Source organism: Microcoleus sp. T3_D1 (assembly GCF_036700405.1).
GTDB lineage: Bacteria > Cyanobacteriota > Cyanobacteriia > Cyanobacteriales > Microcoleaceae > Microcoleus.
In genome coordinates this window covers 1-57671 of sequence record NZ_JAUBOV010000035.1, presented here as the reverse complement: position 1 = coordinate 57671, position 57671 = coordinate 1, and the positions used below count along the sequence as shown (strand labels likewise).

Annotated in this window: 56 protein-coding genes; 36 read left to right on the top strand and 20 right to left on the bottom strand. The window is 44.8% G+C overall.

Annotated elements, in window-relative coordinates; all coding sequences use genetic code 11:
• Window positions 1–102 precede the first annotated feature (102 nt).
• The 5 genes from QT992_RS17235 (at window position 103) to QT992_RS17215 (ending at window position 4343) form a co-directional block, all read left to right on the top strand.
• Window positions 103–231 (top strand): hypothetical protein, encoded by a 129-nt coding sequence (locus QT992_RS17235; RefSeq protein ID WP_333313393.1) that lies wholly within the window; start codon window positions 103–105, stop codon window positions 229–231.
• Window positions 232–461: 230 nt separating this feature from the next.
• Entirely contained in the window at window positions 462–767 is a 306-nt protein-coding gene (locus QT992_RS17230) for a hypothetical protein (protein WP_333377366.1), read from the top strand.
• A complete protein-coding gene (locus tag QT992_RS17225; RefSeq protein ID WP_333377364.1) occupies window positions 739–1062 on the top strand; it encodes an ATP-binding protein in 324 nt (107 codons plus the stop codon). The genes QT992_RS17230 and QT992_RS17225 overlap by 29 nt, the downstream gene beginning before the upstream one ends.
• 297 nt (window positions 1063–1359) lie before the next feature.
• Complete coding sequence (locus QT992_RS17220) at window positions 1360–1698, top strand: DUF3593 domain-containing protein (RefSeq protein ID WP_333313389.1); 339 nt, start codon at window positions 1360–1362, stop codon at window positions 1696–1698.
• A 554-nt stretch (window positions 1699–2252) separates the two neighbouring features.
• Entirely contained in the window at window positions 2253–4343 is a 2091-nt protein-coding gene (locus QT992_RS17215; RefSeq protein WP_333339581.1) for a protein kinase domain-containing protein, read from the top strand.
• Here the strand turns inward: QT992_RS17215 and QT992_RS17210 are convergent.
• From QT992_RS17210 to QT992_RS17190, 5 genes are all read right to left on the bottom strand, one after another.
• A complete protein-coding gene (locus QT992_RS17210) occupies window positions 4320–5918 on the bottom strand; it encodes a helix-hairpin-helix domain-containing protein (protein WP_333339579.1) in 1599 nt (532 codons plus the stop codon). The genes QT992_RS17215 and QT992_RS17210 overlap by 24 nt on opposite strands.
• Window positions 5902–6690, bottom strand: coding sequence for an LAGLIDADG family homing endonuclease (locus tag QT992_RS17205; protein ID WP_333339576.1), 789 nt, complete (start codon window positions 6688–6690; stop codon window positions 5902–5904). Before QT992_RS17205 ends, QT992_RS17210 begins: the two co-directional genes overlap by 17 nt.
• A 1-nt stretch (window position 6691) precedes the next feature.
• Window positions 6692–9352 (bottom strand): DNA polymerase III subunit alpha, encoded by a 2661-nt coding sequence (locus QT992_RS17200; protein WP_333339573.1) that lies wholly within the window; start codon window positions 9350–9352, stop codon window positions 6692–6694.
• Between the two features lie 189 nt (window positions 9353–9541).
• Window positions 9542–9961, bottom strand: coding sequence for a lysozyme inhibitor LprI family protein (locus QT992_RS17195; protein WP_333339570.1), 420 nt, complete (start codon window positions 9959–9961; stop codon window positions 9542–9544).
• Between the two features lie 16 nt (window positions 9962–9977).
• Complete coding sequence (locus tag QT992_RS17190; RefSeq protein ID WP_333057176.1) at window positions 9978–10292, bottom strand: DUF2499 domain-containing protein; 315 nt, start codon at window positions 10290–10292, stop codon at window positions 9978–9980.
• A 410-nt stretch (window positions 10293–10702) separates the two neighbouring features.
• Here QT992_RS17190 and csaB point away from each other — a divergent pair, with 410 nt between their 5' ends.
• From csaB to trmB, 4 genes are all read left to right on the top strand, one after another.
• A complete protein-coding gene (gene csaB, locus QT992_RS17185) occupies window positions 10703–11740 on the top strand; it encodes a polysaccharide pyruvyl transferase CsaB (RefSeq protein ID WP_333339567.1) in 1038 nt (345 codons plus the stop codon).
• A 22-nt stretch (window positions 11741–11762) separates the two neighbouring features.
• Window positions 11763–12557, top strand: a complete 795-nt coding sequence (locus QT992_RS17180) for a Uma2 family endonuclease (RefSeq protein WP_333339565.1) — start codon at window positions 11763–11765, stop codon at window positions 12555–12557.
• A gap of 74 nt (window positions 12558–12631) precedes the next feature.
• The gene (locus QT992_RS17175; RefSeq protein WP_333313374.1) at window positions 12632–13351 is read left to right on the top strand and encodes a Uma2 family endonuclease; all 720 of its coding nucleotides are present in this window, start codon (window positions 12632–12634) and stop codon (window positions 13349–13351) included.
• Between the two features lie 159 nt (window positions 13352–13510).
• On the top strand, window positions 13511–14143 hold the full coding sequence (gene trmB / locus QT992_RS17170; protein ID WP_333313372.1) for a tRNA (guanosine(46)-N7)-methyltransferase TrmB: 633 nt from the start codon (window positions 13511–13513) through the stop codon (window positions 14141–14143).
• Window positions 14144–14366: 223 nt separating this feature from the next.
• On the opposite strand, the gene QT992_RS17165 is transcribed toward trmB, so the two are convergent.
• Entirely contained in the window at window positions 14367–14534 is a 168-nt protein-coding gene (locus QT992_RS17165; protein WP_333313371.1) for a hypothetical protein, read from the bottom strand.
• 61 nt (window positions 14535–14595) lie between these two features.
• Window positions 14596–16110 (bottom strand): phospholipid carrier-dependent glycosyltransferase, encoded by a 1515-nt coding sequence (locus tag QT992_RS17160; protein ID WP_333313370.1) that lies wholly within the window; start codon window positions 16108–16110, stop codon window positions 14596–14598.
• Between the two features lie 308 nt (window positions 16111–16418).
• On the opposite strand from QT992_RS17160, the gene QT992_RS17155 reads away from it, so the two are divergent.
• Window positions 16419–20045: a CHAT domain-containing protein gene (locus QT992_RS17155; RefSeq protein ID WP_333313369.1), complete on the top strand. Its 3627-nt coding sequence runs from the start codon at window positions 16419–16421 to the stop codon at window positions 20043–20045.
• Window positions 20046–20185: 140 nt separating this feature from the next.
• On the opposite strand, the gene acsF is transcribed toward QT992_RS17155, so the two are convergent.
• Window positions 20186–21262: a magnesium-protoporphyrin IX monomethyl ester (oxidative) cyclase gene (gene acsF, locus QT992_RS17150; RefSeq protein ID WP_190738830.1), complete on the bottom strand. Its 1077-nt coding sequence runs from the start codon at window positions 21260–21262 to the stop codon at window positions 20186–20188.
• Between the two features lie 417 nt (window positions 21263–21679).
• Between acsF and QT992_RS17145 the strand changes: the two genes are divergently transcribed.
• Together QT992_RS17145 and rpmF are read left to right on the top strand one after the other, a co-directional pair.
• Window positions 21680–22156, top strand: coding sequence for a TM2 domain-containing protein (locus tag QT992_RS17145; protein ID WP_333339561.1), 477 nt, complete (start codon window positions 21680–21682; stop codon window positions 22154–22156).
• Window positions 22157–22336: 180 nt separating this feature from the next.
• On the top strand, window positions 22337–22510 hold the full coding sequence (gene rpmF / locus QT992_RS17140; RefSeq protein WP_006632406.1) for a 50S ribosomal protein L32: 174 nt from the start codon (window positions 22337–22339) through the stop codon (window positions 22508–22510).
• 42 nt (window positions 22511–22552) lie between these two features.
• On the opposite strand, the gene queA is transcribed toward rpmF, so the two are convergent.
• A complete protein-coding gene (gene queA, locus QT992_RS17135; protein WP_333339558.1) occupies window positions 22553–23692 on the bottom strand; it encodes a tRNA preQ1(34) S-adenosylmethionine ribosyltransferase-isomerase QueA in 1140 nt (379 codons plus the stop codon).
• 157 nt (window positions 23693–23849) lie between these two features.
• Between queA and QT992_RS17130 the strand changes: the two genes are divergently transcribed.
• Window positions 23850–24239: a hypothetical protein gene (locus QT992_RS17130; protein ID WP_006632408.1), complete on the top strand. Its 390-nt coding sequence runs from the start codon at window positions 23850–23852 to the stop codon at window positions 24237–24239.
• Window positions 24240–24380: 141 nt separating this feature from the next.
• Here the strand turns inward: QT992_RS17130 and QT992_RS17125 are convergent, their stop codons facing one another.
• Window positions 24381–24971: a YraN family protein gene (locus QT992_RS17125; RefSeq protein WP_333313365.1), complete on the bottom strand. Its 591-nt coding sequence runs from the start codon at window positions 24969–24971 to the stop codon at window positions 24381–24383.
• Window positions 24972–24985: 14 nt separating this feature from the next.
• Between QT992_RS17125 and QT992_RS17120 the strand changes: the two genes are divergently transcribed.
• The gene (locus QT992_RS17120) at window positions 24986–25501 is read left to right on the top strand and encodes a pentapeptide repeat-containing protein (protein WP_333313364.1); all 516 of its coding nucleotides are present in this window, start codon (window positions 24986–24988) and stop codon (window positions 25499–25501) included.
• 297 nt (window positions 25502–25798) lie between these two features.
• On the opposite strand, the gene dnaG is transcribed toward QT992_RS17120, so the two are convergent.
• Entirely contained in the window at window positions 25799–27817 is a 2019-nt protein-coding gene (gene dnaG / locus QT992_RS17115; RefSeq protein ID WP_333313363.1) for a DNA primase, read from the bottom strand.
• A 260-nt stretch (window positions 27818–28077) separates the two neighbouring features.
• Between dnaG and QT992_RS17110 the strand changes: the two genes are divergently transcribed.
• Complete coding sequence (locus QT992_RS17110; protein WP_333313361.1) at window positions 28078–29019, top strand: NAD-dependent epimerase/dehydratase family protein; 942 nt, start codon at window positions 28078–28080, stop codon at window positions 29017–29019.
• A 457-nt stretch (window positions 29020–29476) separates the two neighbouring features.
• Entirely contained in the window at window positions 29477–31681 is a 2205-nt protein-coding gene (locus QT992_RS17105) for a tetratricopeptide repeat protein (RefSeq protein WP_333377361.1), read from the top strand.
• Window positions 31682–31998: 317 nt separating this feature from the next.
• Here the strand turns inward: QT992_RS17105 and QT992_RS17100 are convergent, their stop codons facing one another.
• Together QT992_RS17100 and QT992_RS17095 are read right to left on the bottom strand one after the other, a co-directional pair.
• Window positions 31999–32736, bottom strand: coding sequence for a hypothetical protein (locus tag QT992_RS17100; RefSeq protein ID WP_333341199.1), 738 nt, complete (start codon window positions 32734–32736; stop codon window positions 31999–32001).
• The gene (locus tag QT992_RS17095; protein ID WP_333121453.1) at window positions 32733–33059 is read right to left on the bottom strand and encodes an MgPME-cyclase complex family protein; all 327 of its coding nucleotides are present in this window, start codon (window positions 33057–33059) and stop codon (window positions 32733–32735) included. The genes QT992_RS17100 and QT992_RS17095 overlap by 4 nt, the downstream gene beginning before the upstream one ends.
• Before the next feature lie 77 nt (window positions 33060–33136).
• Between QT992_RS17095 and QT992_RS17090 the strand changes: the two genes are divergently transcribed.
• The 19 genes from QT992_RS17090 (at window position 33137) to QT992_RS17000 (ending at window position 49282) form a co-directional block, all read left to right on the top strand.
• Window positions 33137–33379 (top strand): hypothetical protein, encoded by a 243-nt coding sequence (locus tag QT992_RS17090; RefSeq protein ID WP_333341202.1) that lies wholly within the window; start codon window positions 33137–33139, stop codon window positions 33377–33379.
• 61 nt (window positions 33380–33440) lie between these two features.
• Window positions 33441–35822, top strand: coding sequence for a type III-B CRISPR-associated protein Cas10/Cmr2 (gene cas10, locus QT992_RS17085; protein ID WP_333341205.1), 2382 nt, complete (start codon window positions 33441–33443; stop codon window positions 35820–35822).
• Complete coding sequence (locus QT992_RS17080; protein WP_333341208.1) at window positions 35819–36544, top strand: RAMP superfamily CRISPR-associated protein; 726 nt, start codon at window positions 35819–35821, stop codon at window positions 36542–36544. Before cas10 ends, QT992_RS17080 begins: the two co-directional genes overlap by 4 nt.
• Complete coding sequence (csx10, locus tag QT992_RS17075) at window positions 36531–37799, top strand: type III-D CRISPR-associated RAMP protein Csx10 (protein ID WP_333341211.1); 1269 nt, start codon at window positions 36531–36533, stop codon at window positions 37797–37799. The genes QT992_RS17080 and csx10 overlap by 14 nt, the downstream gene beginning before the upstream one ends.
• 2 nt (window positions 37800–37801) lie before the next feature.
• On the top strand, window positions 37802–38317 hold the full coding sequence (locus tag QT992_RS17070; RefSeq protein WP_333309485.1) for a hypothetical protein: 516 nt from the start codon (window positions 37802–37804) through the stop codon (window positions 38315–38317).
• Window positions 38318–38360: 43 nt separating this feature from the next.
• On the top strand, window positions 38361–39527 hold the full coding sequence (locus tag QT992_RS17065; protein ID WP_333341213.1) for a putative CRISPR-associated protein: 1167 nt from the start codon (window positions 38361–38363) through the stop codon (window positions 39525–39527).
• A gap of 16 nt (window positions 39528–39543) precedes the next feature.
• The gene (gene csx7 / locus QT992_RS17060; RefSeq protein ID WP_333341216.1) at window positions 39544–40398 is read left to right on the top strand and encodes a type III CRISPR-associated RAMP protein Csx7; all 855 of its coding nucleotides are present in this window, start codon (window positions 39544–39546) and stop codon (window positions 40396–40398) included.
• Between the two features lie 28 nt (window positions 40399–40426).
• On the top strand, window positions 40427–41047 hold the full coding sequence (locus QT992_RS17055) for a hypothetical protein (RefSeq protein ID WP_333106174.1): 621 nt from the start codon (window positions 40427–40429) through the stop codon (window positions 41045–41047).
• 29 nt (window positions 41048–41076) lie between these two features.
• The gene (locus QT992_RS17050; RefSeq protein ID WP_333341219.1) at window positions 41077–42036 is read left to right on the top strand and encodes an RAMP superfamily CRISPR-associated protein; all 960 of its coding nucleotides are present in this window, start codon (window positions 41077–41079) and stop codon (window positions 42034–42036) included.
• Window positions 42033–42500: a hypothetical protein gene (locus tag QT992_RS17045; protein ID WP_333341222.1), complete on the top strand. Its 468-nt coding sequence runs from the start codon at window positions 42033–42035 to the stop codon at window positions 42498–42500. The genes QT992_RS17050 and QT992_RS17045 overlap by 4 nt, the downstream gene beginning before the upstream one ends.
• Window position 42501: 1 nt before the next feature.
• Window positions 42502–43581 carry an RAMP superfamily CRISPR-associated protein gene (locus QT992_RS17040; RefSeq protein WP_333341225.1) on the top strand — a complete coding sequence of 360 codons (1080 nt, stop codon included), beginning with the start codon at window positions 42502–42504 and terminating at the stop codon, window positions 43579–43581.
• 2 nt (window positions 43582–43583) lie between these two features.
• Window positions 43584–44225 (top strand): hypothetical protein, encoded by a 642-nt coding sequence (locus QT992_RS17035; protein WP_333341226.1) that lies wholly within the window; start codon window positions 43584–43586, stop codon window positions 44223–44225.
• A gap of 369 nt (window positions 44226–44594) precedes the next feature.
• Window positions 44595–44945 carry a type II toxin-antitoxin system RelE/ParE family toxin gene (locus tag QT992_RS17030; protein WP_333106180.1) on the top strand — a complete coding sequence of 117 codons (351 nt, stop codon included), beginning with the start codon at window positions 44595–44597 and terminating at the stop codon, window positions 44943–44945.
• Window positions 44946–45027: 82 nt separating this feature from the next.
• Window positions 45028–45333 (top strand): transcriptional regulator, encoded by a 306-nt coding sequence (locus QT992_RS17025; protein WP_333341229.1) that lies wholly within the window; start codon window positions 45028–45030, stop codon window positions 45331–45333.
• Window positions 45334–45964: 631 nt separating this feature from the next.
• On the top strand, window positions 45965–46282 hold the full coding sequence (locus tag QT992_RS17020; protein WP_333341232.1) for a hypothetical protein: 318 nt from the start codon (window positions 45965–45967) through the stop codon (window positions 46280–46282).
• Window positions 46283–46357: 75 nt separating this feature from the next.
• Window positions 46358–46756: a helix-turn-helix transcriptional regulator gene (locus tag QT992_RS17015; RefSeq protein WP_333106184.1), complete on the top strand. Its 399-nt coding sequence runs from the start codon at window positions 46358–46360 to the stop codon at window positions 46754–46756.
• An 82-nt stretch (window positions 46757–46838) separates the two neighbouring features.
• Window positions 46839–47336: a helix-turn-helix transcriptional regulator gene (locus tag QT992_RS17010; RefSeq protein WP_333106185.1), complete on the top strand. Its 498-nt coding sequence runs from the start codon at window positions 46839–46841 to the stop codon at window positions 47334–47336.
• Window positions 47337–47492: 156 nt separating this feature from the next.
• Window positions 47493–47804, top strand: coding sequence for a helix-turn-helix domain-containing protein (locus tag QT992_RS17005; protein WP_333341236.1), 312 nt, complete (start codon window positions 47493–47495; stop codon window positions 47802–47804).
• Window positions 47805–48082: 278 nt separating this feature from the next.
• Window positions 48083–49282: a glycosyltransferase gene (locus tag QT992_RS17000; protein ID WP_333341239.1), complete on the top strand. Its 1200-nt coding sequence runs from the start codon at window positions 48083–48085 to the stop codon at window positions 49280–49282.
• 364 nt (window positions 49283–49646) lie between these two features.
• On the opposite strand, the gene QT992_RS16995 is transcribed toward QT992_RS17000, so the two are convergent.
• The 5 genes from QT992_RS16995 to QT992_RS16975 all read right to left on the bottom strand — a co-directional run bounded on the left by QT992_RS16995 (window position 49647) and on the right by QT992_RS16975 (window position 55371).
• On the bottom strand, window positions 49647–50555 hold the full coding sequence (locus QT992_RS16995; protein WP_333313349.1) for a MoxR family ATPase: 909 nt from the start codon (window positions 50553–50555) through the stop codon (window positions 49647–49649).
• Window positions 50556–50849: 294 nt separating this feature from the next.
• On the bottom strand, window positions 50850–52070 hold the full coding sequence (locus QT992_RS16990; protein WP_333341242.1) for a bifunctional riboflavin kinase/FAD synthetase: 1221 nt from the start codon (window positions 52068–52070) through the stop codon (window positions 50850–50852).
• Window positions 52063–53325, bottom strand: coding sequence for an RNA-guided endonuclease TnpB family protein (locus QT992_RS16985; RefSeq protein WP_333341245.1), 1263 nt, complete (start codon window positions 53323–53325; stop codon window positions 52063–52065). Before QT992_RS16985 ends, QT992_RS16990 begins: the two co-directional genes overlap by 8 nt.
• 328 nt (window positions 53326–53653) lie before the next feature.
• A complete protein-coding gene (locus tag QT992_RS16980; protein ID WP_333143739.1) occupies window positions 53654–54556 on the bottom strand; it encodes an MBL fold metallo-hydrolase in 903 nt (300 codons plus the stop codon).
• A gap of 599 nt (window positions 54557–55155) precedes the next feature.
• Window positions 55156–55371, bottom strand: coding sequence for a hypothetical protein (locus QT992_RS16975; RefSeq protein WP_333313345.1), 216 nt, complete (start codon window positions 55369–55371; stop codon window positions 55156–55158).
• Between the two features lie 301 nt (window positions 55372–55672).
• Between QT992_RS16975 and QT992_RS16970 the strand changes: the two genes are divergently transcribed.
• Complete coding sequence (locus tag QT992_RS16970) at window positions 55673–56623, top strand: hypothetical protein (protein ID WP_333313344.1); 951 nt, start codon at window positions 55673–55675, stop codon at window positions 56621–56623.
• An 88-nt stretch (window positions 56624–56711) separates the two neighbouring features.
• On the opposite strand, the gene QT992_RS16965 is transcribed toward QT992_RS16970, so the two are convergent.
• On the bottom strand, window positions 56712–56867 hold the full coding sequence (locus QT992_RS16965) for a zinc ribbon domain-containing protein (RefSeq protein ID WP_333313422.1): 156 nt from the start codon (window positions 56865–56867) through the stop codon (window positions 56712–56714).
• Window positions 56868–56961: 94 nt separating this feature from the next.
• Window positions 56962–57671 (bottom strand): transposase (locus QT992_RS16960; protein WP_333377359.1); only part of this gene is annotated, 710 nt, incomplete at its 5' end.

Below are 57671 nucleotides of genomic sequence, written 5' to 3'. Positions count from 1 at the left end.
GGGCGTAGCCATCGCCCTCACCGATATTACTTACGCCTTGGGGATGAAACCCCGCACATCAAGGCTCCCCTGCAGCGAGCGGCGAACGGCCGGAGGCGCTAAATGCCAGGGATTCTGAAGCTGGCGACGGCTGCGGCAAGTGACCGACTCCGACAACGGATAAGTATTTGTAATGGATGCAGTTGGATTTTGCTGCCGAGGGCGATCGTTCTCCGTACAGGCGATCGGTAAATAAGCCAATTGGCTTAGACTCTTAAGACATATTGCTGATGCGCTGCCTTCTCTAAAAAAGATAGCATTTTTGTGTGATCCCCGAAATAACACCGAGCAAGCCAGTATAAAAAAAATACCAAATGTCTCGGCGGGTGGGAAAATTGGGTACAGCTAATACTTTCAGACGAGGAAAATAGATGTCGAACAGCATAGATCAACTTGCAGAAGGTGGCAGGGGGATCAAACTCATGTGGCAGATTGCAGACGAGCTCAGTTACACCCGGACTCTCGACAATCGAAATTGTTTCTGGCTGAGCAAAAGTTACGAAGTAGAAGGTCGCAATCAATCGCAAAATATAAAAAATGCTAGCGTTTTAGATGGGTTAATGAATTTATTAAACACCTGGGATTGGCAGACTGAAACAGAGCAGGAAGAAGAGCTGCATGAAACTTGTGTTCAACATATTAGCCTGCAAGTCAACACAGATGTGAATGCTTTAACTCAAGTTTTGTTGTGGTTTGAGCATGTTGAAAGATTTATCGATTCCTCATGAGGTTTGGGGGAATCTTCAGTTAGCTTTGGCTGAAGGTTTCAGTAATGCAGTTCGCCACGCTCACAAAAAGTTGCCAGTAGAAACTCCTGTTCAACTGGAAATTATGGTGTTTAACGGACGGTTGGAACTCAAAGTTTGGGATTGCGGCCCGTGTTTTGATTTTGATGCTAAGCTCAACGAAATTATGGAAGCCGATAGAAATAACGGCTTGGATTTAGAGGTTTTGAACGATGCTTGCTTGATGCCTAGCAGACAAAAAACTTTGGAACCGTCTCTCTTTCTAATTGCTGGGTAGCTTTGGCGTGATGGACAATTAACACACTGGCCCGGTAAAAAATGTGTTAGGCTAAAAACGGTGTTAGGGGAAAAGTTACGGGTTTTGTCTCCGCGTGGGTGAGGGGTTTGGAATACTGCCCACCTGCTGCGGCTTGGGTTAAGAGCTATGGTATTGGGTGACTCTATAGCAGTTCGATAGAAACGGGTGCATCTGTCTAATTAAATATTAAAAACTAAACCTTAAAAGTTAAAAATTATTCACACTAATTTTTGAGCTTTTAATTTATCATAGTATCTGGTCGCTCACCAATTACTAATGATTTCCAAAGAAACTTTATTTGTTCTGTCTCTATTTCCCTACTTGGGATTTCTCTGGTTTTTGACTAAATCGGGAAAAACACCCCGTTTAGCTCTGATGGGATTTTACGGCACTCTCGTTTTTGTAGCAGTGACGATTCCCGCGGCAATTTACGCAAAAGTTGCCTACAATGAGTCACTAGCAAATGTCGATTGGCTGCACGGTTCTGCGGAACTATTCTTAACACTTGCCAATATTTTATTAGTTTTAGGCTTTAGAGAAGCGGTGATTAAAGCCAAAGCATCCTCACAGAAGGGCGACGAGGAGCAAGAGTGTCTTTTAGATGGGGGAGAATAGCCGAGCTCATCTCAGTTTGGTATTTACTCTCTGCAGAAATGCTCCAGAATAGCCGTAGTTAACAGTTAATACCAATTTAATGTGAAGTTGCATATATCTCGATCCCCCTAAATCCCCCTGATTGTTGGGGAGTAGGGGTTGACTTTGAGAAGAATCTTGTCCCCCCTTTATTCAGGGGAGCTTAAACTACAATATAAATTCAAACAATCGCATACTCTGAGAAGAATCTTGTCCCCCCCTTAAGAAGGGGGGTTAGGGGGGATCAGATTCTACGGGGCCTCATAAAAAATTGGTATAACTGTTGACATATCAGTTTGTGAACCGCCAACCTGCAAAATTTTAGGAAAGCATTACAATATATGGAAACTCACATCAAGCAATTTTAGTGTCCTCACCTTGGTTTCTTGCCACGGGCTCAACCTGAGAGCCGAGATTTTGGGTTAAGAAAGCGAGTTTCTCAGGTATTATCGAGAATGGTGCTCTGGGCGTGAGTGGAAACAGACTACCATGTTGCTAAGTTTAGCTGTGGTGGGAATCTCCAGGCCGGAAAAAAGATGAGCTATTGCCTCAATCCCCATTGCCAAAAGCCGCAGAATGCTGACTCAACCAATTTTTGTCTGGCCTGCGGCTCTAAATTGCTACTGAAAGAGCGTTACCGCGCCCTTCAACCTATCGGTGAAGGAACATTTGGCCGAACTTTTTTAGCTGTCGATGAAGATAGGTTGAAAACTCCCTGCGCCATCAAACAATTTTTCCCCCAAGTACAAGAAAAAGCTGAATTAGAAAAGGCAACTGCACTGTTCAAACAAGAAGCTCACCGACTACACGAACTCGGAGAACACCCGCAGATTCCAAGTTTGCTGGCTTCTTTTGAACAAGCCAAACGTCTGTATCTTGTGGAAGAGTTAATCGATGGAAATAATTTGTTTCAGGAGTTGCAGCAGCGGGGAGCTTTTAGCGAGGAACAGATTTGGGAATTGTTGATCAATTTGTTGCCTGTTTTGCAATTTGTTCACGAGCAGCAGGTGATTCATCGGGATATTAAGCCGGAAAATATTCTGCGGAGAACTCCCCAAAGCTTGTGGGCTGCGGCGGGATATGGCAACTCGACTCCTGGTAAAGGAAAAGGAGGGGCCTCTTTACCTCAATCTTCTGGTGGTATACAAGGGATAATTGTGCCTGAATCTCCTGCTGTACAGGGGAAGGCCAGGGGGGGTCAGTTTGTGCTAGTAGATTTTGGAGTTGCTAAGCACATTACCGGCCTTTCTGAGGCGCAAACTGGGACGATAACTGGAACTGCTGGCTATGCGCCGATCGAACAAATCCGCAGCGGCAAGGCGTATCCGGCGAGCGACCTTTACAGTTTGGGCGTTACCTGCATTCACCTGCTAACTGGGGCGGTATTGAAGGATTTGTTCGATGCTTTGGAATGCAAATGGATTTGGCGATCGCACTTGGCGCAAAAAGGCATAAAAGTCAGCCAAAAATTAGCAACTATTTTGAATAAATTGCTCAAAGATTCGGTAAGAGAGCGATATCAATCCGCTGCTGAAGTGTTGCAAGACTTGGTAAATGTTGGCCAATATCCCCGCTCTCAAATCAGTTATAATTCCCCAACAAAAATAGCTATTAATTCGCCAGTAACTAACTCGCAGCCCAATAAAGCAACCGCCGTATCGGCCGCGCCGCCCCACAAGATTCATGTTGCGCCATCCGCTAACAATCCGACATTTTTGTCGTCTAATAACTGGCGGTGCGATCGCATTCTCCACGGTCATTCAGCCCCGGTTAATGCTGTTGTTATTAATCCTCAAGGCAATATTCTCGCTAGCGCCAGCGACGATAAAACAATTAAGCTGTGGAACCTGCAAACAGGTGAATTCATCCATACTTTTTTCGGCCATTCCGCAACGGTTGATGCTGTGGCAATCAGCCCAGACGGGAGAATGATGGTTAGCGGCAGTTTTGACAGAAAAGTCATTGAGTGGAAGCTGGATAAAAAGGCGATGATTCGCGAATTTTACAGCGATTTTGGTTCGCCGTACAGTCACCGGTACGGCCCCGTGTACTCGGTGGCTTTTAGTTGCGACTCTGGAGCGATCGCGAGTGCCAGCGGCGACAAGAGTATTAAATTGTGGAACCAGCGCAACGGAGAATTGGTTCAAAAACTTTCGGGACATTCTGACAAGGTTTTATCTGTGAGTTTTCGCCCTCAAAGTATGATGCTTGCCAGTGGTAGTGCTGACGCAACTATCAAGATGTGGCTGGTAGGTATTGGGGAGAGTGTACGGACTTTTGTCGGTCATTCAGATTGGGTTTATGCGATCGCATTTAGTCAAGATGGAAAGATGATTGTCAGTGGAAGTGCAGACGCTACTGTTAAATTGTGGAATGCCGATACAGGGGAATTGATTAATACTTTGAGTGGGCATTCTGATGCGGTGATTTCGGTGGCGATGAGTCCAGATCGCGAAATTATGGCTAGTGGCAGTCGAGATGGTACGGTTAAACTCTGGAACCTGGAAACAGGAGAATGTTTGTGCTCTCTTGCTGGGTGCAATCCGGTGGCTTTTAGTCCTGACGGTCAAACTTTAGTCACCGGTGGGGATGGTGGCAAAGTGTTAGTTTGGCGGCCGTCTGTTTAGTTGGGCGAGATATGTGACATACTTGTGAAGGCGATCGGTGTCAGTGTCAAGTAAACGACTGGCCCAAGAATGTACATTAAGTTGCGATCGCATTTCTCGAAATACCGCAGCATCCCCGCGATTGTCTAGAGGAAAAACCCAAGCATCAAATCCAGCCGACTTGAGACGGCTAACAGTTCCCTCGCCATCTTGCACCCACAATTGAGGGTTAATGCGAAGGGGTTGACAGGAATATTCACCGACAACAATTCCCCCCACAGAAACGTTAGCACCTTCTCCACGATTGGAAAGTTCTTGCAAAATAGCTTTGAGGGAATTGAGTTTTTTCCCGTCTTGTACTTGCTGCGGTGTCAGCTTGACAATGACCATTTCTAAAACTTCCACAGGTTTTGTCGATCGTACAACGTTGACTGGTTCCGCCGGCCAATGGTTATTTACTTCCGGTTGGGCATTCTCGATTTCCTCTTCAACCTGTACTGTTTCCACCGGCTTTGCAGTGTCTACAATTATCTGAATTTCCTCGCCATCTTTCTCAATTTTTCCACTAATCAGTAAGATAGCATTCTCTACCATGTAAGGTTTCACTTGTTCGTAAGCCTTGGGGAACACCACAGCTTTTATTTGAGCGGTCAAATCTTCTAATTGCAAAATTGCCATCGCATCGCCTTTTTTAGTCACTACCATTTTAATAGCGCTGAGCATGACAATAACTGATACTTTCCCCTTTTTATCTGCTAACTGTTCGAGAGTCACCACATCGGGGTCTTCGTTTACTTGCATGAGAAACTTTAGGGGATGTTCTGACACATAAAAGCCAAGCAGTTCTTTTTCTAAACGCAATTTCTCCTGTTTTTCAAAATCTGGTACCACTTTAGATTTGGGCGCGGACTCATAGGTATTGACTGACTTCCCGAAGCTATTCGCACCTAACAAGTCAAAAAGATTGCCTTGGCCGCTTTCTCGGTCTCTTTTGCGCTCTTGCGCCCATTTTATCACTCCTTCGAGGTCGTGTACTAATTGATTGCGATTGTTTTCAATTTTATCAAAAGCACCGCATTGAATTAAAGCTTCTAGAGCCCGGCGGTTGACCGAATGGAGATTTACGCGATCGCACAAATCAGCCAGCGATTTAAACTTACCCCCTTCCTGCCTCGCCGCCAAAATATTTTCAATTGCCGATTCTCCCACATTTTTAACAGCCGAAATTCCAAACAAAATTTTATCTTTTGCAGAGCCAGTCATCTGTTTGGGCAGCGGTGTAAAAGTAAGTTCCGAGCTATTAACATCGGGCGGATCAACCTCAATACCCAGCTTGAGACAATTGGCAATATATTTCTGTACTTTCTCCTGATCGCCCCTGTTAGCAGTCAGCAGTGCAGCCATATATTCTAGAGGATAATTCGCCTTTAAATAGGCAGTTTGATACGTGATATACGCATAGGCCATTGAATGGGATTTATTAAAACAGTTAGATGCCACCAAACTATTTTCTAGGATAAAGTTATGTTCTCGTTCAACGCCTATGTCATAGACTTCTTGAGTTCCTAGTGATTTTCGACTAATAATTTTTACCATGTTTGTAACTCCTGAGAATAGCCTCTATTTTAGTTTTCTTTCGTTGCAATCCCAAGCGGGGATATTGATACACAAAATCATAGAATGCTTGTATATTGTTTCGACTAAAGATTCTCCAATAATAAACTTTTTTTAATTGATGCTCTTGTACAGAACCCATCCCTAGGTGCATGGCTAGTTCGCGGGCAAATTCAAAGGAACCGACGATGCACACTAAACCGCCACTTCTACCTTTGTTTGCATAAGCACAACCGTCACCGTCAAAATAGCCTAACACATAAGACCCTAAATATTTTAAGTTAGGGAAATAGGTAACTTCCGAAAAAGTTCTTCCTGTTATGATGCCGTAGCCCTGTAAAGAGCTTGCCAGTTGTTCAGAAGAAAAATTTATTCGGTAGTGAGGAGCATAATTTTGAGGCTGAATAACTCTAATTTCACCAGAGTATTGTAGCTCTATGCTGAGCATTTCTGTAAGTTCTTTGTCAATAGATTCAAAAGCTACATAATTAGTTTGAGTAACGCAGCCATCAGCAGCTATCAATCCTAATAAATAAGCTTTAGCTTGAGAGTCAATTACATCAAAATAGCTCTCATTTAAAGTATAGCGGTTTCGCCGCTTAGTATTAATGTCGGCTTCTTTTAAAACCCTTGAAACTGCTCTTTCACTCACACCAAGGTAGTTAGGAATGTCTCGACACTCCATGCCCTGATTAAAAGCAGAAATGATTTGTTCCTTGTGTTCCGATTTTAGCTGCCTATAGTCGAGATACATTTTATATATCTGAGCTAGAGTTGATTTGTTTTAAGTCTAATCCTTTTTCAAAGATTTCGTCAATGGGCAGCATTTGACCGCCAACAGTCATAAACTTGTGATCTTTTGTGGCGCGAATTATCGAGCCATCTTCCAGGCAATACTCAAAGACCTCCTGCTGCCCCCGGCGATGCCACTGTGCAATTGACTGTGTATAAATATAACCGTTGCTATCAACACTATAAACAGTACATTCAATTTTTTCCTCAACAATTTTGCCAATAGCCATCGGCCCATATTCCACTGTCAATATCTTCGTGTCATAGCTCAAGCAATATTCCGCGAATTGTAGCATCTGCGCGAACAGTTTATCAGCTATTCTTTGACTGACTCCATTCTTAGTTGCCCCATCGATAAACGTTTCTTTTTGCTTCTGCATTTCATCAGCTTTCTTCTTGCCCATTGCGCGCCGCAGCAAGTCAGCTTGACCCAAAGAATATCCCGCCAAATCTTGAGCCATCCGCATAATTTGCTCTTGAAAGCAAAGCGTTCCGTAAGTCTCTTTTAAAATCGGTTCTAATAGCGGATGATCGTACTCAACGGTTTTACCGTGCTTGCAGTCAATAAACTGAGGAATCAAACCTGCATCCAGCGGCCCGGGTCGGTAAAGTGCCAAAATAGAAGAAATATCATCCAGACAGGAAGGTTTGAGTTTTTTCACTACATCCAGCATTCCAGAGGATTCTAACTGAAAAATACCTTCTAAATCTCCTCTTTCTAAAAGTCTATAAGTTTTATCTACATCATCCGGTAACTTTTTGATTCTGCCAAAAGTCTCTTGAGCTCTGCGCTCAATATCAGAAGGTAGCATTTCTGGATCGACAATTAGATTTTGGGTTTGCTTAATATAATCAACAGTTTTCTGGAGCGTTGTTAAATTTTTCAATCCCAAAAAGTCCATTTTCAGCAGCCCCAAAAATTCCAAATCTTCCATGAAATATTGGGTAATCACAGCACCCTCATTATTCTTTTGCAGCGGTACAAGTTCATCCAACGGCTCGGAAGAAATTACCACACCGGCCGCGTGAACACCATAGGTTTTGTTGGTTCCTTCAATGCGAATTGCCATGTCAATCCACTGACGAACTGGGACTTCTGTACCAGTTTCGGCATTTATGCAAATTGTATTTTCATAGTTGTCTTTAAATTCCTGTGCAGGTGTTTCATTGGAAATCATCACTTTAAGTTTTTCCGGTTTTCCCCTGGACACGGGAATTAATTTAGCCATTTCGTCGGCTTTTTTGTAGGGAATACCTAACACCCTGGCCACATCTTTCAAGACAGCTTTTGATGTCATTCTGTTGAAAGTAATAATTTGCGCTACGCGCTCGCTACCATATTTTTCCGTAACGTATTTAATCATGTCGTCCCGCCTTTCTATGCAGAAATCGCTATCAATATCTGGCATAGATTTCCGTTCGGGATTGAGAAATCGCTCGAATAGTAGTCCGTGGTGTACGGGGTCTATATTGGTGATTTTGAGGACGTAGGCAACTAGAGAACCTGCGGCAGAACCGCGTCCTGGCCCTACTGGAATATCGTTGTCTCTAGCATATTTTATGTAGTCCCAAACTACTAAAAAGTATTCCGAAAATCCCATCTGCTGAAGCATTTTCAGTTCGTATTCTAGTCTTTGTTTGTAGACTGGGGGGATTTCATTTCTGGTGCGGGCTTTGAGGCGTTCTAACAGTCCCAGCCAGGATATTTCTTCTACATAAGTATCGGCTGTATGTTCTGGGGGAATTGGAATGGTGGGAATCCGAGCTTCTCCTGTGAGCTCGTATCTCGATACTTTATTTGCGACTTCTAGGGTATTTGCGATCGCCTCTTTGATTGTTTCATCATCCAAATGGTCTCGAAACAGTTGCGCCATCTCCTCTGCGGACTTCAAATACTCTGTGCCGCTGTAGCGCATCCGCTTGTCTTCTTCAATCAGTTTGTTGGTGTTAATGCACAGCAAAGCATCGTGTGCTTCTACGTCGTTGCAGGAAATATAGTGAGAATCATTGGTGGCAATTATTTTAATCTTGAGTTCGCGGGCAATTTTGACGATTTCAACATTAACAATCCGGTCTTCCGGGGAACCGTGGTCTTGAATTTCTATATAGTAATCTTCCCCAAATACTTCTTTATACCATGTGGCTACTTCACGGGCAGTATCTAGCTTGTTTTGGAGAATCATTTGGGGAACTTCGCCGCCCAAACAAGCACTGGTGACAATTAAACCTTCGGAGTATTGTTTTAGCAGTTCCTTGTTGATGCAAGGTCGGGCAAAAATACCTCTTTCTGGCATTCCCTTTAAGTGGGAAATTGTGGTTAGTTTGACGAGGTTTTTATAACCTTGGGTATTTTTAGCTAAAACAACTTGATGGTATTTTCTTCTACCTCGAACTTTTACTTCAATGTCGCCGTTGACGACATACATTTCATTGCCAATAATCGGCTTGATATTTTTATTTCGGCAAACTTTGATTAGCTCGATCGCCCCGTACATCACCCCGTGGTCTGTAAGGGCGATCGCGGGCATCCCCAATTCGACCGCCCGTTCTGCGAGCTGTTGTAGCTGAGAAGCCCCATCTAGTAAGCTATAATCGCTGTGAATGTGCAAACCAACGAAGGACATAGGGATTTAAAATATAAGATTTGAGAATTTAGATTTTACACCATCGGCGTGTCAAAGCGTAAAATAAAAAACAAAGCTTTATATCACTCTTGAGCTGGTTTGTGCTGGGGCTTCTAGAAGTGCAAAAGATGAGCTTGTCGCGGAATTGATGATTGAAGGGGTAAATTATTCTCGCTGGCGATCGAACTTTTACAAATTTGCTTGTTTCAAATAACCTTCCAAATCTTTAATCCGTTCTTGCGTCACTCTGGCCCTGCAATAACCGTAGGTAGAAGCAGCCAAACTACCGCCTTCAAACTGCCCTTTTGCATAATCACAATTTTCATCTCGAAATTTAATCCAAGTACGCTGTGCTGCAGTCAATCTCTGCTTTTGTCTACTGCTGATTTTTGCTTGCAGTTGCTGATAGACTTGATTGAGCTTTCTGTCGGCCGCCTCAAACTCTTGACTAGAACACATATTCATGTCTAGCGTGGTTTGAGGACTTTTGCAGTTAGGCTGTTGGGCGACTTGTAGGGGAATGTTGCTGGCTTTGCTGGGAAGCAAAAATCCGGCTGTCAACAAAAGCAAACTTGCCGCAAATTTTACGCAAATAGTGCTATTTTTCACTTAGTTTCTCCTTTTTTTAATCTTTAATTTTCTCTGCTGGCTGAGCCGATCGCCAAATCCACCAAGCAGCAGCCCACAAAGTAAAATTGCCGAATAGAGTCATCGCCGCTTGCAGGGTAACGATCCATTCTAGGGCTGGGGAGTTGTCAAAATAGTGCCATGTACAGGCACACATAGCGCTGACGAGAGCGGGCAGCATTGCGGCGGAAAGGGCCCACCAAGCTCGGTTTTGAGTGACTTCGCCGTAAGTCCAAATTAACCAGATGGCGGCAATCCACTCGACGACGCTAGAGACGTGAATAATCCAGGTGGGAATTGACAAAGCGTGCATTTTTTGTATTGTGAACGAAGATGAAAGATTTATCGATCGGGACTTACGCAACTGTCATATAAAGTATGATGAGTCAGTCGATTTTAGATTTTAGATTTTAGATTTTAGATTGACTCCACAGATGAATCTTGGAGCTTGAGCTTTGGTCTAAAATTTTAGGAGCATCCACGACTTAAGTCGGGGCTTGTACCTGTTTTTGGGCTGGTCATACAATTTTAGATTAGCGATTCGAGATTTTATTAGATTTGCGATTTGAGCTGACTGATGACGTAAAGCCTTGAAGCTTGCTGACAGTAGCATTTTTTTGGGTAGTAGTATTATCTCATTTCAAATCTCAAAAAAATCTAAAATCCAAAATCTAAAATCTAAAATAGTTACATTCCCCATCACAAACAAAGAAAAGAGTAGAAATGCGAGCAATTTTGTGCGGCTATTACGGTAAAGGCAACGGCGGCGACGAGGCGCTGTTGGCATCGCTACTGCAAATGTTACCAGATGGCGTAACGCCGATCGTCCTGTCTGGCAATCCTGTCGAGACAAATCAGCGGTACGGGGTAGCTGCGCGCGATCGCATGAATGCCTTTCAAGTTATCGAAGCACTCCGCACCTCCGACGCGCTAATCTGGGGCGGCGGCAGTTTAATCCAAGACACTACTAGCATTGCGAGCCCTTTCTATTATGGGGGTTTGATGGGATTAGCGCAGCGGATGGGCTTAAAAACTGTTGCCTGGGCCCAGGGAATTGGGCCTTTGAAGCGCGAAATCACTCGCAAGTTATCTCAGCGCTGTTTTGCTGGATGCACCGCCGTCAGCGTGCGGGATAAAGGTTCAGCTACTTTACTTGCAGATTGGAAAATTCCCTTTACTTTAGCGCCCGATCCCGTGTGGGCTTTGGAGAATTCTCCCGTGTCGGGTTTGTGGGATTTACCTGCGCCCAGAGTGGCTGTTTGTTTGCGTTCTCACTCTACACTAACTCCCGCCCGTTTGTCAATCTTAACTCAAGCTTTAGTTGACTTTCAAAAAGCAACTCGCACCTTAATTTTGCTGCTGCCTTTTCAAGCGTCTCACGACTTAGAAATAGCCAAACATTTGCACGAAGCCCTGCCCAAAACGAGCCGCATCCTCAGTTTAGACGATCCGAGAAAATTGAAAGGAGTGTTCCGGGGAGTCGAAATGGCGATCGGGATGCGCTACCACAGTTTAATTATGGCAGCATCCGAAGAATGCCGCTGTTTTGCCCTCAGCTACGATCCGAAAGTCAGCCAGTTAATGGAAGAGCTAGAAATGCCGGGATATTTATTATCAGAATTGCCAGACGATCCTTATTTAATCAGCAAAACCTGGATGGAACACTATGCTAACGGCCACGCCTTATCGCCAGACAGGATAAAATTTATAGTAGAGCGATCGCTCTTTCATCGCGAAGTATTGCGAGCCGCGCTCCAGTAATCTCATTCAGAGGTGAAATACAATGACAGTCAGTACAGCGAACTTAAAAATTACCTGGGAAAAATTGCCAGACGACTTCATTTTAGACGAGGAACCTGTGGAAAACATCGACCAACCCTTGCTAGCCGCCGCCTTGCGAGAAATCTTAGAAATCGCGGGGCTAATAGTAGCAGGAATATTAGTTGCCCCAAATATGGGCATTTGTGCAACAGTAGACAGCAAGCTAGTTATTAAATCTCCAGATTGGTTTTATGCCCGCAACGTACAGCCGCTGGAAAATCAAGAAATCCGCCGCAGTTATACTCCCAACTTAGAAGGGGAAATTCCGGCGATCGTGATGGAATTTTTGTCAGCTAGTTCCAACGATGAATATTCTCGCAAAAAAACTTATCCCCCCGGCAAATGGTTTTTTTACGAGCAAATATTGCGAGTGCCAAATTATGCAATATTTCAACCTGCCACAGGAATGCTAGAAATTAACCTGTTGAATTCATCAGGAAAGTACCAATCACAGCAGCCCGATCCAAACGGCCGTTATTGGATTCCTGGAGTTGGATTATTTCTAGGTGTTTGGTATGGCACAAAAGCCGAAAGAACCGGATATTGGTTGCGGTGGTGGGATGAAAGCGGCCAGATGTTATTGTGGGGTGCAGAAATGGTAGAAAGAGAAAGGCAAGAAAGAGTAATCGCTCAACAGCAAGCCCAACAAGAACGGCAGCAAAAGACGATCGCTCAACAGCAAGCCGAACAAGAACGAGAACGATCGTCCATATTGGCCGCACAATTAAGAGCATTAGGCATTGAACCCGAAGCTTAAAAAATAGGCGATGCTATTCGATCGGAAATTATTGCCAGCAGTTCCACCGCATTCTTACTAAGAGGTAAAATACCATGACATTCAATCCAATTCAATTCAAAATATCCTGGGAAAAATTGCCCAAAAATTTCATTTTAGACGAGCACCCCCTGCAAGATATCGACCAGCCTTTGCTCGCCGCCGCCTTACGGGAAAGCTTAGAAATTGCGGGGCTAATTTTGGAGGGAACATTAGTTGCGTCTCATCTGGCGATTTGTGTAAATTTCAACGATAAGCTAGTTATAAAAACTCCCGATCTGTTTTATGCCACCAACGTACAGCCCCTTCCCGATCGAGAAATTCGTCGCAGTTATACCCCCAACCTAGAAGGAGACATTCCGGCAATTGTCATGGAGTTTTTGCCAGATAATCCTCCTAGTTATCAGGATGAATATTCTGCAAAACAAACTTATATTCCCGGAAAATGGCATTTTTACGAACAAATATTACAAGCCCCAATCTATGTAATTTTTGAACCTGCGAGCGGAGCTTTAATAGTATATCATTTGACTTCACCAGCAGACTATAAAAAACAGCAACCCGATGCAAACAATCGTTATTGGATTGCCGGAGTCGGGTTATTTCTGGGTGTTTGGCAGGGAACAAAAGCCGAAAGAACGGGATATTGGTTGCGGTGGTGGGATGAGAGCGGAGAGATGTTATTGTGGGGTGCAGAGATGGTGGAAAGGGAAAGGCAGCGGGGCGATCGACTAGCCGCCCAATTAAGAGCAGCAGGCCTCGAACCAGAGGCCTAATGCAATAATGAGGAATTTAAAATTGTCCATCTGCAATTTAAGATTGCTCATTAATTAAAAAGTAGGGAACAACATCGCAAAAATCAATATTTATCGGCGTTAATCCACGTTCATCTGCCTTCATCAGCGGTTAAAAAATACATTCAGGAGACAGCAAAATTGGCAAGAGTAAGAGTGCGGGAACACGTCAATCCCCTATCAATTAGATATCAAGCATCTGCAAGTCCCCCGGATTGGACTAAAATCTATGCCGACTTACATTTACCGCTGCATTTAGATATCGGCTGCGGCAGAGGACGGTTTTTGTGGCACATGGCGCAAATCCAAACAGACTGGAATTTTCTCGGATTAGAAATTCGGGAACCTCTGGTAGAAGAAGCGAATCTTTGGCGGGACGAAAAAGGCTTGACAAATTTGCACTATTTGTTTTGCAATGCGAATAGTTCCCTGAAACCAATTTTAGAAACTTTACCCGCAGGTATTTTGCAGCGGGTTAGCATTCAGTTTCCCGATCCGTGGTTCAAGAAAAAGCACCACAAACGGCGGGTGGTGCAGCAGGAATTAGTCAACGAATTGGCAAATTATCTGGCAATTGGTGGCGAAGTGTTTATTCAGTCAGATATTGAAGAAGTAGAAAGCGAAATGTGCGATCGCTTTTCATCTCACCCCAGTTTTAAACGTCAAAATGGTGGCGAATGGCTAGCAGAAAATCCCCTGCCTGTGGCTACAGAAAGAGAAATTGCTACTCTGAAACGGGGCGAACCAGTTTATCGAGCACTGTATCAAAAATAATGCTCGCTTTTGCAAACTCACCTTTGTCATAAATGTTATAAATTACATCTTGCACCTTGGTTAGGAACAGGCAAGATGCCTGTTCCACAAAACTTAATTTTCTTGTGGAACGGGCATCTTGTCCGTTAGGAACAGGCAAGATGCCTGTTCCACAAAACTTAATTTTCTTGTGGAACGGGCATCTTGCCCGTTAGGAACAGGCAAGATGCCTGTTCCACAAAACTTAATTTTCTTGTGGAACGGGCATCTTCCCCGTTAGGAACAGGCAAGATGCCTGTTCCACAAAACTTAATTTTCTTGTGGAACGGGTATCTTCCCCGTTAGGAACAGGCAAGATGCCTGTTCCACAAAACTTAATTTTCTTGTGAAACGGCTTTCCGGCCTTTTCCACAAAACTTAATTTTCTTGTGGAACGGGCCGGAAAGCCCGTTAATAAAAAAATTATTTCTAACTTAAACCCAAGAGGGCAGCCACATCCTAATTTTCCATTCCATTTGCGACAAAGGCAGTCCCAAATAGATAGGCATCCAGAAAATAAAAGCACCCAAAACCAGAAAAATAATTGTTACCCCCATCCCTCGGAGTCGAGTTTGAGGGCTGTGCAGCCACCTGTCAACCCACCAAGCAAGTGCTAAGGCTGCAAACACAGAACAGCCCATATAATGGTACAAAAATATGCAGCGAGTCACCTTCACCCAAGGCAGCAAATTAGCGGCCCAATTAACTATTAAATATAACGCCAGCCACATTTCAGCAGTCGGCGGAAACAAAATCGGCCGCTGCTGTTCTATCGTGTCAACAGAAGCCTCGCTGCGCGTTTGCAGCCACACCCAAATCCGGTGAACTAAAACTCCTATTACTAGCAGTAAAGCTAAGGTTGAAAGCCACCAAAGCAATGGATTTCCCATGGCGTGAACGTCAAAAATTGCCTGAGTTGCACCTTCCGGTAAAGGCGGCAAAACCGGATCTGGTTGGGCATTGCTGCTAGCAGTTTTGTAGAAGTAAACTATGGGGCGCAGCATCAAAGGCCAACTGTACCACGCGGAACAGTAAGGATGTACATCTGGCCCGCTTTTAATCCGCTGGTGATAAGTCAAAATTTCCGTTTGCATCTGCCAGAAATTGGGAGTTGGATTAAAGTACAGGTGAGGAATCCAAGAGATGCTGTAAACTAGAATAGGAATAATAGCTAGACTCAAGCCGAGTTCTATAAAATTGAGTTTAGTCAGTTTTTGTACTGGACTTTCGGCAGGAATTAGAGGTGAATCTACCTCGCGGCTTTGTTCTTCATTTCCTCTGTTACCCTGGATAAAACGAACTGCCCAAGCACAGATTAAAATTAGATAAGTACCGAAAATAAACCATAATCCGTTCCATTTGATAGCCGCAGATGCGCCGAAACCTATCCCGGCTAGTACCAGCCAAAGCCAGCGCTTTTTGCCTTCGGCTTCGACGGCTTTTAAAATAAATAACTGACCTAAAATTCCAAACAAAACTAGATAAATGTTGTTCAGCGCGTAGCGAGACTCCACTAAAAATAAACCGTCGCAGGCGGCCAACAAAGTAGCAAGAAAAGCGTAACTGCGGCGCCGAACTAGCTGATAAGCTAGTGCTCCCACAACTAGGGGAATAAAGGAACCTGTGAGAGCATTCAGCCAGCGGTAATCCCAAGGGGAAAGCAGGGAGCCAGCCATACTGTTGACGGCTGTTTGTCCGAAGGGAAGGTGAGTGCCGATCGCAATTCCGATCGCAATTATGTACTGGCTCAGAGGCGGGTGAGCGTTGAAAAAAGGAGTTTTTGTGAGATAATTGTTGGCAAATTTAGCGTAATAAACTTCGTCAAATACTAAAGTGTTAAATCGCTCTAGTGCCCAAAAGCGTAAAGTTAAGGAAAAGAGGAAGACACCGAGCATTGCTAGGGAAAAAATAACATTCGATTGGTTTAATTGTTTTTTCTTGATTTTCATAAAACAGCAGCCAATAATAGATACTAAATTTGAGGGCGATCGCTAATTTTAAATTCCTGAGTTGAGAGTAACGTAAAATAGGACTTGTGCAGCAACCGAATTTTTGATGAGAAACCGGGTTTTTGGGAAAAACTCAGTTTCTTAAACCCGGTTTCTAATAATGCTTGGAGAGTGCAGCGAAAACCAGGAGGGACTATTGTTTCACCAAATGCTCCCGATCTAATTAGCAAGCCGGAAGGAAAAGCGCGAATCACAAGGTGCGATAGATTATGATAGCAGCTAATCATGTCTTTTTTGAGCGAGTGCTTATGAATCCCATACTTTCGACTTGGGGGCGTTGGGGGTTAACTGTAGGTGCGACTATCCTGATGGGATCTGCCGCCGCGCCAAATCCCCAGACATTTGAAACTTTTGCTGATTTTTGTACCAACAAAGAGAATTTGCCCCCTGAAACCAGACATACGGTGGAGGTGTTACTATCAAAAGCAAAAACACAAGAGTGCGATCGCGCTCAAAAAACCCTGACTAATCTCACAGAACTTTCCCTAATTCGCAATCAAATAGTCGATATCAAACCCTTATCAAAATTCACCAATCTGAGAGAGCTCAACCTCATTTCAAATCAAATAACAGATGTGCAACCCTTATCGGGACTGACTAATCTGAGATTTCTCACCCTCACTTCCAATCAAATCTCTGACGTGAAACCATTATCTGGACTGACTAATCTCACACTACTTGACCTAGCTGGCAATCAAATAGTCGATATCAAACCATTATCAAAATTAACCAATCTGAGAAGGCTCAACCTCAGTGTAAATCAAATAACAGATGTGCAACCCTTATCGGGACTGACTAATCTGAGATCCCTCGTCCTCCAATTCAATCAAATCTCAGACGTGAAACCATTATCGGGACTGACTAATCTGACAGAGCTTTTCCTCGAAGCTAATCAAATCGTAGATGTAAAACCTTTAGCGGGATTGACTAATCTAACAGGGCTGTCCCTCGCATCTAATCAAATTGTAGATGTGACACCTTTATCGACAATGACGGAGTTGAATTTTCTTTATTTGAGTGGCAATAAAATTGCAGATGTGAAACCATTATCGGGATTGACCAATCTGATAGTGCTTTTCCTAGCATCAAATCAAATCGCAGATGTGAAACCATTATCGGGATTGACAAATCTGCCCACCCTAGATCTCAGTAGAAATCAAATCGCAGATATCAAACCTTTAGCGGGATTGACAAATCTAACTAACCTAGACATCAGTAGAAATCAAATCGCAGATGCCACACCTTTAGCGGGATTGGTATATCTGACAACCCTCGATCTCAGTAGAAATCAAATCCCGGATGGAGAAGCCGATCGATTAATTGAGAAAAACAAACAACGATTAAATCAAAAAACAGATGAAGCCGAGCGATTGCTTCAGGAAGCTAAGCGACTATTGGCTCAGGAAACAGCAGCATCTTACCAGGAGGCCTTGCAAAAGTTTGATGCAGCGCGTTCGCTTTATCAAATGCTTAGAAATCGGGACAAGGAAGCTGAGACGCTGAATATAATGGGCTTGATTAGTAATAGATTAGGAGAAAGACAGCAAGCCCTGAACTTCTACAAGCAAGCCCTTTCTGGGTCTCAGACTGTAGGCGATCGCCAGATGCAAGCCCTCATCCTCAACAATATCGGCGCCTTCTACTATGCTTTGGGAGAGAAACAGCAAGCCATCGACTACTATAACCAAGTCCTTTCCTTAATTCGGGAAATGGGCGATCGCCCTGAAGCAAGTATCAACCTCAGCAACATCTCGAACCTACCCGCAAACAGCGATAGATCTTTGGTCAATCGCACTGCGGAAGCCACCACACTCAACAACATCGGCTTAGCCTACAACGATTTGGGAGAAAAACAGAAAGCAAAAGAGTATCTTAACCAAGCCCTTCCCTTATTCCGGGCTATGGGCGATCGGACTAAGGAAGCCACTATCCTCAACAATATTGGCTTAGTCTACTATGATTTGGGAGAAAAACAAACAGCCCTCGACTACTACAAACAAGCCCTCGATTTGAGACAAAAAGCGGGCGATAGGCGTGGAGAAGCCAACAGCCTCAACAATGTAGGTAATACTTACTCAGAATTGGGAAAACTGGAGAAAGCAGAAGAATATTTCAACCAAGCCCTGCCGCTGTTTCGCACTGTGGGCGATCGTCCTGGGGAAGCCCTCACCCTCTACAATAGGGCTATTCTCAAAGGCGATCGAGGCAATTTAATCGCAGCCCTCACTGACATTGAAACCTCCATCAAAATCATCGAAAACCTCCGCACCAAAATTACCAACCACGAGCTCCGCATCTCATACTTTGCCACCGTACAACACTATTACCAGTTCTACATTGAGCTGTTAATGGAACTGCACAAAACTAATCCCAACTCTGGTTACGATCGCAAAGCCTTAGAAGCCAGCGAAAGTTCCCGCGCCCGCAGCCTTCTCGAACTTCTTCAAGAAGCAAACGCCGATATTCGCCAAGGTGTAGCCCCGGAATTATTGCAGCAAGAACGCAATTTACAACAGCAACTCGATGCCTTAGAAACACGCCGAATCGAAACTCTAAGCCGCCCCAATCATACCCCCGCAGAAAAAGTAGAATTAGACCAAAAACGGCAAACTTTACTAGGACAATATCAGGACATTCAAGCCCAAATCCGCTCCACCAGTCCCCGGTACGCCACCCTCACCCAACCGCAACCTCTAACGCTGGCACAGATTCAACAACAAATCCTCGATGACAATACCATTTTACTCCAGTATTCTTTAGGGAAACATCGTAGCTATCTCTGGGCTGTGACTAAAACCAGTATCACCAGTTATGAATTGCCCAAACAGGTTGACATCGAAAAAGCCGCCCGCAATTTCCGCAATGCTGTGACTAACCCGCGCTACCGAAACATTCCCGATCGAGTTGCTGAAGCTAACAACACGCTTAGTCAAATTATTTTACAGCCCGTAGCAGCACAACTCGCTCAAAAACGCCTGCTGATTGTTGGCGATGGCATTCTCAATTACCTCCCCTTTGCCGCCCTCTCGCTCCCTGAAACACCTGGTAAAAACCGGAATCAGCCTTTAATTGTAGACCATGAAATCGTGCTGCTGCCTTCCGCTTCCACCTTGGGAATCTTAAGACAAAACTACAATGACAGACAACCCCCAACTCGGACTTTAGCAATGCTCGCCGATCCAGTTTTTAGTCCTAACGATGAACGAGTTAAAAATTCTTCTTCAGCCACCACTCAGCAAGCGGTAGAATCAGCAAATCTCGGTTTAAGTCGCTCCAGAGGGGACAATAACGTACAGTTTGACCGTTTAAAATTCACTCGCCAAGAAGCTCAAATCATTCAAGCGTTAGTTCCGGCCAATTCTCGCACCGCATCTTTGGATTTTGCAGCCAGCCGCGCCGCAGCAACCAGTCAGAACTTAAGCCAATATAAAATCATTCATTTTGCCACTCACGGTTTAGCGAATAGCACTAACCCGGAACTATCAGGAATCATCTTGTCGCTGATAGATGAAAAGGGCAACCCTTTAAACGGATTCCTGCGACTTACTGATATTTTCAATCTCAAATTAGCAGCCGATTTAGTAGTGTTAAGTGCCTGTCAAACCGGATTAGGGCAGAACATTCAAGGCGAGGGCATGGTAGGATTAACGCGGGGATTTATGTATGCTGGGGCGAAGCGAGTTGTGGTGAGTTTATGGAATGTGGATGATGAAGGAACGGCTGCGTTAATGTCGAGTTTCTATCAGGGAATGCTGCAAAAAGGCTTAACCCCAGCGGCGGCTTTAAGGGCGGCGCAACTGGAAATGTTGAAGCAGGAAGAGTGGCGTTCTCCTTATTATTGGGCGGCTTTTAACCTTCAGGGGGAATGGCGATAAATTTTAGGAAAAACCAGCATTAATTCCAATTCCGGGCGAGTGTAAGTCTGGCGAGAACTTTTTGCGGTGAATCTGGATACCAAAAAAAAGCGGTTCTGCTTGTCGCAGAACCGCCGTCACAGAGGATGAAAAATCAAAACTTAACGCACAGCACCCTGTACTGAAGGTGATTCAATTGTTTTCATGAAGTACAGCTTCACTAATTGCCAGCCGTTCGACAGATACAAAGGCAATTTTTGGAAGAATTGCAAGAATTTCGGAGTATTAGAAGCAACAATTGCAGTCAACTGCTGATTGTTCTTGAGGCAAATATCCAGCCGTTCATAAAATTCTGGATTGTTCACGTCGAGCATGACGGGGAATACGCGGCCTGCTGTTTCGTTGGTCTTTTTAATCACTTCGATGTCGTATTCGCGAGCATCGAGTCCGAGCGATCGATAAAAACCCGCGCGCTGGATATCATTGAGATACATTGTCGCGAACACTGACAGCAAGAAGAAACGGCACCAAAGCTTAGCGCGCCAATCGTTCAACATCTGAGGCTGAGCTCTCATCACCGCATCGAAGAAATCTCCGTGGCGGTTTTCATCCTGGCACCAATTTTCAAAGAATCGGAAAATCGGATAAATCTGGTCTTCAGGATGGGCTTTTAAGTGCTGGTAAATCGTGATGTAGCGCCAATAACCGATCTTTTCAGACAAGTAAGTCGCGTAGAAAATAAACTTCGGCTTAAAGAATGTGTAACTGCGGCTCTTTGTCAAGAAACCCAAATCCAGGGACAAATTAAAGTCCGAGAGGGCTTTGTTGAGGAATCCGGCGTGCCGCGCTTCGTCGCGCGACATCAGGTTGAAACCCTCGGCGAGCACTGGATTTTTGTCTTTGAGCCTGCGTCCCAATTCTTTGTAAAGCAAGAACCCAGAAAACTCAGCGGTGCATGAACGTTCTAGAAACTCAATGAACAACTGGCGTTTTTCGCCGTCAATGTGATCCCAAGATTGAGCGAACTCCTCATCCCGCACGAAGTGGTTTTTGTTGTAGTCAACGCGGAACTCTTGGATAATTGCTTCTAGTTCGGCTTCATTTACCGAGATGTCCATTTTGGCCATCTCGTCAAAGTCGGTTGTGTAAAATCTCGGCGTGAGAATAGTTTCTTTGGCTGGGGCTTTCACTCCCGGCCGCAGTTCTTCAAAAGTGGGTTTTTTGAGGGAATCTACCATATGTTTATTGGATTTCTGCTTATAACTACTCGCTTGTTTCCATTGTCGGGTACTGCGGGCGATCGCGCTCGTGTATTTCCGGCCAGCGCTGGCGGCGCGCTTGGTTTGGCGCTCCGTGTGGAATCCAGGTCTAAGCTGCTGTAATTTCCACGCCCTCCAGTTTACCAAGCTCTCGCCCGCGCAAATATGTTGCTGGCGTTAAGAATTGCTACGCAAAATTACTCAGTGGGCATGGGGCATGGGGCATGGGCATGGGGCATGGGGCATGGGGAATTGGGGAATTGGTAGTAAATAACCAATAACTTCGGACTACGCACAAATATCTGCTGGTGTCAAACTGTTCAAACACCAGATAGAAAGTACAAAATGGATAAAGGGACTCCAATTCTTAGAATAACCAGGCAGGACGGTCAGAAAATGAGCAATTTAGGTGTTAGTTACCTTTTATGGGCAGCTTGTTTTTTCGGCCCATTCGGACTCCACCGCCTCTACAACGGCAAGATTGGTACGGGTTTGCTGTGGCTGTTTACCTTTGGTTTGTGTGGGTTTGGGCAATTGTTTGACTTGCTGCTGCTGCCGAACATGGTGGACGAACACAATGCCAGTCTCAGGGGCAAACTCGGCGTATCTCCCGAAGGTATACCGCTATATCCCGTCAGCGGGGCGATCGCCGCGACATACCCCAAGCCAACTCCAGACCAGTTAGGGGTTAAACTCCTGAAGGCAGCTTATACCAAGAACGGAAGATTATCTGTCACCCAAGGGGTGATGGCAACCGGCGCTACTTTTGCCGAAGTGGAAGAGGCTTTCACGGCACTGCTCAAAACGGATTATGTGAGTATCGAGAACGATGCGGTAACTGGCGTCGTGATCTACCACTTTCACGAACTTTAGCTGCTGCGGGTGCGTCAGTTCGGGGATTTTATGTGTTGTTCCAGAAGCTAATCGCTGACGCACCCTACTACTTGATATTGTTGGCCCAGCAGTTGTTGCGGTTTTTCGAGTAAGCATTGCCGGCAAAATCGGCTAGAATGTTTGTTTGTCTATATAAGCAAGCAGAAAGTATTTAGCGTCATGGCAGTCCCTAAGAAGAAAACCTCCAAATCCAAGAAGAATATGCGTAAGGCCACATGGAAGCGCAAAGCTGTCGTGGCAGCTCAGAAAGCTCTGTCTCTGGGCAAATCTGTTCTGACTGGGCGTTCCAACAGCTTCGTGTATCCCGGCAATGAAGAAGAGGAGGAAGAATAGAAACGGAATACCGGGCATGGGGCGAACCCGATGCCCGATCGATCAATCCTTTTTTGCTGCTGGTAAAATCAGCATCGCATCGCCAAAGGAATAAAAGCGGTACTGATGCTCGATCGCCTCTCGGTACAAATCCAACAGCCGAGGCCTTCCAATCATGGCACTTACCATCATCATCAAAGTAGAGCGGGGCAAGTGAAAATTGGTAATCATCCCCTCTACAACCCGCCACTTGTAACCAGGGTAGATAAACAAATTGGTCGGGCCGCAAAAAGCTTGCAAGGAAAAATCGCCACTCGCGGCGGCGGCTCCCTCTAAAGCTCGCACTGCTGTTGTACCCACGGCAATAATCCGCCCGCCTCGGGCTTGAGTTTCCCGAATTTTCTCAACGGTGGCGGCGGGTACTTCCACCCATTCGCCGTGCATTTTGTGAGCCGTCACGTCTGCCACCTCCACCGGGCGAAACGTCCCTACTCCGACGTGTAAGGTGACAAAAGTTTTTTCAATTCCCCGCTGTTCCAAGCGGCTGAACAATTCTTCGGTGAAGTGCAGGCCTGCTGTGGGGGCCGCCACCGCCCCAAGCCGATCGGCATAAACAGTCTGGTACTGTTCCGCTGAAGCTTGGGAATTTTCGATGTAGGGCGGCAGGGGTACGTGGCCGTATTCGTCCAAAAACGTCACCAGATTCTCATCTGTGGGGATGTCAAACTCCAACAGCCGTCCCCCTGTTGCGTCGTCCCTGTCTATAACTGTTGCAGTCAATCGACGGCGAGCGGGCATCGCGGCATCGGTTCGGCAACAGCAAGGATCTGTGGTCGAGTTCTCACCGGCAGGGGCGATGGGATCAAACTCAATTTTTGCTCCCAACTTTAAGCGTTTCCCCGGTTTAACCAAAGCCAGCCAACAGTTGTGCTGCCGTTCTTCCATCAACAATATCTCCACAGCCGGGCCGTTGGGTTTGTGCCCGTAGAGCCTCGCTGGCAGCACGCGGGTGTTGTTCAGTACCAGCAAGTCGCCCGGTTGCAGCAAATCGGGTAAATCCGTAAAAATCCGGTGTTGCTGGCTGCTGGGAGAATCTACAGCCAGCAAGCGAGAACTGTCCCTCGGCACTACGGGATTTTGGGCAATGCGCGAGGGCGGAAGTTCGTAGTCATAGCCGTCCAAAGACCAGTCCATCTCTGTCATCGAGTGAATTCCTGTGCGATCGATCTGTCAACTGGGTAACAAATTGGGTAAAAACCCCCATCCAAAGTCGGGTGCTTTTCCCCTTGTGGTGGCGGGTATAGCCCGGGATGATAGAGGTATAGCATCAGCTTTGCTCATAAGGCTCATAAGGATCGTTATGGAATACCTCTACTACATCGCCAATACTAGCCTTACTCTGAGAGTCGTGGATTACCTACGCACGGCTCATCATCTTCCCTTGCAATTTATCACTGTTATTCACCAAATTGACGGCTGGGTGGTAAAGGTGAAAATGAGCCAATATTTAACTCCTGAAATGCACGGGGATTTTCGGGCTTTTATGAACGAACTCGGGATTCCTTACGATCCTGAAATTCGGTTGCAAATGGCGCTTTGGAGTTTGGAAACCGGACAGTCGCCACTGAGCGTGATGCGCCGCTACCAGGTTGCCGTGGTTTGTCACGGCAGCCCTGACCGTAAGGAAATTGAAGCCTTTCGCCAGCAGTTTGTCAAGGGTCTGGGATATTGCCCGGAAACTCTAGCCTAGATTGCTACGCATATAAATTAACTGTTATGACAGAGACCCAAAGGGGGAAAGTGTCCGAGTATCCGAGGGGGAAATTTTTTATTCTGCTTTATAATTGCTACCTTCGGATGGCTTTGCCCGATAATTTTTAATTATATATTTTTAAATGCTAAAAGCCGAGCGAATGTATTCTTGCAGGGTGAGTCGGTAGTTTCCTGCAACGGCGGATTGAGCGTGCGCTGCTGTTAATGGTGGTAATAGTCGCTTAGTGTTTTGTTGTGAAGGTTCGCACCTGACTAAGGCGACATCAAAGCGACAAGAATTATTTGCTAAATCTGGATGAGTGCTTAAAAATATTTCGGCTGTTTGCCAAAGTTTGGCTTGTTTTGTGGTAGTAATAGCCAACATTCCACCAGCATCCCAATTTCCCCGGCGGCGAGTTTTCACCTCTACAAATGCTAATGTTTGGGAATGGTGATTGGGAAGAACTTGGTTTTTGGCGGTTTCTTCATCTCTTCCGAGTGCGATGATGTCAATCTCTCCCCAGCGACAGTGCCACTGCCGGTGCAGGATTTCCCAGCCTTGCTGCTGCAACCAGTCGGCGACTAAGTTTTCTCCCAATGTGCCGATATCCCTAGAGTTTGGGGATTGGGGGCAATTGGAGTCAGCGGTGGCGATCCTCTTCGAGGGCTTCGCTAACGGGCGATCGCGCTTTCTGGTAAAATTCAATTCATAACTGTCACGACTGCCCATTAGCTTGAACTTGTATGATGATTTCTCGAATTCGCCAACATATTTATACTTTCTTGCTGAGTTTTGTTATTTTAGCAGTAATTGCCACTGGGGCGATCGGCATTAATCCCGCACCTGCTTTCGCTTTGGATCACGACAAAGAAATCCTAGTCGGCGCTGATTTTAGTGGACAAGTTCTGACTGACGACAGTTTTAATAAAGCTAATCTTCGCAACAGCAATTTTACTAAGGCAGATTTGCGGGGTGTCAGCTTTTTTGCGGCCAATATGGAAGAGGCAAATTTTGAAGGCGCTAATTTCACAGGTGCTACTTTAGATTTAGCTCGCATGATGAAAGCGAATTTAACTAATGCTATCATTGAGGGTGCTTTCGCTTACAATACCAGGCTGGAAGGAGCTATTATTGACGGTGCTGATTTTACAGAGACACTGCTGCGAGACGATATGATAGAAAAACTTTGTAAAGTGGCAAAAGGTACTAATCCGGTGACGGGTAGAGATACTCGCGAAACTCTTTTTTGCGATTATTGATATCAATTCCGGTAACACCAGCAACCGAGGACACGGCAATGCCGTTTCCCTGCCCCGATTCATTGTAGGGAAACGGCACTGCCGTGTCCTGATTTCAGGTAAGGGGTAAGCTGCAACTATCAGCACCCTACAGATAGAGTGTGCGTCTGGGACTGATATCATGTCCGATCGATTAACAATAATATCCCGGCCGGGGCGGGTTTTTGAGCTTGTCAATTATTAGCCGGTATGGTTGGTGAACCCGCCCCTACGAAAATCGCGATCGATCCACCGGACATGATACGATCTAAAATGATATTAACTCCAAGGCACGGAGGTTAAATCGTAAAAATTAACTTGACGCAGCCGCTCTAATTCCTTGAGCCATTCTTGTTCGGCACAGAATAGTTGGTGATATTCTATAGCCTCTTCGCCACTGCTAGCGGCCTTGGCTTTTTCCCACATATTGAGTGCAATTCGGCGGCGCTTCATGCTGATAATTTGCTCGATACAGGCGAGGGCAGATCTAATTACTAGAGGTGCGCGATAAACATTTCTTTCTGAGAACTCATTTAAGTGAAATAAATGCGAGATTTGATTTAGTTGATTGGGATATTCAATGAAGCTATCTTGCAATTTCAATATTAACTCTGAAGGCGCTACTTGTAAAGACATTTTGTGCAAGATTTCTGCATTCACAATCTGGTGCCACAAAAATCTGTGGTGAGAAAGGCTAAACTGCACGTCTCTAGCTTCTATTGCTTCTCTGACATCTTGGCGGTATTCGGGACAGTGCAAATAAATCTGCAATAATTGCGCTTCTGCTTCTTCTAAAAGACTGCGGGCTACGGCAGATAAGCTAGATTTTGAGCTTTTGTTTTCGCCGCTTGCACGCTGCTTTTTATATTGTTTGGTCGGCTTCAGCTTGTTTCTAATTAACAGGGGCATTGTCAAAGATTCGTCTTGACTCTGCCGCCTTGCCCAATCGCTGACTACTTGATTGAGCAAGTTTTCCGCGAGCATTTTTGTGAGTCTAAAATCTCCTTTGCTGAGAATTTCGGCGCTTTTTTGCAAATAATGTGCTAGCTGATTGTCGTCAGTGATATTAGTTAATAATTTTATTATTTTTTTTGTAACTTGCTGGGAAGTATCGGCTTGCTTCAAATCTTGATTGACGAGCATTTGTTGCAGTTGCCAGTCGAGCCACAATGGAGCATTTTCGAGCAATTCTCGATATTGTTCTGGGGAGTAGGTTTTGAGATATTCGTCGGCATCTTTGCCGTCGGGAATGTTGAGCACCCGCAGTTGCACTTCTCCTTGATAAGCGAGTTTTTCTATTTCTCCAATCGCGCGTTCTGCTGCTTGAGTTCCTGCTTTGTCGGCGTCGAAGTTGAGGATAATTTGTTTGGAGTCCGTGTACCGCAATAACTGCCGCACTTGGTTTAAGCTTAAGGCTGTGCCGAGGGAAGCGACGGCGTTGGAGATGCCGGCGGCCTGAAGTGCGATCGCATCAAAGTACCCCTCTACAACCACTGCGCGATCGGCTTTGCTAATGGCTGTTTTCGCCGTATCTAAGGCGAATAAAGTTTTGCCTTTGTCGAAGAGTTCTGTTTCGGGAGAATTGAGGTATTTCGGCTGTTCGTCGCCGAGAGCTCTGCCGCCGAAACCGATGACTCTGCCTTGGGTGTCGCGAATGGGAATCATAATGCGATTGCGGAAGCGATCGTAATAACCGCTGCCGCCATTTTTTCGGGGTACAATTAATCCAGCTTGTTCTACTAATTGCGCCGGATAATTTTTCTGTTCTACTAAATAACTGTAAAGTGCTTCCCAACCTTGGGGCGCATAACCTAATTGAAATTGTTGGATAGTTTCTTCGCTTAGCTGGCGCTCTGATTTGAGATATGCTAGGGGTTCTTCTCCTTGGGTTTGTCGCAAAGCGTGTTCGTAAAAGTTGGCTGTTAGTGCTGAGATTTCATAGAGTTGTTCCCGCAGAGAAATTTGTCGCTGCAATTCTTGTCGGTGTTCTGGTTCGACTGTTTTGACGGGGACTTGATAATTTTTAGCTAATTCTAATACTACTTCGCTGAAAGGGCGTTTCTCCAATTCCATGAGAAACTTAAAAGCATTGCCGCCTGCACCGCAGCCGAAACAATAATACATTTGTTTGCCGGGACTGACAGTAAAGCTGGGAGATTTTTCGTCGTGAAAGGGACACAAACCTACGAATTCTTTCCCGCGTTTCCGCAAGACGACGCGACCGGAAATAACGTCTACTATGTCGGCTCTTTGTTTGACTTCTTCGATTGTTTCTGGATGCAGCCGGGGAACTTGCATAGGGCTATTTTAGGCAAATTGAAATTATTGGAGAAGGAAAGCACTACACGGATGAGGACACGGATACACGGATGAATTATCTAGTCTGAGTGATTTCTCATGAGATTCAAAATCCCAGCCCCCTTAAAAAGGTGAAATAATCAGTGTCAAAGTCACCCTTTGTAAGGGGGATTTAGGGGATATCCGGGGATAGAAAACACGCCCTAGGGCATAATTTTATTGTAAGATATTTACACTAACTGTAAGGAGCATCGAAAATAATGCGAATTTTAATGATGGGCGGTACTCGGTTTATCGGGGTTTATCTTACTAAGATTTTAGCAGCACAAGGGCATGAAGTGGTGTTGTTTAACCGGGGCAACAAGCCTGTACCGGTTGCGGGCGTGAAGCAGATTCAGGGCGATCGCACAAATGTTGAACAATTGCACGACAAGTTATCGGCGGTCGAGTTTGACGCGGTTTTTGACAACAACGGCCGTGAACTCAGCGATACAAAGCCTTTAGCTGAAATATTTAAAGGGCGGGTGCAGCACTTTGTTTACATGAGCTCTGCGGGGGTTTATTTGAAGTCGGATCAAATGCCTCATATTGAAGGGGACGCTACCGATCCTAAAAGCCGGCATTTGGGTAAATGCGAAACCGAAAATTACTTGGCCGAGTCCGGTTTGCCTTGGACTTCGATTCGCCCGACTTACATTTACGGCCCCCAAAATTATAACGATTTGGAGGCTTGGTTTTTCGATCGCATTGTGCGCGATCGACCGATTCCGATTCCCGGTAACGGAATGCACTTCACGCAGTTGGGGCACTGTCAGGATTTGGCTAAAGCAATGGCGGCGGTTTTGGGCAACGAAAGGGCGATCGGGCAAATTTACAACGTTTCGGGCGATCGATTTGTCACCTTTGACGGTTTAGCCCGCGCCTGCATTCAAGCGGCAGGCAAATCCCCTGATGCTATTAAGATTGTACACTACGATCCGAAACAATTTGACTTCGGCAAGAAGAAAGCTTTCCCGATGCGATTGCAGCACTTTTTCGCTTCAGTGAATAAAGCTGTCACCGATCTTAACTGGCAGCCTGAATTTGACTTACTTTCTGGCTTAAAAGATTCTTTTCAGAATGATTATGTAGTTTCGGGGCGGGACAAAGCTGAGGTAGATTTTTCAGTCGATGACGAGATTTTGAAATCAGTTCAAAGTTAAGTTAGAGTGGGAGCATCCCAATGCCGGCCACAATCTAGAACCCCACCCTAACCCTCCCCTTACTAAGGGGAGGGAACAAGAAAAAAAGCCCACAGACTGTCACAGTAAAGTTCGCACAGCGCGCCTTACATCAAAACCAAAGATAGTTAGTTAGAGGTTATAGCAAAATTCCACAATGGCAGGTCTGTAATTATTGAAATCCAAATTCTATACCTGCCGACATGAGACAAGCTAGCTTGGTAAAATACAGCAAAAAATGAGGGAACTCAATTAATGATTGAAGAACTGCACAAGGATTTCACGCGGAAATTTATTTTATGGAAATTCAAACTCCTCCGTTGTCGTTCGACCAATTAAAAATTTTCGAGGGGTCATGTTAGAATTTTCAAATGCCGAAGATTTAACAGCTTGGTTGGAAGCTAATTCTCCAAAAGACTAGGAATATTAGGTAAATCTCATGCTTGGAATAACACTCGGCAATCGCTACAGCATTATCCGTCACTTGGGAGGCGGCGGATTTGCTCAAACTTATTTAGCTGAAGATAAGCAGCTACCAGGCAATCACCTCTGCGTCGTCAAGCAGCTTAAACCTCACGCAACCGATCCCGAAACTCTAAAGGTAGCAAGACGTTTATTCGATACGGAAGCACAAGTTTTGTACAAGTTGGGAAATCACGATCGCATTCCCCGACTTTTTGCTTTTTTTGAAGAGAATCAAGAGTTTTATCTAGTTCAAGAATTTATAGAAGGCCACGATTTAAGTCAGGAAATTATACCCCCCCAAACCCCCCCTTACCAAGGGGGGGCTGGACTTGGCTCCCCCCCTTACCAAGGGGGGGCTGGGGGGGGTTCCTCTTACCAAAGGGCGACTGGGGCGGGTTCCCCTTACCAAGGAGGAACAGCAGGAGTCATGCAGGAAGATGCAGTCATTTGTATATTGCAGGAACTTCTCGAAATTTTAGACTTTGTACACCAACAAAATGTGATTCACCGCGATGTCAATCCCCGCAATATCCTCCGCAGAGATAAAGACGGAAAATTAGTTTTAATTGACTTCGGCGCAGTCAAAGAAATTACTACTCAAATCACCAATCCTCAGCCCAAGAATAGCTTGAGTGTCAGCATCGGTACTCCCGGTTATATGCCCAGCGAACAAGCTCACGGCAACCCGAAACTCAGCAGCGATATCTATGCCGCAGGTGCGATCGCAATTCAGTTCCTCACTGGCATAAATCCTCACCAAATGCCAAGGAACCCCGATACAGAGGAAATTATTTGGCAGGACAAAACATCCGTCAGTCCTGAATTTGCGAAGATTTTAGATAAGATGGTAAAGTACGATTTTAGGCAACGTTATTCTAGTGCCAGCGAAACGCTGCAAGCTATTAAAGAATTGAAAAATTCTTTCAGCGGTACAGTTCCTGTATTGCCTCCGGTTGCTGCTGCGAATAAGCAGGTAAAATCCCGAAAAAAACTGTATTTAAAAATATTGTCGCTCGCCAGTTTAATTGGCATCAGTATTATAGCATCTATTTATGGTGTAAATACTTTTAATGCGGCCAATGCAACTGACCTGTACAACCGAGGTAATACTCTTTACAATTTAAGCCGATTTGAAGAAGCTCTGGCCGCTTATGAGCGAGCAATAAATCTCAGGCCTGACTACGCGGAAGTGTGGCAGGAAAAAGCCAAAACTTTGTACGAATTGAAAAAATATCGAGAATCGCAGTCAGCTTATGATAAAGCCATAGAATTAAAGCCGGAATACTTGGAAGCTTGGACGGGACGCGGTTATGCTTTGGATAAGTTGCAACAGTCTCAAGAGGCGATCACATCTTTTGATAACGCTTTGAAAATCCAGCCCGACTATGCCGCAGCGTGGGAAGGTAGAGGCGATGTTCTGTTAGACTCGCAGCGGTACGAAGAGGCGATCACTTCCTACGAAAAAGCTGTAAAATTTCAGCCCAATTTGTACCGTGCCTGGTACAATCGGGGACAAGCTCACCAAAAATTAAAACAGTACGATCGAGCCGTTGAATCATATCAAAAAGCAGTTGAAATCAAATTCGATAATTATGAAGCTTGGTACAATTTAGGCAATGTCTTCCTAGAAGTTAACAAAAACCAAGAAGCTTTTGAAGCCTACGAAAAAGCCGTGCGATTTCAGCCCAAGTTTTATCAAGGCTGGTACAGTAAAGGCATCGCTTTGCTGAAAATGCGGAGGCATGAAGAAGCGGTAGAAGCTTACGAAAAAGCTGTCAAATTAAAACCGGATTATTATCAAGCGTGGTATAATTTAGGTTGGTCATATCACGAATTACGCAAGTACGAACAAGCAATTGAGTGTTATAACAGAGCCTTAGATTTAAACCCGAAAGAATATCAAGCGTGGTACAATAGAGGCAATGCTCAGTCCAATTTAAAGCGGTACGAAGATGCGCTAGTCTCTTACAATGAAGCCGTCTATGTCAAGCCTGACTACTCGGAAGCCTGGTACAGCCGCGGCAATGCACTGGTGGCGGTAAAAAGATACGAAGATGCGATCGCCTCCTATGACAAAGCTATTCGCTACAAACCGGATTACGGAGCGGCAATGGAAGCAAAAAAGCGGGCAGAAAGTCAGCTAGGAAGCAGCCCGCTAGAATCCCAACAACAACAATAATTGTTATTAGTCCGCTTAGGCGGACTTTGTTTGTGTAAGTTATTCCGCATCTAAGGAATGAGAATTAAATAACTTCCACAAGTTTGTGGGATGGGCGTCCCGCCCGTCCAAAAAGGACGGGCGGGACGCCCATCCCACAATAACAATTAAAATTGTAAGTTATTTAATTCGCGATCCTAAGTTGTATTTTTCGGGCGGGCGAGACGCCCAACCCCTACTCCCCACAATAATTTCATCAAAGTTGACTGTAAAATTTAGATGCGCCTCAGCTTAGTAGCGATTTCACGATCCGAATGATGGTGGGGGTAGGTTATCTTTTACCGAACAGCGGGAGAAATTACGGTAACTCGGCGGCCGTCTACTAACATCGGCCAAAAACCTCGATCGCTCAATGCTTTTACGGCATCAGTAGCGGCGTTTTGATCCGTTGTATAAGCGACGAATAAAAAGGGACGCTGACCGTAGGAAGCTAAGCCTACTTGCGTGCCGAATGCTTGCCTGACTTGGGCGGCTAATTCCGGTTGGTTGAAGTAATCTACTAACACTGCATAACCAGGGCCTAGGGGTTGGGGATTGAAGGCAAGATTGCCACTGGGAGAATTGGTGATTGGTTCAGAACCTGGTGCTGGCTGAGGGTTGTAGACTGGCAAATTTTGGGGTAGTGCCGCTGCGGGCGATCGTACTACGTAAGCTTGCAATCCGACAACATCTTCGATGTATTTAACCCAATCGCTGGCGATTTGCGAGTCGCGAAAGCCGCCAACTCGCGTCACCGTGTCGTTGATGTACTGACAAACCGTGTTGTTAGTATTTCCAGGGAATGAGCGTTTTGCTCTTTCTTGCTGTTCGGGTGTTGGGGTGACAATTAACAGTAGATATTCATCGGACTGGGGCGGTTGGCAGCTCGACTCAGCTTTAACAGAACTCGATAAAATTGTCAAGACCAAAAGGGCGATCCAAGTAGCAGAAAATAGGGGGAGAGACAAAATAATTTTGTACAGTTTACCCCTAATTGTTGTTAGTTTTTGGGTCTGATATTTGGCTATTTTATTCATGCTGTCTGTAGGGATGCAAGGGCATCGGGAATAGTTGGTGATGGTGCTTGAAATTCACCTGTCAGTACATATTCTAATCGCAGTTTCAACCAAGTGATGAAGACTGGATCGGTAGAAATAATAGCGGCTGATGGCTGAGGGCATTTTGCTTTAACTTCTGCCATTGTCGGTGCTTCTAGGAAAGCGGGCTGTTTGACCAACCAGAAGTCTATTTGTTTTTCTTGTTCGTTGTAGTTGCGAGTTCTTTCTTTGAATACTTCATCGAGGGCTTCTTCTTCTAGCAAAAAGCGTTGGCTGGCTAAAACGTAGTAGTAGGTTTGCATTTTTCTCGGTTGTTAGGGGTTGACGGTTTGCGGTTAATGCCGCCTGTACCGACCAGTTTTGCTGGTCAGGGGCGGGTTTGCTCAGTTGCGGTCGTTGGAGAGTTCTAGACTCTTGTGCCGTTTACTTTACCTTATTGCTGTCATCTTGGGTAGATGCAGAGCAAGTCGCCTCAGAAAAATCTTTGGTGGTGAGAGTTGGGGGAGTTGTGAGAGTTGCGAGAGTTGCTGGTTTTTTGGGGATTTGGGCGGTTATTTTTCGGGCTGGTGATTTTCGGGAAAATTTAGGTGACAATAGGAAATTAGATGGAATTGCAGGTTGAATAATTACGAATTATTGAGGCAATCTGGGGGCGGTTAAACCTGATTGGGAGTGGTTTGCATATGAAAAGTTGTTGGAGTGCGATCGCGACTGGTATTGCTTGGTGTCTGGCTTGGGGCGATAAACGCGAACCTCAATTTGAGATCGGCGTGTTGCAGGAAATGCGAGGGGCTTTGAATTCTGGGGAGGAAGTGCCGGAGGATGTGAGGGAAATTGTCGATCGGGTTCGGGAACTTCTGAATATTCCCGAGAAATTTTCCCAAGGAGAGTTTCCCGAAACAATTACTGATTTGCAAAATAAATACCCGAACTTGTGGAATCAGCCGGGAAAAATTGGCTTAGTTTACGGTGGTGTAACTAAGGTTAAGCAGTATGTATTTGAAGACGCAAAACTGCCAGATATTCGCGGTGCATCCGCACTGCTAGACCGCATCAACTTAGTTGATTTACCTGCTTTTTTTGACAAACGTCCTGAATCTCAACGTTACAATATTTACTTGCCAAGAGTAGGAGTCTGGCTAAACGATCACTTTCCGGGTGAACCCAAGCGTGGCGAACCCAAGCTTTCAGCAGCTTTGATTCCCGAAATGATTGTTTATTCTACTGGCGGCAATATCTTAGCTTTCTGTCCAGCAGCTTTTGTGAATGAGTTAGCTGATGCCATTGAAAAACGCTATTCCTATGTAAGCCTAACTGCTAATTCATGCGCGGTTGGAGATACGTTTAAGCTTTTAGAAATTCGATTTGGTTTGCTGCGAGACCCGATAGAACAAACCTTTTGGCTCGATCGATACCGCCAAGAATATAAAAATCCCGTGGTTGAGGCTTACTTTGGCAAGCTGGATAAAGACTCAAACGAACCTGTCGATCCATCTTGTGTGGAAGAGGCGTTTGCAAATCGCAAGAGTTTTAATGAATTAACTACTAAATTGGCCGTGATGTTTAATCAGCGGCGCAGCGGCAATGACTTTAAAGAGCGCCCCAGCCGTCGCTACCCGCCGATGTTGGAAACGCACCCTTATTTGCAAAGGGATGAGGCCGATCGCCGATCGGCTATTACCCGCGCTACAGACAATCCCGACAATCCCAATCAAAAAGGTCTTCCGGGCAATCCTTGGTTTTCGGAGGTTTCTGCGCGCAAACGCAAAGCGGGCGATCGGGCTAAGCACGGGAAAATCAAAGAAACTCATTGGTACACAAACAAAGAATGGGCTGCTGATGTCATTGAAGGTTGGGTTGACAAGTTTGAGGATTTCTTAGAAAACCATCGCGAAAAACTTCAGAAATACTGGGGCGACAACCACCTTGAAGACGTTGAAATAGCTCAATCTTTAACTCAGCTTGGCAGTGTGAGTAATGGCTTTGTAGCCTACATCTATGCCGACGGCAATAACATGGGAGGCTACATTCAAAAAATTACCACTCCCCAAGAATATCAAGATTTTAGCGAAGATGTTGACAATGCTACTAGATATGCTGTTTTTCAAGCCTTAGCTGAGCATCTTCAGCCTCGCCAACTTAAAGGAAATAACAAGTCAGAATCGACTCTTCAAGATGGCGCTTGGATTCATCCCTTTGAGATTATTACTATTGGTGGCGATGATATTATCTTGATTGTACCAGCAGATCGGGCATTGGCGATCGCCAAAACCATCGGAGAACAGTTTGAACAAATTTTGCTCAGACAAGTTCAGATACCCGGTGTGGAAATCAAAGGTGACTATCAAACTCAGCCATCAGAAAAACCTATCGATCTCAGTAAGTGTCACCGCTACTTAAGTCAAAATGCAGGAACTACTAATTGTCAATTAAGTACATCTATCGGCCTGTTGATTGCCGACTATAAAACTCCGATTTACTACGCAAAAAAACTTTACGAACAATTGCTAAAGTCAGCCAAAAAACGTGCTAAAGATTTAAAACAGCACGGATACTGTGGAGGTACAGTGGATTTTTTTGTGATGAAATCTGTAACTGCGCTTTCATCTAGCATCGAGGACTTCCGCAAGAAAGCATTAACCAAAGACAGTCCTCAAGAACTTAAGTTGTACGCCGCACCGTACACTTTGCATGAAATTGGTGGATTGATTGAGTCTGTCAAAGCCTTGAATAAAGCTGAATTTCCCAAATCGCAGCTCTACCAAATTCGCAGTTTCCTAGAACAAGGGAAAAACACAACAATTCTCAACTACCGCTATTTCCGAACCAGACTCAAAGATGGTAATTCAGAAATACTTAAAAAAGAGTTTGAAGAAGCTTGGTGCAAACCAAAAGATCCCGAAAATAATGGTAATCTAGCTCCCTGGATGTCTGTGATCGAGGAAAACAAACGAACCGTATATGAAACCATCTGGCGAGAAATTGTAGATATTTACGATTTCATTGAATTAGAAGATTCCCAATTTAGTTCAGAAATATCGGTAGAGGCGGAGGTTGAATCATGATTGTTCTCACGAATTTATCAAGGTCAATTGAGCCTTACACACTTACAGCAGTAATTGATACAGCTTTGTGTGTAGGCGCGGGCGGTTCCTCCGGTTCCCTTGCAGATAAGCCCATTGTCCGCAATGCAGAAGGAAACCTGTTAATTCCCGGTTCTCAAATCAAAGGTCGCCTCCGCCACGAATGCGAGAAAATTGCTAGAGGCTTGGGTTGGGAGATTTCCGAGTCTCCTAGTCCTGGAAACATGGTAATTCGCCGAGAAAATGCACCGGATAAATTTAAGCGCAGCGAATACGAAGTTTTAGGATATAATGAGACTTATCACTGTTTGATTAGTCAAATTTTCGGCGATCCTGTTTTGCCATCGCGGGTAATTTTTGAAGATTTAATTTGTACGGAAAATCCGGAAAATTTAGCTGATTTTATACGTCCGGGAGTCACAATGAATCGCCGCCGTCGCACCGCGGAAGAAAACAAACTTTACTTTTTAGAGACTTCTCCACCTCATGCTTCACTGAGGTTTGAGGGTCAAATTCATCTGTTACCAAATTGTCCCGATTATGCCAAACCTTTGATATTGGCTGGTTTCAAGCACATTCACGCATTAGGTGGAAGTAAATCGGCTGGTTTGGGATGGCTGAGTTGGGAAACTTTACCGAATTTTGAAGTTACTGATGCAGATTGGGATTGTCTAGCGAAGGGAGGGGAAAATGCAGCGAATTGAACTGGAAATTAAGGTTTTGTCTCCTTTGGCGATCGCCCGTCAGAAACCGGGTGGTTCGATCGGCGAAGCTGTAGACTATATCCCCGGTACGGTGATTCGGGGTGCTGTGGCTGCTCAAATTTTGGATCTATCGAATGGGCGATCGACTGATTTGACCAAAAATGGCGGCGATTTTCAAGCTTTATTCTTGAGTGAAAATCCCGCAATTTTTCAAAATGCTTATCCAGCACTGATATTTGATGGCGATCTAGTCTCTAAAGATACATTTGAAGAATATGGAGTTTTACCTGCAACAGCACTTAGTTCTAAAAATAAGCCGGGTTTCAAAGAGGAAGAGGACGATCCAGAAAGAAATGGCGTTTTTGACACTTTAATCGATCGCTTTTGTGCTGAATCTTATGGATATCCCTACGATCCAAATTGCCCAAAAGATGGAGGGAGAGTTGATTCTGCTGGCATTACTTTTTATGGTAAATTCGACGATATGTATCACAGTCTTAAGGTCAACAAACGCCTACTAACGCGAGTGGGGATTAATCGTCGCAGGGCTACATCTGAGGAAGAAATACTTTACAGTCTGGAGGTTTTGAATGAATCTCAGGAAACCAAACAAGATCCTGTTTACTATCTAGGTGCGATTTTAGTGGAACAGGATTTAGCAGAATCTCTGCGGAATTTTATCGATCGACGCCATCAAAGCTTTCGGTTAGGCGGTTCGACTTCCCGAGGATTGGGGAAAGTTGAAATTGAGACAAAAGAGCCTATTGATGCTAAGATAGATGTGAGCGATCGCATCACTAAATTCAATCAAAAGCTAAAAGATCGTTGGTACAAATGGGAAGTTTTTGGCAATCCTATTCAAGAGTCACCAGCAAACCGCACTTACTTCACCCTGGACTTGCAATCCGATGCTATACTGACTGAAAATTGGCTGCGTACCACTGTAATATCCAAAAAGATGTTGCACCAGTTTGCAGGGGTTGAAGCTCAAGATAAATCTTTGCATTTGGAGGCGGCTTATAGCAGTTATGATTTTATGTCTGGTTGGAATGCGGGCTGGGGGTTGATGAAAGATGTAGAGTTGATTACCACGAAAGGAGCGGTTTATTTGTTCAGTACAACTCAACCAGAGCTTTGGATTAAGAGATTGGGAGAGTTGGAAATGAGGGGATTGGGCGATCGCACTTGCGAAGGTTTCGGACAAATTAAAATTTGCAACCAGTTTCATAATATATTTAGAGAGGAGGCAGTGTAGATATGTTAGAAATTTTAGATATATCCTTACAAGAACAATTAGAACTCAGAATTGAGCGAGAAATCAGTAACCAGATGGACGCAATAATTGAAAAAGTAAACAGGATAGCTAAAAAATTCTCCATTGCCACAAAAGATAAAAAATCTCCCTTCAAAAATGTTCTGGCTGTTGCTACTGATTCCAGTTCTTCCCTTGAAGTTATCAAAAACTACATTCGCTATCAGATAGGTCGCAAAGATTCTAGTCCTATCTGGAAAATCCTCAACGAGGAAGATATGTTTGCGATAGCATTAGTTAAAGAACTTGACAAATTAAATGAGGACGTTACAAAGATATTACAAAAAATGAGAAAGAATCTACCTAAAAGTAATCCTCTGGAATCTTACCTGACCGATACTCAGAATCGGGAGAGAATAGAAAGAAATATTCATCTCAAAATTGCACAGCTCTATCTAGGCTATCTAGCACGAGAGCATACAGCAATGGTAGGAGAGAAAAATTTAGGTCAAGAAAGTTAAACAGACATCAAGATCGAGCGCTCAAAAATTAGGAGAAAAATTTATGTCTACTAAAGATAAAGAGATACGTCGCTTAGTCATTTCAACTGTTGGTACAAGTTTACTTACTAATCAAATTAATAGTAATAAAAAGTCTCAATCAGATTGGTATTTTTGCTTGCAGGATAATGCTAATCTAACTGAAAAAAACCTTGAAAAGGGTTCGGATATTGATAAGATAATTAAAAGCTTAAAGCAGAGTGCTGAAACCAAACTCAATGAAGTTAATACAATCGGAATTAAAGAAGCGAGTGCTGAACTGAATGGTATTTATGGATTGTATAATGATCGACTAGAAAACGGTAAGCTAGACCATCATGTTCTAATTACTACAGATACAGCACAGGGACAAGTTACAGCAAATATTGTTGAAAAATTTTTACGGGATCGAAAAATTAGTGTTGAAGTGTATACACCTGAAAAACTTTCAACAGCAGATAATAAAGTTTTCAATCAGGGAATTGACAATTTACTAGATTGGCTTGATAGACGAGTAAAGGAAGACAAGGAAAAAAACTATGAAATCTATTTCAATTTGGTAGGTGGATTTAAAGCATTGCAAGGATGTATGAATACAATGGGGATGTTTTATGCCGATAAAATTATCTATGTTTTTGAAGGAGCGAGCTCAAATTTAATTACTATACCTCGCTTACCCATAACCGTAGATTATTCCCGGCTGACAGATCATGTACCTACTCTAGCATTACTCGATGCTGGTGCTGGGCTACTTCCATCAAAAACAAAAAACATTCCAGAAGCTATGATTGCAGAAATTGATGGCAAAATGACCATTTCTAATTGGGGACAGCTTATTTGGAATCAGTGTAAAGATGAGTTTTTGTCACAGAAGTTACAAGAGTTTCCCAGGCTATCTTACGACGAAAATAGGTTTCCCAGAGACTATAACAACATTAGTACGGCACAAGAAAAGGTTAAACTCCAAGAAACATTGGCTAAAGTTTCGGGCTTACTCGAAGAATCTAACGGTGATACTAGAGATTTAGTGAAATTAGTTAGTTATTCTCCCTACAAAGGAGCAAAAGAAAAAGAAGTTTATCATTTTTATGTTGGAATACATTGGCGAGTTAGTTGTAAAGTCTCAAATGGAAATCTAACTCTGCGATATTATGGAACTCATGATTATGTAGAAGGAAAAGAAACAAATTAAATTAGGCAAAGAAGAAATGTTTGACACATTCAAAAACCGACTGGAAATCACAGGAACGCTCATAACTGTAACCGCCTTACGCATTAGTAAAGGTCGATCGACCGAACCCACTGGCTCCGATCTACCTGTAATCAAAGATGCTTTGGGTAGACCTTTGATTCCCGGTTCAAGCTTTAAAGGTGCACTACGATCGCGCTTAGAGAGCTTCCTCCGAGGTATCGACCCAAATTTAGCCGAAGATCCGGCTAACTACACAAGTTCAACTAGAAACAATCAAGTCAAATATTTGAAAGATGAACACAAGAATAATGACTTTGAGCTAACACAAGAACTCATCAAAATAACAGACGATATTGGCAGTTTATTTGGCACTCCTTGGATGGCCAGCAAATTTCAAGTTCGCGACTTAACTGTACAACCCGATGCGTGGTTCGGACAATATCAAGAACGAGATGGCGTAGCCATTGACAGAGACACAGAAACCGCCGCCGATGGCAAACTTTACGACTACCAAGTTGTCCCCGCCGCAACTCCCTTTGATTTTAAAGCAGTAGTTGAAAATGCTCATGATTGGGAATTGGGTTTATTAATGATTGGTTTGCATCAATTTGAGACCGAACAAATACCTCTCGGAGGAGGGCGATCGCGCGGCTTAGGAGTGGTTAAACTAGAAATTGATAAGATGCGCTGGATTGATGTCGAAGACCATCCCGAATTTTTGTTAGAATACTTAAAAAAGTTAGTGATGGGAGATGAAACGGCTTATGAAGATGCAGCCGATTATAAAGATGACTGGGTACAAAAGCTGATCGATAAACTCCTGAAAAATAAAACTTCTCAATCATCTCCAACTCAAATAGTTCAAGGCTAAAACTAAACATCCCACACAGGAGGTCAATATGAGTTTCAGCAATTATAAAGATATCGGTGAAGTTCTCCAAGAGTTTCAGATTACTTACACTGAAGCTAATTTTATGGGAGAAACTGCATTTAGTATCCCTGACTATTTTCGGGAAGACTTAGCATTTATGATGCGGGAAGCAGTTGTGGACAATTCAGAGTTTGCTGTGTGCGAAAATTTGATCTATCCAGTTCTCAAAGAAGTTTGGAAATCTTATTATACTAAGTTTGTTTTATGGAGCCATAAGTCTCTTACTTACGACCAGAATCTGTGTGGTTTTCCTGAATATATTTTGACTAAACGCTCCCCTTTAGGAAAATTTGTGTTTGGCAAGCCTTATTTTCTATTAGTTGAGGCCAAGCAAGACAAGTTCGATGAAGGCTGGGCGCAGTGCCTAGCTGAAATGTTTGCAGCACAGCGACTTAACAATGAACTTCACGTAATAATTTTTGGTATTGTTTCCAACGGCAAGGATTGGGAGTTTGGTAAATTGGAAGAAACAGTTTTTACAAAAAATATTAACCGCTATTTAATAGAAGAGCTAGATCCACTATTTGCTGCCGTTAACTATGTTTTCCAACAGTGTGAAGTTCAGCTAAATCAGTTAGTAGCCGCTTAATTCCCAACCATCTCTCGACCTACTCAACTATGCACAAACGAATTGTCAACCACTGTACCATTGACTTAACTCTCCTTCCTGACGGGCCGATTCTGATCAAATCTGGTAAAGAAGGAGCCGATCCAACGAAACCAGATATGGAATTTGTCGAGACTTACCACGCAGGAGGGAAGTCAATTTATCTACCGGGAAGCAGTTTGAAAGGTGCTATTCGCGCTCATGCTGAGAGAATTGTCAGAACCCTAGGAAGAGATAGTAATCCTAATGATCCGAAAGTTCTCTGGGCTAACGATCCATTGAATGACAAGCATGATTACTTGAAAAATAAATCATCCAGCGATATTTACAAGTTCTCTTCTTTTACCGATCGCATTTTCGGCAACACTTCAATTGCTAGCAGACTTAGAATCCAAGATGCTCACCCAATTGATAAGAAACAGCTCAAAATTCAAGAACGCAATGGAGTCGCGATCGATCGCGTTTTCGGTTCCGTAGCCGTTGGCCCCTTTAACTACCAAGTCTGCACCGCCGGAGAATTTCGCACTAAAATACATCTCAAAAACTTTTCCTTAGCACAATTAGGCTTGATTGGCTTAGTTTTGCGAGACTTAAATGATGGCTGGTTTGGAATCGGTTTTGCCAAATCTCGCGGTTTGGGGACGGTGACAGTCAAATATAACGAAGCCGTAGTTCAATATCCCGGTTGTAAATTAGATGAAGATACTCGCCAAATTCAACAAATAGTCAAATCCGGTCGATGGGGACACGCTTTCTTGCTGGGCGCAGGAGAATTTTTAGAGACTGAAGAAGCTGCAAGTTATGGCTTTTCTCAACCCGATCGCGAACAAACCCCTATTCCTGCTGAACCGATGGATTTAGGTTTTGGAGTGCAGCTAAAATGGCAAGGCGACGGTGAGACTGGTGTACCGAATTTATTTAAATGTGCAGTTTGTGCTTGGAGTAAGCTTTTAACAGGTACCGCAGCATGAACAAAGGTTTTGTATATGTTCGATCGGGTTTGTCACGAGATGAAGTTAAAGAGTTGCTAGACAAATTAGCAACTGAGGAAAGTTATTATTTTGTGCGATCGCCCCACGCAGTCAGCGGCATTTGTATGAACTTACCCCAAGAATTTCCCGGTTTTGAAGGGCAAATGTTTAATGCCGATCGCGAATTGCGCTGGAAAAAGCAGGGAAGTGCATATCAAGCGTTACTGCTGAGTCGAGTTGAAGCCGATTTAGAAGGATTTGAGCCGATCGGTGAAAATTGGGAATGGTGCGATCGCACGGCTTACTTTCACCCCCTTGACGAACCAAAATTCCCTAAAACTTTTGTCTATAAAGGAGAAAATGATGAAAAGATTGTCTCTAACAATATTAGCATAGGTCAGCGATACTTTCAAGAAAAAAGAACTGCTACCGTTCATTTTGTCGCCCTCACAGTCAGGAGTTAACATGACTACAAATCTCCCACCCAAGCCCCGACGTTCTACACCGCCGCCAAGTAGTCCGGTTTCTAATAATAATCCCGCTGAAACTGGAGAACCTAAACCTTATGAATTAATTAGTTTCCCCAAAGAACGACCGCCAAAAAAACCTCCGGCCGGACATCACCAATATTTGGGCGATCGCCTGCACGGAACTTTGTTTCTCACTCTGAAAGTTCAGACTACTTTGCACGTCTCTACAGGCGTAGTTGTCATGGGTAGCGACATAGGCAGCCGCGTGCCTTTAATCAAAACAATGGTTCAAAATGTTGACCAAAAGTTATCTATTCAAGGTAGTTCTCTCAAAGGCTGCATCCGGTCAGCATACGAAGCCATTACTAACAGCACTTTAGCAGTAATTACATCAAGATACAGAGATAAAATTCCGCAAGAACGCTTGCCATGTAAAAATAAACAAGAACTCTGTCCGGCAAGTCAAGTATTCGGTGCCTTAGATTGGCAAGGGCTAATTGAATTCAGCGATGCTAAATGCGAAAATACAGGCTTTGCTACGGGATTTATGCCATCTTTATATCGTCCCCGTCCCGATCAAAGACGAGCATATTTTGACGCAAGAGGCAACGTAGCAGGGCGCAAGTTTTACTATCACACAATTCGGGCGATCGACAAAGGTCAAAATCAAGGAATTACCGTTCAGCAAGCGGCTAAAGAGTATACTTTTAAAACACAGATACAATTCAAAAACTTAACAGCAGCAGAGTTAGGAACGCTTTTGATTGTGTTGGGGCAAGATCCAAAGTATCCGATCGCCCTCAAGGTAGGCGGCGGGAAGCCGATCGGCATGGGAACAATGACTGTGGAGGTGACAGCGGCGAGGGTGTTGCAGAACAAGGGAGATTTGCGCGATCGCTATTCATCCTACAATCCTCCTGAATCTGACAGCATAACTGGCACAAAATTGCAACAATTTATGCAAAAAAATATTCAAGCTGCTCATTCTAGTTTAGTGCAAGCAACTCAATTGCAACAACTAGCTGAAGTGTTGAAATATCCGACCGATCGCGAACCTCCAACAGGAATGTATTAAAGATGTCGAATACTGAATTAGTGACAGAATCTTTGACCGAAAACCAGTGGGGAATTGCCCACGCGATTGCTCAAACTTTAGTTAAAGAACAAACTGATGTAAATGAATTAGGAAAGGCGATCGCCTATCTCCGCAATGCAGTTAATCAAAATCAAGCTGATGCCAATTCCCGGTTTTTCAAGTATCTTAAAACCCTAGTCGGTAATGGCAGACAAATCGGACACAGTGGCAAAACCACAGATTATTACCGCAGCATCGACAAAGCTTGTAGCGATTGTCTCAAAGGATTTCAAGGGGATGCTAGCACTTTGCTGCAAATTTTAGGTTGGGCATCTCGTTTGATGCGTTACTACAAAGAAGCGGGGCCGATTGGAGAAGTTGTGGCCCCAGTTGTAGAGTCAGCGAGACAAGTTGAAATTGCTAAGGCGATCGGCAGTCATGAGTTTGCAGTGGGTCAAATTGTCGAAGCCAAAGTTACTGCTGTAAAAGGAAACAAGGTGACATATGAAATTCTGGGAACTATCAGGCTAACTGAAAAAGAACCAAAAAAAGCACAATCCCTCTCTGAAGGACAAACGGTTAAGGTGGAAATTTTAGACCTTAAGGAGGATGGCAGTCTTAGAAAAGTCAAATGCTGTGAATAAAAATATTGAGCCTTCCTGAAGGCTGGATGATTTTGGCGTAAGGGTCGTGTTTCGTGCCTACTTTGTCAGAGTTTCGGAAAACAACGAGGGGGTTGTCTCTGCGGATTTCATCCTCTCGCTTTAGCAATGCCAAATATCGAGCGATACCGAGCGTGTTCAGACTGTAATATATAGTGTAATATGAATGGTAGGCTCAGAGTTTAAACTCTAAACCTTGTAAATTTTGATACTTAACATAGGAAACAAATGTATGTATAGGTTGAAACGCCTTAACTTACCTGAATCAACTCTTCAAGCTCCAGCTAGAGCGACTGAATCAACTTTTCAAGCGCCAGATAGAACGTATTTAACAAGAAAAAGGAAAATAACATGGTGGAGATTGAGTTCACTGACGAATTCGAGCGGTGGTGGGAAACACTTGATGCAGAAACGCAAGATTCTATTGCTGTCAAAGTTCGGCTCCTAGAAGAAAAAGGAACGACTCTTGGCTTTCCTCACAGTTCAGGTATCGAGGGCTCTCGTCACGGACGTATGCGAGAACTTCGGGTACAACATAAAACGAAGCCATACCGGATTTTGTATGCCTTCGATCCCCGGAAGGTTGCGGTACTCCTTTTAGGAGGCGACAAAACTGGTAACGATCGCTGGTATAAGAAAAATGTACCGACAGCAGATCGGCTCTATGACCAACTGTTAGAAGAGCTTAGGGAAGAAGGGTAGATATCAGAATAAAGCATTTCTGTAAATTGCACACTCCTCACCACCATAAGGAGCTGAAAGTGGACACAAGTTGATATGAGATATGAGAACAAAGTCTTTTAGTGTATTACGAGAGCGGATGAAGCCAGAGCGAAGGGCAAAAATTGAAAAGCGAGTTCAACTCGCCTTACTTCATCTTACCTTTTTGGAACAGCTAAAGTCGTTGGGTTATGCAGATGAGGAACTGGAAAAAGAACTCAGCAATTTTGATTCCACTTTTTCTGATTTGGATAGCCCAGAGGATATTCAAGTATCTGCCCTCTATGGCTACATCCAAGCTCTTGGTGGGAGTCTAAAATTAGTCGCTAATTTCCCTGACAAGGAAATCGTTCTTGCTCAGTTCGAGTAAGTAATACTCAATAGTATCGACAACAAAAAAGAGTTCGGGAGATTATAATCATCCGGCTCTTTTTTGCAGAGAAGGGCTTGACTTTTATCAAAATGACAGCTATTCTTTAGAAGACTGGAGAGTGAAAATTTTCCAAAGACTTCAACAAGTCTTTCAACTTACCCCGCAAGGGGATGGAAACACGCCTCTAGTATGGTGATTGAACAGTTGATTCAGTTTTCACCTCTTCCCCGCAAGGGGACTTTAATCCATCGAGCTAATTACTTCCCGTACTTTTTCAGACGCGCGATCGCCCTTTCCCAATCCTCCATTCGGTCAAGGGCGATCGCGTCAGCTTAGGAAGAATGTGCGATTTGGGGAACTCAGCACCAAAGGATCTCGCAGGATCTCCCTAATTTGCTGTCGATCGGTCTCTACCGTCCGTCGCTGGTTTACCAGAGGAAGCAACCACCGCCATCCCCAACCGCAAGACTTGCGTCACTTGGCTTTGATGAATTTTCTCTGAGAGCATGATGAAGCTATTCCCCCGGAACTTCGGCAACAACTTTGCTTGCCCAATTCGTAATCTTGCATTTTCACGACACATTTGTTTAGCCTTGACTAAACAAAGCGTTTAGCTTAGACTAAACCAATGTCCTATAAAACTTACAACACCATCCATCCCAACGATCCACCAGGAATACGGCCCCAAATTCTGACAGACTTGCTGGAGTTGGCGAAACTCAGCAAGCATAGCTGCTTGAAAAAAGCCATCGAAATGATTTCGGATTTACAAGCCAACGGTATGAATTGCAGATACAAAAAGCATTTAGGAGGGCCGATTTACGAACTCAAATCTCGGGCAGAAGAAGGTGGCGCACGAGTTATTTTTTCCAAATTTCTCACACAGAATTTGCTCTCTGTCGCGCTGAGTGCAAAACAGAAGATGCTGCTAGTGCTGCATTCCTAAATTGGACAGCCGAAGTTATCCAAGCAGCGCGGAATGGCATACAAGTGTTAGTATAAACTAACCGAGGTAAAAAATATGACAAAAATTGATGGCAAAGCAAGCGATTTATTGGCGGCACTCCTAGCCGAACCAGAAGCAATGGTAGATGTCAATCCTCCTGAAACTCTCAAACCTACTACGGCAGAGGAATTACAACAAAAATTAGAATATTTTCTCATTTTAGATAGTTTGGGAGAATTGCTGCAAAAAATTCGCAACTCTCGCGGATTGACAGTTAGAGAAATGGCTCGCGAAGTGCAAAAAAGCCCTGGAAGGATATCTCAAATTGAGGGAACGCGCGATCGCATAGAGTTGAAAACTCTGGCGGAATATGCCAATGAGTTAGGCTATGATGTCCAAATTGCTCTCATTCCGCGAAACGATCGCCAACCAGCTCTTTTTGCTCCGATTCCTCTGTCGCAAGCGAGCGCCTAAATAAAAAAGCGATCGCGCGCTGCTATTTTGCCCTTCACCCGATTTGTGGCATTCTATATCTGAAAACCTCACAAAACACCGCATGAAGGAGGGCAGCAAGTACCAGTCGCTCTTAGATTATCTGCGCGAAAATCGCCATCTCGACGAAGTAACCCTCAACTTCGCCGAAATAGAGGCATTACTAAACAACGCCCTCCCCCCTTCCGCACGCACTCAACAAGCTTGGTGGAGCAACCGCAAAAAGGGCGCTCTGCAAGCTACCGCTTGGATGGAGGCAGGATATCGGGTGGAAACAGTCGATTTCGACGCACAACGGGTAACATTTCGCAAGTTAATCCAGAAAATTCAGGTTCAGCAGGCGGGCGATCGGGTGCAGTGGAATGGCGAACTCATCAACGCATTGCGTCTCCATATGGGGTTGACACAAGCAGAATTTGCAGAACGGTTGGGGGTTGACCAGAGGACTGTAAGTAAATGGGAGAACGGACAGTCACCAGCTCGTTCCACGCTAAAACATCTGAATTTAGTCGCCGAAGTAGCTGGTTTCAGCTTTAGGGCAGAATCTAAAAACACAGATTAAGTTGTTGACATTTTACAATTTTAAGTTGTATATTGTTAGAGTAAGGCTTAGCTAGGCGATTGTCAAGTGCGATCGCGCCAAAAAACAAAGCCCCCAAAAAAAAAGCCAGCGCCGCAAATTTGGCACTGGCCGATTCAAAATTAAAAAATCACCTCTATGATACACCATTCTTTGAGGCCTCGCCCGATTACCGATCGAGAAAAACGAATCATTCAGCTTTACGCTGACTGTCAACTGGCGATGACTCCGCAGCAATTCTACGCAAAATGGGATGTCCCGCAAGAAGCTCTAGCTCTCATTTGCTGTCGATCGCTTTCTACTGTGCGTCGCTGGTTTACCAGGGGAGGCAAGCACCGCCATCCCCAACTGCACGACTTGCGTCACCTCGCCTTGATGAATTTTCTGTTAGAGCATTTTGAAGCGATTCCCCCAGAACTTCGGCAACAACTTTGCTTAGCCAATTCGTAATCTTGCATTTTTTTCTAGCCACCTGACAAAGTAGGTGGCTTTAATTTCGCCCCCTATAATTAAGCTGAGACAATCCCTGACAAAAAACAGATTTTTTTGTTGGGGAATTCGGTAGGCATTTCAGTGTTTATAAAACCATTGATGCCCTTATCTTAAATCGCGAACCAATCCATCAAAACATAACAGAATAAATAACCCCACCCAAAATCCTGTCTTGACTTCAATCGATTAAAGGCTAAACTAATATAGAGTTTTACCATAAAAGTTTATCCCCGTTCATGAACATCGCTTATCTAGTTAACCAATATCCCAAAGTCAGCCACAGCTTTGTCCGCAGAGAAGTTATAGCCGTTGAAAATTGCGGCCTGAAAGTCGCACGCTTTTCGATCCGATCCTGCGAGTCAGAACTCGTTGATGAGGCCGACAAACTAGAGCAAGAATTGACTAAAGTAATCTTAGGAGTTGGCGTACAGGGGTTAGCGTGGGCTTTGCTGCGCGTTGCCGCAACTAGACCCATTCGATTCATCGAAGCTGTGCGGTTAATGTTCAAAGTTGGCTGGCACTCGGAACGGGGGATTTTGCTGCATCTAGCTTATTTAGCAGAAGCTTGCATTCTTTTAAATTGGTTTGCCGAATCCGGTACAACACACGTTCACGCTCACTTCGGGACAAATTCGACAACAGTCGCAATGCTGTGCCGCGTACTTGGCGGCCCGACTTACAGTTTCACCGTTCACGGCCCTGAAGAATTTGATAAAGCCACACTTCTTTCCTTAGACGAAAAAATTAAGCGATCGACCTTTGTAGCAGCAGTTAGTTCCTTCGGTAAAAGTCAGCTTTTTCGGTGGTGCGATCGCACTTTTTGGTCAAAAATTCACGTCATACACTGCGGCGTAGATGCTGCATTTTTAACTGCACCCTACGTCCCCATACCCGCAGCACCCCGCTTAGCTTGCATTGGCCGGCTCAGCGAACAAAAAGGTCATTTGTTATTGCTAGAAGCTGCTAGCAAGTTAGCAGTTCAAGGCTTAGAGTTTAAGTTGGTACTCGTAGGAGACGGGCCGCTGCGATCGGATATTGAACAGCAGATTCTGCAACTCGGCCTGCAAAACCATATAGAAATTACCGGCTGGGCTAGTGGCGATCGAGTTCAGCAAGAGATTTTAGCTTCACGGGCAATGGTATTGCCTAGTTTTGCTGAAGGTTTGCCCGTTGTAATTATGGAAGCCCTCGCTCTCAATCGGCCCGTAATTAGCACCTATGTTGCTGGCATCCCGGAACTCGTAGAACCCGGTGTTTGCGGTTGGTTAGTTCCTCCCGGTTCCGCAGAAGCATTAGCCGTAGCGATGCGCGCGGTATTGGAAGCACCTCTAGAAAAGCTAGAACAAATGGGAAAAACAGGAGCAGAGAGAGTTGCTCAACAACACAATGTCGATTTAGAGGCAAAGAAATTAGTGGCGCTGTTTGAGAGTGCTTGAGAATGGTGCAAAACCTATGGATTAACTGACATTTTGCACCATTATTAATAAGTCTTTCAAGGGTGGGCAGGATGCCCAACCCCTACTCCCCACAGGAAAATTAATTGTTTGTGGAACAGGCCGGAAAGCCTGTTCCTTGAATTAAGCTGTAATTGTTTGTGGAACAGGCCGGAAAGCCTGTTTCTTGAATTAAGCTGTAATTCTTTATTGTTTGTGGAACAGGCCGGAAAGCCTGTTCCTTTAATTAAGCTGTAATTGTTTGTGGAACAGGCCGGAAAGCCTGTTCCTTTAATTAAGCTGTAATTGTTTGTGGAACAGACATCTTGCCTGTTCCTTTAATTAAAGCAACCTACTTACAAACTTTTTAAGGAATAGGAACTGATCGCAACAACTTGTCAACAATCGTCTTAGCCCTCCTTCCGCCCGCCGGAATCAACCTGTGAGAAAGTACGTGCGGTGCCAAATATTTCACATCATCAGGAGTCCCATAATCCCGGCCCTCCATAAACGCCAAAGCCTGCAACGCCCGGTGCAAAGCCACCGCACCCCGGGGACTCACCCCCAGAGTAATCTCCTCATCTTCCCGCGTCGATCGCACCAAATCTACAATATACTGTTTCAAAGAGCCTTCCACCTTCACAGCAGCGCACAAACGACGCAATTCCTGCACTTCTTCCAAAGAAATACAAGGCTGCAAATCTTCAACAGCAAAACTATCAGAAAGCCGTTCCAACATTTGCAACTCTTCCAACGCAGCGGGATAGCCCAAAGTCAAAGACAAAGTAAACCGATCCATCTGCGCTTCCGGTAGCGGAAAAGTGCCTTGATATTCGATCGGGTTCTGAGTCGCAATCACAAAAAACGGCGTCGGAACATTTCGAGAAACTCCATCTACTGTCACCTGCTTTTCTTCCATCACTTCCAGCAAAGCTGACTGAGTTCGCGGCGTCGCCCGATTGATTTCATCGGCAAGCAAAACATTAGCAAAAACTGGCCCGGGCAAAAACTCAAACTCTCCGCTGCGCGGATTCCAAATATTAGTACCCGTGATATCCGTCGGTAACAAATCGGGAGTGCACTGAATCCGCTGAAACTTCCCATCGATCGATCGCGCCAAAGACTTCGCCAGCAGCGTTTTTCCCACACCCGGCACGTCTTCCAGCAGCGCGTGCCCGCCCGAAAGCACGGCTACCAGCACCAAGCGAATAGCATCCGCTTTGCCGACCATAGTTTTGCCTAGATTTTGTTTGAGCCGCTCAATATGTTGTCTCATATCCCTGATTTCTAATTACTAATTGCTAATTGCTAGTTGCTAATTGTTGAAAAGATATCAAGATTGCCAAATTCTTGAGTCTTTGCCTTGCGGACTTCGGATTTGTACAAGTAGAATTTAGTCTGACTCATCTTGCACCATTTTTAAAACCGATCGCCCGTTCTAGATCGCATAATTATTAGACTTTAGCAGCTATAGCGGTTCTCAAGCGTGGTGAGGTATGGGGACGAGTCCTATGCCCTATGCCCTATGCCCTATGCCCTATGCCCTATGCCCTATGCCCTATGCCCAAGGCTATAATACGCTTCTAGCAATATCACAATCTGCCTGAATTTGAGTTTTGAGAGCTTCCAGAGACGCGAATTTTTGTTCGGGTCGCAAAAACTCTACCAAACTCGCGCTCAAGGTTTGACCGTACAAATCCCCAGACCAATCTAACAGGTGAACTTCCACAGTGGGTTGCAGGCCGTCTACTGTCGGGCGGCAACCAACATTCATCACCCCATTGACAAAAGATAAATTTGATGCTGTGCCGGGAATTAGAGAGTTGGGATTTTCCCGCTGATAGGAAGAACTTTCCTCTTTCATCTTTTCCCCTCCCTGCTTCACCGAGACTCGCACCGCGTACACGCCAAAACGTGGCAAAAATTTTTCCGGCGGCAGTTCGATATTAGCAGTAGGAAATCCGATCGTCCTACCCAGCCGCTGTCCCCCAACCACAGTCCCGACTAAACTGTAAGGTCGCCCCAGCAACTGATTCGCTCTTGTGAGGTCGCCGGATGCCAGACCTTCGCGGATTGCAGAACTGCTGATCCGATCGCCCTCACCGCAATTGTGCAGGGGTACAAGAGCAACATCAATACCGTAACCAGAGGCGATCGACTGCAAATCCACAGCCGTCCCAGCGCGTCCCCGTCCAAACCGAAAATCAACCCCCACACTAATTCGACTCGCTTTTAGTTGTCGCACCAAAATTTCCTCGACAAACTCAGAAGCAGTCAAAGCCGCAAGTTCTCGATCGAACGGCAGCAGCACAAGTTGCTCGACGCCCATTGCTGCGAGCAATTCTACCTTTTCTGCCAGAGGTGTCAGCAGTTTTTTCGGTTGACCCGTAAAGAATTCTTGCGGGTGGGGATCGAATGTCACCACAGTGCCGTAAAGCCGATCGACCCCATCAGAATCGATCCCAGAGAGGCTGTTGCCCTCTGCCCTTGTCTGCCCTATCAAACCATCGAAATTATGGCTGCTGCAGGCTCGATCGGGCGGTGCTGCTGAGTCATTGTCGCAGGTCGCCAGATGTTCTGTTTCCAAATTTTGATCTCTGCCAGCGTTGGAGAGCAAGTTTGGCCCCGACGCAATAACCGTCGCAGAATTTTGCCCAGGCGATCGATTTAAAATTGGCTGCACGACTTGTCGATGCCCTAGGTGCAAACCATCAAAGTTTCCCAAGGCAACAGAAGTTGGAGTCAGAGCAGCGCTACAAGAAGAAGTTACCGTTCTGAAAAACTTACCCATAGCTACCCAAATCTAGAGATAGCTGGACAGGAGTGCTTGTGGTGTTAACTTCCTGTTTCACAGTAGCGACAACATGACTGCTGTCGGGTTTGTCTACTCCGCAGGCTGACACGGTGGAACTCACCGCCAATTCTGAACGTTCTGGAATAAATATTCCTTCAAACCAACGTTCTATATTTTTCGACGCATTCAAGTCACGGTCTTGAATATTTCCACAACTGGGACATTCAAAGGCTCGGACTCTTAATGGCATTTTATGCCGATGATTACAGCAATTTGAACAGATTTGACTGCTAGGAAAGAATCGATCTATGAGCGTCAGTTTTGAGTTAAACTTTTCGGTTTTATATTCAAGTTGACGTTTGAACTCGTACATTCCGCAGTCGGCGATTGCACCAGCTAACTTGTGGTTCTTCAAAAATGCCTTAACATTCAAATCTTCAATCTTCACCTCACTGTGGTTTTTGGCGAGGTAAGTTGTTAGCTTATGAATAGCATCTTTTCGGATGTTTGACACTTTTAGGTGCAGCTTAGCTAGTTTAGCGATTGCCTTTTTGCGGTTGTTAGACCCTTTGACTCGCGCACAGACACGCCGTTGCAGACGTTTCATTTTACGGTTCATCCGACGATAGGCTTTAGGGTTGGCAAAGACTTCGCCGTTAGAACAAACAGCTAGCTGCTTGATGCCGATATCAACTCCGACGGTAGGACGGTCAGGTAGAGTTGCGGGCTGCTCAATTTCGTATTTAAAAGCAATGAACCATCTGTCAGCTTTTCGACTGATTACGCAGTTGTGAACTGCCGTAATTGGTAATGGTTCGTGTAGCCTAACCCAGCCAATCTTAGGTAACTTGACACGCTTGCCGTCGTTATTAATTCCTGGCTTTGCTTTGGTTCCTTGTTCTAGGTAGAAGGAGTCCCCCGATACACCTTTCTTTTTGAATCTAGGTTGTTTAGATACCTTTTTGAAGCATCTATCCCAAGCTGTTCTCAATTCAGTCAGAGCCTGTTGTGGGCTTGCCTTGGAAGATTCGTAATACCAGGGATGCTCATGTTTGACTTCTGCCACTAAACGCTTGTGTAGATCAATTGCAGAAGGGATCTTAATAGTTTTATCCGTCTTCCTGAGTGTCAATGTTTCAAGGATGATTGAATTTGCCCAGTTGTAAGCGTGTCTTGCTACTCCGCAATGCTGCCGAAATCTAGTCACCTGTTTGTTATTAGGTTTTAATTCCGTCTTGAAACTAAGTAACATTTGCTTTTACCTCATTTCTGCCTTACTCTTATTGTATGCGGAATTAATACGGAACAACAAAATGCCTAGAAAAAAGATTTACAGCGAGCCTAAGCGTAAGGTCAACCTCAGCCTAACCGAGACTGCTACTAAGTGGCTAGAGGAAAAACGAGTTCAGCTTACCGCAAGCAGTCTTAGTGACGTTATCGAGAGACTTGCTAGAGAGTTACCCAACAATTCCATCAATGAGTAACTTTGTCTAAGAATCACGTTACAGCTTTAAACCCCTAACTTAAATTTGAGATTTCCGACCTCAAGATTTCAGAACCATCTGGCAATCTCACATCCATCAGACAGACACTTGAGGCGCTTGCACCAACGCTTCAGACAAATCGTTATCAGGAGGCAGCAATTGTAACGACAAACCTTCCCGCGCCATCAAACTATTCGGGAACCTTTGAGCCACTTCTTCTCCCACCCTGTCTAAAAACTCGTCATTGTGCAGCGGGTCGTGGTGAAAAATCACCAACTTTTTGACATTAGCAGCCTTTGCCACCTTCACCGCTTCCTGCCAAGTCGAATGTCCCCAGCCGACCTTGCTGCTCTTCGGGGCATAATACTCCTCATCGGTATAAGTAGCGTCGTAGATCAGCACATCAGCATCCTGAGCTAAATACAGCACATTGTCGTCTAAACGATCGGGAAAATGTTCGGTATCAGTCACGTAAGCAGCCGAATACCCCCGCCAGTTTACGCGGTAGCCTATAGCTTCGCCCGGATGGTTGAGCAAAGCAGTTTCCACCTTAATCTCTCCGATTTCCAGCGGTTTGCCCACTTCTATATCGTTAAATTTCAGGTCTGCCCCCATAATTTGCAGGGGTACCGGAAAATTGGGGTGCAGCATCTGGTCGTGGAGGCGCTGCTGGATAGTAGCCTTATTAGGAGCAATAGCCCCATAGATGTGAAAGCAGTTCCCAGGAATAAAAGCTGGGACAAAAAATGGGAATCCTTGAATGTGATCCCAGTGAGAGTGAGTAAAAAACATATGAGCTTTTACGGGCATCTGGGACAGGAGAGTTTGTCCCAAAACCCGCAATCCAGTACCGCCATCGAAAATTAGGCGACTGTCACCCACTCGCATTTCTACACAGGGCGTGTTGCCCCCGTAACGTACTGTTTCTGCTCCGGGAGACGCTATGCTACCTCTAACGCCCCAGAAGTGAACCGTGAATTGGTTGTGCATACTAGACATGGGTTTTCTTGCAAGATTGTTCCGGCGAGTTATCGATAAGGTGTTTACATATTACTAAGGGCTTTACCATCAAACCCAAGTTCTTTGACGGTCGAGTTCCCCACTTGTTGAAAGTGCCAAGAGTCTCGCTCATCGCGAGAATGCAAAACTGTTGGGCTTGACAACTGAGCAATAAATTACAAGGTAGACTAATCAAGTCTCGATCGTAACTATTCTTTTCGTCTCTTCACTAGCCTAACCTCCGCAGACACACTTTGGGGCAGCAGTTCTGTCTGAGTTTGGTCAAAAGCCGCTGTTTGTTCCAGCCTCCGCACTTGCCGAACCCGATCGCGCGGTTGCTTGTTTGCCCTGCTGCTTTACGGGTTGGAACGCGGATGATGGCTTTCCTGCTATCTAGTCCGGTTTAGCGACCATAATATGCAGGTGTCGGGGCTGTTTTGCGCCGATATCTGGCTGATGTTGCCGATCGGGCGTGAACGTGCCTCTACAAGAAGGAGGGTTAATTTACCCGACTTGAGATGCTCCCGCCATTTAACCCCTGCCCATGAGCATCAGGGACTCCTTTTTAGCAGAACCCGGTTTAATTAACTCAACTCCCATTAATTCCAAAATCTTAGCAGTTTAGGAATGCTTCTGCTATTAATTATCAACCCATACTGTCTGGATTGTCGGCTCGCCCAGAGGCGGCGGTTCGTCCAGCTAGCGGTCAAGCTGAACCCAGCCTCATCTGACACCGGGGTAGCAGCGACATCCCCAGCCACCGGGCAAAAGGCTAAATTTTCGTCGTGCATTTCTTGGCGGACGAATTGAATCACTCAAAATTCCCCTATTTTCGGAAATTAAAAAATTTCGAGTTTTTGCCATCATGCCAACTCCGATCGCCCAAGGGCCTCAAGAGTGATTCAGAAATATTCCCTGTTAACCTGTGGTGCTTTTCTCAACAATCTTCAATAGCTCTATCTTTGGTAAGGATTTCTCGGAATTTGGCGCAGTTGCGGTACTGGCCACGGGTTTGAATTTCGGGTATCATAGAGTCTTAGACTCTTGTTTGCCGAGAATCTAAATCACTGCTAAAAAAGCCTCGATAACTTTAAGTTATTTTTCAAAAAAGTCAGTATGAATCAAGTTAAAAAAACTACAACCAAGCTGAATAGATCGCCTGTGAAAGTGTCCGATCGCACTTTGGAACTCGGTAATCTCCCCTTGAGCGACCTGTCTGTAGAAATGACGGATGGCCAAGCTTTGAGGAAATTTAGTTCCGACGATCGCCCGCCGGGAACCCCAACAGCCACAGGCCGGACTGCCGAAACAATGCGCCGGAGGGTAGATGGCAAGAGCGAGTGGGCCCGATCGCCTGTGGTTTCTACTGCGTTTCTCAAGTGGCTGCTAGAGAGTTTGACTCGATCGAAAGGTTGGCTGGCAGTTGTCACCCTGGCAGCAGTTTGGGGGTGGTGGAACAGTCAGTTACTGTTTTCCACAGGCCTGGGGATAGCAGCGATGATGCTGGTTTACCGAGGGCAGTCGTGGGACTGGCAATTGCTGCGAGCAAAAGGCGAGCAATTTTGGGAAGGCCCGAACCGCCGCTTCGTTTTAGCCGTCGGCACCGGCGGCATTGCTACCTTGGGCGCTTACATGAGTTTGGCGATTTGGGCGGACTCAAGCAGCCACTGGATGGCTTTGAGCCTAATTTTGCAGAATTTGGGCACGATCGCGATTGCAGGACTGTTGCTGCGGCAAGGGTTGAGTCTGGGGGCCGCAAAAGATGAAGTGGTGCTCGATCGCATCTTGGCGGATTTGACTGATGCTGACCCCGTGAAGCGTTTGATTGCAGTGCGGCAAATGACCGATTTGGTGAATCAGGGTGGGTTTGGCCCTGTGAGCTCTGTCAAAAGTTCGTTAGCGAAGCCCTCGCAGAGGATCGCCCGTTCCCGCGCTGCCGAGTGCTTTCGCCTGATGCTGAGTCGGGAACCAGAAGCTTTAGTCCGCAATGCCCTTCTCGAAGGTTTGCAGACTTGGGACGCTACTTATGGCTTTGTTGCTTCGGACAAATTATCTAAACTTATCTAAAGCTATCTTTAGATAATCCGAGTTTACTTCCTACGCTATTGGGCCCAACGTAGTGGAGGGAGTCGGCTATCCCCCTGGCTGCCGAGGGTTAAGAGTTCAAAATATTAACGCTTGCATTCCAACAATTGCGATCGATATATCTACCACAACCAGGACAATAATAAGTCCGAACGCCCAGTGGCATATCTTTTTTATTCCCACAATTTGAGCTTGTTTTAGAACATCGAGTAAACGCATCTTTCAAGTCAATCAAAGCATTTTGGTAGACTCGGCTAGACAACCGATTTATCTAAGCGAATTCAGGTTGCTTCTTGAGGTAGTTGTTGACACTCCCCGTGCTAAAGCAGCGGGGATTCTCCGGAAATTAATCCGGATATCCTTTTTTCTGGATAACCGCTTTCTACATTAGATAACTGCGAGTTAACCGATAAATTAAGGTTCCTAGGCTCAACCCACTTAGGGATTGATATTTCCAAAGGCGTTACTTTCCCGCAGTCCGCAGGTAGTCTTTTTTGATTACGCGGAAATGATAAACCGCTTTTCTTGGCTATTTTCCTAGAGGCTCCTGTATCAGCGTGTTCAGCATAACCACAGGCGCGACACACGAACTTTTCTCCGTCTCGGTTGCCTTTCTCTGTATGTCCACATTTAGGACACTCTTGAGAAGTGTGTCGGGGGTTAACTGCAAATACAGGCTTGCCAGACTTCGCAGCTAGCCACGCTATTTTTCCAAAAATATCCCCCCAAGCACAATCTAGGATTCTTTTATTAAGTCCACTCTTGGCAGCAGCACCATTCTTCCTATAACCTCCTTTTCCATCGTGCGATTGTTTGGCGCGTTTAACCATGTTGGTTATTTTTAGGTTTTCTTGCGCTACAGCATCAGCCGTTTTAACTATCTTATCGGCAGCTTTCCAGTTATATCCGTCTCTTTTTTGGGTTAGCTTGTGTTGGGTTTGAGACAGCTTGATCTGTGCTTTTTTCCTGTTGCTAGAGCCTTTTTGCTTGCGACTGGCAGCACGATTTCTTATCGCTAATCGTCGAGCTG

Bases quoted from the DNA above. Each gene is read 5' to 3' on its own strand.
- QT992_RS17235 (WP_333313393.1), top strand. From the start codon at position 103: ATGCCAGGGATTCTGAAGCTGGCGACGGCTGCGGCAAGTGACCGACTC.
- QT992_RS17230 (WP_333377366.1), top strand. From the start codon at position 462: ATGTGGCAGATTGCAGACGAGCTCAGTTACACCCGGACTCTCGACAAT.
- QT992_RS17225 (WP_333377364.1), top strand. From the start codon at position 739: ATGTTGAAAGATTTATCGATTCCTCATGAGGTTTGGGGGAATCTTCAG.
- QT992_RS17220 (WP_333313389.1), top strand. From the start codon at position 1,360: ATGATTTCCAAAGAAACTTTATTTGTTCTGTCTCTATTTCCCTACTTG.
- QT992_RS17215 (WP_333339581.1), top strand. From the start codon at position 2,253: ATGAGCTATTGCCTCAATCCCCATTGCCAAAAGCCGCAGAATGCTGAC.
- QT992_RS17210 (WP_333339579.1), bottom strand. From the start codon at position 5,918: ATGGTAAAAATTATTAGTCGAAAATCACTAGGAACTCAAGAAGTCTAT.
- QT992_RS17205 (WP_333339576.1), bottom strand. From the start codon at position 6,690: ATGTATCTCGACTATAGGCAGCTAAAATCGGAACACAAGGAACAAATC.
- QT992_RS17200 (WP_333339573.1), bottom strand. From the start codon at position 9,352: ATGTCCTTCGTTGGTTTGCACATTCACAGCGATTATAGCTTACTAGAT.
- QT992_RS17190 (WP_333057176.1), bottom strand. From the start codon at position 10,292: ATGCACGCTTTGTCAATTCCCACCTGGATTATTCACGTCTCTAGCGTC.
- csaB (WP_333339567.1), top strand. From the start codon at position 10,703: ATGCGAGCAATTTTGTGCGGCTATTACGGTAAAGGCAACGGCGGCGAC.
- QT992_RS17180 (WP_333339565.1), top strand. From the start codon at position 11,763: ATGACAGTCAGTACAGCGAACTTAAAAATTACCTGGGAAAAATTGCCA.
- QT992_RS17175 (WP_333313374.1), top strand. From the start codon at position 12,632: ATGACATTCAATCCAATTCAATTCAAAATATCCTGGGAAAAATTGCCC.
- QT992_RS17160 (WP_333313370.1), bottom strand. From the start codon at position 16,110: ATGAAAATCAAGAAAAAACAATTAAACCAATCGAATGTTATTTTTTCC.
- QT992_RS17155 (WP_333313369.1), top strand. From the start codon at position 16,419: ATGAATCCCATACTTTCGACTTGGGGGCGTTGGGGGTTAACTGTAGGT.
- acsF (WP_190738830.1), bottom strand. From the start codon at position 21,262: ATGGTAGATTCCCTCAAAAAACCCACTTTTGAAGAACTGCGGCCGGGA.
- QT992_RS17145 (WP_333339561.1), top strand. From the start codon at position 21,680: ATGAGCAATTTAGGTGTTAGTTACCTTTTATGGGCAGCTTGTTTTTTC.
- rpmF (WP_006632406.1), top strand. From the start codon at position 22,337: ATGGCAGTCCCTAAGAAGAAAACCTCCAAATCCAAGAAGAATATGCGT.
- queA (WP_333339558.1), bottom strand. From the start codon at position 23,692: ATGACAGAGATGGACTGGTCTTTGGACGGCTATGACTACGAACTTCCG.
- QT992_RS17130 (WP_006632408.1), top strand. From the start codon at position 23,850: ATGGAATACCTCTACTACATCGCCAATACTAGCCTTACTCTGAGAGTC.
- QT992_RS17125 (WP_333313365.1), bottom strand. From the start codon at position 24,971: ATGGGCAGTCGTGACAGTTATGAATTGAATTTTACCAGAAAGCGCGAT.
- QT992_RS17120 (WP_333313364.1), top strand. From the start codon at position 24,986: ATGATGATTTCTCGAATTCGCCAACATATTTATACTTTCTTGCTGAGT.
- dnaG (WP_333313363.1), bottom strand. From the start codon at position 27,817: ATGCAAGTTCCCCGGCTGCATCCAGAAACAATCGAAGAAGTCAAACAA.
- QT992_RS17110 (WP_333313361.1), top strand. From the start codon at position 28,078: ATGCGAATTTTAATGATGGGCGGTACTCGGTTTATCGGGGTTTATCTT.
- QT992_RS17105 (WP_333377361.1), top strand. From the start codon at position 29,477: ATGCTTGGAATAACACTCGGCAATCGCTACAGCATTATCCGTCACTTG.
- QT992_RS17100 (WP_333341199.1), bottom strand. From the start codon at position 32,736: ATGAATAAAATAGCCAAATATCAGACCCAAAAACTAACAACAATTAGG.
- QT992_RS17095 (WP_333121453.1), bottom strand. From the start codon at position 33,059: ATGCAAACCTACTACTACGTTTTAGCCAGCCAACGCTTTTTGCTAGAA.
- cas10 (WP_333341205.1), top strand. From the start codon at position 33,441: ATGAAAAGTTGTTGGAGTGCGATCGCGACTGGTATTGCTTGGTGTCTG.
- QT992_RS17080 (WP_333341208.1), top strand. From the start codon at position 35,819: ATGATTGTTCTCACGAATTTATCAAGGTCAATTGAGCCTTACACACTT.
- csx10 (WP_333341211.1), top strand. From the start codon at position 36,531: ATGCAGCGAATTGAACTGGAAATTAAGGTTTTGTCTCCTTTGGCGATC.
- QT992_RS17070 (WP_333309485.1), top strand. From the start codon at position 37,802: ATGTTAGAAATTTTAGATATATCCTTACAAGAACAATTAGAACTCAGA.
- QT992_RS17065 (WP_333341213.1), top strand. From the start codon at position 38,361: ATGTCTACTAAAGATAAAGAGATACGTCGCTTAGTCATTTCAACTGTT.
- csx7 (WP_333341216.1), top strand. From the start codon at position 39,544: ATGTTTGACACATTCAAAAACCGACTGGAAATCACAGGAACGCTCATA.
- QT992_RS17055 (WP_333106174.1), top strand. From the start codon at position 40,427: ATGAGTTTCAGCAATTATAAAGATATCGGTGAAGTTCTCCAAGAGTTT.
- QT992_RS17050 (WP_333341219.1), top strand. From the start codon at position 41,077: ATGCACAAACGAATTGTCAACCACTGTACCATTGACTTAACTCTCCTT.
- QT992_RS17045 (WP_333341222.1), top strand. From the start codon at position 42,033: ATGAACAAAGGTTTTGTATATGTTCGATCGGGTTTGTCACGAGATGAA.
- QT992_RS17040 (WP_333341225.1), top strand. From the start codon at position 42,502: ATGACTACAAATCTCCCACCCAAGCCCCGACGTTCTACACCGCCGCCA.
- QT992_RS17035 (WP_333341226.1), top strand. From the start codon at position 43,584: ATGTCGAATACTGAATTAGTGACAGAATCTTTGACCGAAAACCAGTGG.
- QT992_RS17030 (WP_333106180.1), top strand. From the start codon at position 44,595: ATGGTGGAGATTGAGTTCACTGACGAATTCGAGCGGTGGTGGGAAACA.
- QT992_RS17025 (WP_333341229.1), top strand. From the start codon at position 45,028: ATGAGAACAAAGTCTTTTAGTGTATTACGAGAGCGGATGAAGCCAGAG.
- QT992_RS17020 (WP_333341232.1), top strand. From the start codon at position 45,965: ATGTCCTATAAAACTTACAACACCATCCATCCCAACGATCCACCAGGA.
- QT992_RS17015 (WP_333106184.1), top strand. From the start codon at position 46,358: ATGACAAAAATTGATGGCAAAGCAAGCGATTTATTGGCGGCACTCCTA.
- QT992_RS17010 (WP_333106185.1), top strand. From the start codon at position 46,839: ATGAAGGAGGGCAGCAAGTACCAGTCGCTCTTAGATTATCTGCGCGAA.
- QT992_RS17005 (WP_333341236.1), top strand. From the start codon at position 47,493: ATGATACACCATTCTTTGAGGCCTCGCCCGATTACCGATCGAGAAAAA.
- QT992_RS17000 (WP_333341239.1), top strand. From the start codon at position 48,083: ATGAACATCGCTTATCTAGTTAACCAATATCCCAAAGTCAGCCACAGC.
- QT992_RS16995 (WP_333313349.1), bottom strand. From the start codon at position 50,555: ATGAGACAACATATTGAGCGGCTCAAACAAAATCTAGGCAAAACTATG.
- QT992_RS16990 (WP_333341242.1), bottom strand. From the start codon at position 52,070: ATGGGTAAGTTTTTCAGAACGGTAACTTCTTCTTGTAGCGCTGCTCTG.
- QT992_RS16985 (WP_333341245.1), bottom strand. From the start codon at position 53,325: ATGTTACTTAGTTTCAAGACGGAATTAAAACCTAATAACAAACAGGTG.
- QT992_RS16980 (WP_333143739.1), bottom strand. From the start codon at position 54,556: ATGTCTAGTATGCACAACCAATTCACGGTTCACTTCTGGGGCGTTAGA.
- QT992_RS16970 (WP_333313344.1), top strand. From the start codon at position 55,673: ATGAATCAAGTTAAAAAAACTACAACCAAGCTGAATAGATCGCCTGTG.